The sequence below is a fragment of the Oribacterium sp. KHPX15 genome, assembly GCF_900107835.1.
Lineage (GTDB): Bacteria > Bacillota > Clostridia > Lachnospirales > Lachnospiraceae > Oribacterium.
In genome coordinates this window covers 1-57671 of the sequence record NZ_FNRG01000020.1, presented here as the reverse complement: position 1 = coordinate 57671, position 57671 = coordinate 1, and the positions used below count along the sequence as shown (strand labels likewise).

The following is a 57671-nucleotide window of genomic DNA, read 5'->3' as shown; positions in this document are numbered from 1 at the left end:
TGCTTGAAAAAGCATTGTAACTCTTTGCTCTTTCTTTTTTCGCTCTGGTTCCGCAAATTACTTTGCCGTCAAACACGATTGAGACATTCCTGGATTCTTCGTCGGCAGCATAAATGAATGAGTCCAGAAGGTTTGTCTTGGCATCCGTTATGTCCATGTTGATAGGCTTCTGTGAACCCGTAATAACTATCGGCTTTTCAGAATCCTGAATCATATAGCTGAGGGCTGCCGCTGTATAAGCCAGGGTATCCGTTCCGTGACAGATCACGAACCCATCGTATTTTTCATAATTATCTTCAATGGCTTTTACGATCTTTCTCCAGTGCTCAGGGGTCATGTTGGTACTGTCAATGTTAAGAACCTGGGCAACCTCAACTTCGCACACATCTTTTACTGCCGGAATATAGGCAAGGATATCCTCAGGAGTAAGCCCCGGTGTCAATCCGTCTTCAGTCTGTTTGCAGGCAATTGTACCTCCGGTACCGATCATTAGAATTTTACGCATTGCTGACCTCCTTAGGTAATATTATATATAGAGGATTATAAAATGCCCAATATCTCTTTTCCATAATCTGTTCTTCAGTTTCACTATCGTTATGCTCTATATAATATTGATTCCATAACATAATAATCGCGATTGACTCCCGAATGTATGTTTGCTAAAATTTATACCGTGCTACCAGTATTAAACGGTAGGCGGTTAGCTCTCTATACGGAGGGCTTTGTAAGACCCTCCAGAAAGGAGGGCACCATGGTTAGTTTTTCTGATTTATTCCAATTCGGGATTTTGATAGTTGCAATCATTGGTCTTGTTTATAAGATAGCAAAAAAATAACCGCCCCAGTCTCACAAACTAAGCGGTTATTTTTTGTAACTGTTTACTTAAAGAGCTAACCGTCTACCGGTAGCACTTCTTTTCAATTAGTATATTAACATCATTGCATCTTCCAGTCAATCTGCTTCCTTTTGCAGCTCGTATTCATTCTCGAAATACTCATCAAGACACTGCAGATTCATAACTCCGTCTACAACAGATACTTTAAATGTTGAATCTCTAAGATTAGACTTTTCAAAATCGATCTCAAGTATATCTTCCTCAAGCTTGTAATCGAAACTGTAGCTGTGCTCCGGAAGTACCAGTGCACCTGTTCCGTTCTTCTTGAATCGATATGATGTGATATCATCGATGCTCCAAAGGCCTGCGATATCTTCCATGGTGAGATACTCGGTTTTCTTTAATTCTTCCTGGGCCAATGTCTCTACCGGAGCTGTCGTCTCCTCAGGTACAGTTTCCTCCAAAACCGCCTCAGTTTCTGCAACAGTTTCATCTTCTGCCAATGTCTCCTCCAGGTCTTCTGTTGATTCTACAGACTCTCCTGTTTCCTCATCAGTTTTATCTGCATCTGAGTCAGCTTTATCACTGTTTTCTGAATCTTCATCGGTATCAGAGGTTTTGTCATCATCAGATGAGTCTGAATCGCCATCATCGATTTTGTCTTCACCAGATTTTACTGAATCTGCATCATCATCGGAATCGGAAGACTTATCATTTTCGGATTTGTCTTTATCCTTTGTATTATCTGTATCCTTTGTGTTCTCTGTACCTTTTGAATCATCAGATGATCCGTTAGCTACTTCATCAGATTTATCATCTGTGTTCTTGTCAGATGCAGACTTATCATCAGATTCATCGGTATCTGTTCCACCTTTTGTATTATCATTGTCTGTGGCATTGGTGTCCTTATCATCAGATGAGTCATTTCCTTCTGAGCTGTCGTTTTTATCATTACCTGAATCATTCTGATCCTGCTCAGAACCGCTCACTGTATTCTCATTAGCTTGATTCTCAGTGGCATTGACATTTTTTCCTACAGCAGTAACAAGGAAGCCTGCCATAACTAACATTCCTAGTCCTTTGTACAATTTTCTTTTCATCATATCCTCCTTACTCCTGTCCAACAGGTGTCTCACCAACTCCGTTCCATGCACCATCAGCACCAACTACATGTCCGTCAGGTGTTATAGACGAACGGAACAGTTTTCCCTGTGTTGAACCAGGTACGATATCAAAGTAGTACCACTTATTGTCGATATTCTTCCAGCCGGTTGCCATTCTTCCACGCCAGCCATCTTTCTGAGGCATCAGATAGAATCTCTCACCGTTGTAATCAAACCAGTTGGTAAGCATATTTCCATCTTCATTGAAGTAGTACCAGTATCTGAGGCCATTATAGTCAAGGCTCATCCACTCACTCTTTGCAAGACTTCCATCAGATTTTGTATATGTCCAGGTGTCAGCATTTGCATTGCTTCCCCATCTTCCGCCAACATCGCTGGCAGGTACGCCTGTCTCAACCTGATGGTTCTCAGGAATACCGGAGGTTGCATCGTTAATCTGATCAACCTTTGCCTGAATCTCTGCACTGCCTGAAGATGAAGATTTGTTTGATGAACTTCCGCTGCTGCCACTACTTTCACTGCTGCTGTCATGTTTTTTACTGTTATCTTCAGATCTAGTCTTCCTCGGAATCTCTTCCTCCTTGGTATGTGAAGAATCATTTTCACAGGTGTAGGTTCTGATTCCGGTTTCATCATACGTAGCTTCCTTAGTGATCTCACCATCATCCCACTTGTGACCGATGGCATCTATGATGAATGAAGTCTTATCAGTTATTTCAGCTGATCCATTCGCATCCTCAAACCACTTGTCACATTCTGTGCATTCATAATGTGCTTTATAACCGTCTTCAGTACATGTCGGTTCTTTAGCATCCATTTTTTTGATGTCATGTTCATGAGGCTCTGATTTTTCTTTGATTGTGACTGAAACCACATCAGGATCACTATCAGCGTGACTATCATCACCTACTGCCTTGTACCATACATGATAGGTTCCAACTTCCGTCTTTGCAGGGATGGTTGAAGTATAAGCTTCAGTAGCTTCAGTTGCAGTGCCGAGGGCATACTGCATCTTGCCGCCGGTGGCTTCGCCGGTAACAGTTACAAGGGGCTTTTCTGTCTCGTCATAGGTACGGTTGTTCGCAGTAACTGTAGCCGGGACTGCCTTTGCCTTGCTTATCGTTACAGTCACATCTTTAGTTGCCTGTGCATAGGCATCTGTCTCCGCTGCCGTCACAACAACGTAAGCTTTGCCATCTTCCGGAACCTTTTTGATCGTCAGTACGCCGGTGGTGCCGTTCACGTCAATGTAATCAGCACTGCCATCCTTCACAGCGTAACTGATTGCGCCATCACCATCCGTTGTTGCGTTGACTTTTTTATCTGTATCGCCGTAGGTTGCAGTCACGTTTTCTGCGATGATGGTCTGCGTGCCCTTATCCGCGAGGGTTATTTTGACATTGACCGTGGAATTGGCATAGTTGGTGGAACCGATGGTCACGGGCAGGGTGACGGTATTGCCCGTCGCGCCGTCGGAGAGCGTAGCGGTCACAGCGCCACTGGTATCATCCACGGCAAAGTTGGAAACCGTGACGTTGCCAGTCTTGCTTGCGGTTCCCGCCGTGTAGGTCAGCGTTCCCGCGTCCTCAGGCATTACGCCTGCCACGGACTCGGAAACGGAGGTCGCCGTATAAGGCAGGGAAACCTCCACATCCGCGATGGTCTGTGCGTCCGCCTTGCTGATATCGACTGTGGTGGTCGTGGTATTCGTCGCAAGGCTGTAATTGGTGTTCTTGAGCGTCACGGTGACATCGACGGTCTTGCCGTCGCCCGCATTCGCATCGGTCATCGTGCCGGTAACGGTGTAATCTTGATCTTCACCCAGCGTAAGCGCCACCGATTGTTCGCTGCTGTCCTTGAACGTAACGCCGCTGATCGTGACATCTGTGCTGTCCTTAACGTATGTGCGGTTCGTTGCCGTCGCAGTGTCAATGGTCAGCGCGATGGGGCTGATCGTGAAATCCGCCGTTGCGGTCTTGTCCGTGTCCACCGTGATGCTGGCGGTATAAGTGCCCGCATTCGTCGGCGCGGTTGTGCTCTTTGCGTAGGTTGTATCGCCGCGCCCTTCATACACTATCGTCGGCGCGGTCAGTCCGGCCCCCGTCCAAGCCGTCGTATCGGAAAGGCTTGCTCCCGTATAGGCGCTGCCGGTATAGGTCGCATCGGCGGCACTCAGGGTCCGCGTTACTGTATGTTTGTTGTTGTCATCCAGAGGCAGCGTACAATCGCCCTCAGTACACTCTGCCGTGATAGTCGCGCCGCTTGCGGAGTAGGTGAAGTCATGGGTGTGTGGTGGCGGATCGAACTTAATTGCCTTATAGGTATTATAAGTCTTTGCTTCGTCTGGAGATGGCTCAATTGCTGCTGGATTTTCATCCGACATATCATAATTTTCATAACCCGTGCCTGCGGATGCATGCTTCACTGATCCATTTATTGCATATTTGTTTCCTTTGACTGTAACAGTGCTCTTATTGTCAAAATCAGCCGTTACCGTTCCGCCTCCACCAATACCATAACTGTAAGAACCATTTTGCGCAGTTGCGGTAACATTACTGTTAATTATTGTAAGATTATTCGTTTGAATGCCCTTACTCACACTAGAAGTCGCATTGCCCGCTTGTACATCTACCGTGCAGTTTTTTATAGTAAGATTGTAAGCCTTTATCCCAACACTTGCAGCACTCGTTGTGCTGCCACTTCTAATAGTTAGCGTAGGGTTATCCCCTACTCCCTCTATCGTTATATTAATATTCGTATCTATAGTAAAAAACGCACCAGATTCATCATTTTGTGTTAGTGAAACATTGCCTTTTATTATAATTGTGCTCAAATAAGTCGAATTTGAACAATAAATCACCGAATTTCCAGAATTACCATCATACGCCCAATTACCTTTAACAACATAATTATCCAATGTAAGTGTCTTTGAGGCATTGTCATAACTTGCTTTTCCGTTTCCTTCTTTGGTAAAATAATCTGTATTCACCGGTATGTCAGCGCAGTTTTCAGATGTCACTCGAGTGCCGCCCACCCATAAATTATACTCTGTTGCCGCAAAAGCCGTCAGGCTCATCCCCGACATCAGCCCCAGCACCAGTGCCAGCGCGAACAAAAAGCCAATCAGCTTTCTTCCTGTTCTCTGTTTCATGTGTAATTCCTCCTTCATAAAACTCTTGTATAACAAAAACCGCCGAACCTGACAGGGTATAGTAACCCCGTCAAATCCGACGGTTATCCATCATGAATGTAATATGCAGTTTCAAGCGCCCCGCAGGACGCAAAAAGAGCGCAGTTAGCCTCTACTCTGCTCTCTGCTCTCTGCTCTCTGCTCTCTGCTCTCTGCTAAAGCATTCAGCTTGAGTTCATAATTGTCAGCTATTATTCCCAAATTGTTCATAGTATCCCCTCACCCCTAAATACAGCTACTATAACTGTCGACATTAAACTTATGATATATAAGTAAAAATTTCATTAAAAAAGCTCCGGATATAAGACATCGCATACCTTACATCCGGAACTTTTATATTGCATATTCATTTATAGCTAAACATGAAACAAAAACATTATTACCTGCTTCAATCCTCCACAGGATTAAGCACTGCTTTTATCACCTTTTCTTCATCATAATCAGGAGCGAATTCAGCTGCGGTGTCACAAATGACCCGGACTCTGATTTCGCTCTCTTCAAGCTCGTCAGCTATCTGAGTTACACTTTTTCCTTTACGAAGTTTGCGGCATATCTGAGAAATAAGCTTCTCTTCTTTTCCCTCAACTTTTCCCTTTGCAACTGCTGCATCATATTCTCTAAGCCATTCTAAAGTACTGTCCATCATTATATCACCTACCTTCCTGATGACATTTTCTCTCTTTTCATTTAGTCTCCGGATTACTTTTGCCATTTCCTTGATTATAACACCCTTGGTTCTCAGCGACAATACAGCCTCCGGGAGCTGATGTATCCGCTCTATCACCTCAAAATATATATCCTCAAACTATTTGTTTTATCATTTTCTGTGGCTTTAACATTTCTCCCTACAGCGGTAACGAGGAAAGTCGGCACAATAGTTATGATATATAAGTAAAAATATCCTTGAATATAGCTTACAAATCCCTATATATTGATGTCATCATAGTATCTGAAAAGCTGCTGATACATGCAATTGTATCAGCAGCTTTTATCACATATTATTTTACAGCACCATCGCCACTACGAAATTATAAGCAGCACATACCAGTACGCTTACCGGAACCGCAACCATAAGAAGTCTGTTGAACAGAGTATTTCTGTCCTCTTCCTTTGGTGTGGATCCAAGTATAAGTGATCCGCCTGATGAGAACGGGCTGATGGCACTTGACTGGGCACCAAGCACTGTACATGCGAAGAGTACAGGAGCAGACAATCCGGTAGATGCTGCAAGAGCCGGTATAAGAGGGAAAAGTGCCGGCGCAACAACACCTGTGGTTGAACTGAAGAAGCTCATGATAGCAGCAATAATTGAGAATGCTATCGGAATAAGTGGCTTAGGAACATTTGAACCTACCCAGAGGCTGAGCATCTCGATGGTTCCCGCCTTAACTGCAACTGCAATGAGCATTCCTGCTCCGGCGATCATAATGATGGTATTCCATGGAATTCTGGCAATGGCATCCTTCTGAGGAGCAAGCTTCATAAGTAATGCAATTACCGCAAAAATGATAGCAACCAGACCTACATCAACTTTTCCCGCAATGTAGCTTATACTTTCATTTCCCGGCATAAGAATCTTGAGAAGAGGGAAAATAAGTACCACAACCATCATTGCAATCATAAGTGTAAGTGTTGTACTCTGCTCTTTTGTAAATGCTTCAGGCTTGTTAAACACAACGCCTTTTCCGATGTTTTTATTTTCCTTTGTTCCGTATCTGAAAATAGCAACAAGGATAAGAGAAAAGATCATGGAGAAGAAGAAAATCTGCATTTCCATTCCGAAGCTGTCAACAGCAGCAAGTTCCGGGCTTGCTTCATAAGCAGTATCCGCAAGACCTCTGAAAACTACACCAAGGTTTGAAGTTGGAAAGTTTCCACCGCAAAGAGCACCGCAATTAATGGCTACAGCGCCGGTAACCTTATCCATTCTTGACTCATCACAGATAACAAGAGTTATGGGTGCAAGGAAGGCAAGAACAGTAAAGTATGTAGCTCCCATTACCGAAAGAATTACAGCTACCGCAAAGAGCGCAAAGGGAAGCATTCCCGGAAATTTTCGGCACGCATAAAGCAGTGAACCGGACATCTTCTCCAGTGTTCCGTTGATGGCGGCAACATTATAGAAAAGAGATACCGAAAGTATAACAAACATGGTGTTCGTAGGCCAGAAAGCTATAACCTCCTTAGGCTTTAACCCCATGATGAAACAACCTATCACATATGCGAAAACGATACAGAAAAGACCTGTATTAATCTTGGTTTTATATCCAAGGTAGATCGCCACAGCGATCGCCAGTATGATGACTGCACTTAACATTTTATCCTCCTAATCACTCAACCTATAATATCTCATTCTTCAATTCCTAGAAGTCTGTACGGGATTGTTTTAGTCATGTGGTAAACGTGCTCGATAGGTATTCCGTACTCTACAAGATAATGCATATACTCATACATCTCTATTTCCCAGTCCGGATTCTCGACCTGACCACCGTCTGTGTCTACCATAACGTGTTCATATCCGACTTCCTTGATGAGTTCTGCATTTTCCTTTAGATTCAGATGATAAGGCTGTCCCTTACCCATGTTCTGGGCATAGCAGCGTTCAAGGATAACATCGTAATCCTTAACAAGCTTTATCTGATCTTCAATGGAATAATCACATACCCACCACTCAGGATGTGTGATAATGATCTTTTTAACACCTGCATCTCTTGCAGCTTCCACCACTGTGAATGCCTCCTCAGGTGACACATGTGCGGTTCCGAGAGCAACATCATAATCCTTTACGAGCTTAAATACGTCCATCAGCTCCGGTATGACTTTTCCATCCCTGACCAGTTCGATTCCGTCAGCAGGATTCTGCCCCATTTTTTCAAGGTGACGTTTTGCTGACTGTGTCGGAAGCCATATTTCCTTGGCTCCGAGTTTCAGTCCCTTCTCAACAGCCTCGGGATTAACGCCACCGATAACTTTATTCATTACAACACCACCGTACATGGTGAAACCGGTATTCTCTCCGTAAACCCGCTTTACATACTCATTTGCTATAGCAGCGCGATTCACCGTAAATCCGAGATGTGATTTGATCACTATCGCTCTGGCTCCGACTCTTACAGCCGCATCAGCCAGCTGCAGATCATTATAAGCACGGGTTCTCAGATCCGGATTTGTGTGTACATGCATATCACATATACCTTTAAGCGATACTCTGCTCATGTTTCCTCCTTAACTAATGTTGCTTTTGGGAGCTTTAATGTCTGACATACAGATGCAGATCCAGTTGGCTCCTTATATGCTCCCTTTAGTGTTCCGGATGCCAATGTTTACACCCGTTTACGATGTACATCGGTTTATCATGAAATATCTGTTTTTTCAGGCCTGATGGTATTTCATAAATCTTTAACGTGAGTATAATTAATAACAGCATATCGCAGAATACGATATTTTGTTATATATCATATCGGTTTTTCCGATATGTGGCAGTATTTCAACGCTTCTTAAATTAAATGATGATTGTTTTAAATTTAATTGGCGGGGAATATTGTAAAAAAGACTTTTCATCACTAATTGTGTCACGGCCTGACGGTGGAATGGAGATTGTTATGGAAATAAAAGAGCTGAATTATCTGATAGCAATATACGAAGAGCGGAGCATATCCAAAGCTGCGGAAAGACTTTATATGGCACAGTCCAGTCTTTCCCAGTTCCTGACCACCTATGAAAGTAATCTGGGACACAAGTTATTTGTCCGTACTTCAAATGGTGTCCGTCCTACTGAATCCGGGCAGATTCTGATCGATTATGCCTATCACACCTTATCCGAATACCACAGAGTACAGGATCAGATGCAGGATGTTTCCAACCTGGATGCCGGACATGTAATTCTCGGCATTAGTTCCTTCAGAGGTTCCTATCTGCTTCCTCCGGTGCTGAATGCTTTTCATATGACATATCCCAATATCCATGTCCAGATTGTGGAAAAGAATTCAATGGCACTTGAACAGCTATTGTTGAACGGTGATATCGACATAGCTTTACTGGCTCACAAGGTAAAGAACAACAGACTTCATGTTGAAAACTTGATAAGAGACGAAATATGTCTTGTAACCAGTCCAAACCACCCCATAATCAGTAAGGCCAAAATAAACAAACAGCATAGCTTTTCCCAGATCACTAAGCGTATAGACATTAAGGACACCAAAAACTATGAATTTCTGTTAAGTGATTATGATACGATCCTTGGGCGTGAAGCCAGAAAACTGTTTTTAAAAAACGGCATAACTCCTATCGCTTACAACAACACTTTGTCCGCCCTTTTCGCGGCCTCACTGGCTGCCAACGGACAGGGGCTTGCCTTCACTTACTATAGTTCGAGACATTATTTCCGAAATGCAGAATTCCTGTCTCTCGGAAAAGACGCTCCAAGCGTAGAACTCTCAACAGCCATTTCAGCAGAAAGATATCACTCAAAAGCGACCCTTGCATTAAATGAAGTGATACATGAGATACTGAAATCTGTGGAATGAAATAATAGTCTTTATAAATAGCAGTAATCTATTTCAGAGAAAGCGTAATTCTTCTTGATACTATGACACTACTGTTCATTCCTAATACAGTTGGGCTTATGAGTCTGATAGATTAAATCCGTTTGTCAGAAATAAACGGTCAAAAAATACACGTTTATAAATAAGGAGTTGGCATATTATGGTTACAATTCATTACCACCTTCCAGGACTCTTTGAGTTTTATGATCTATATAAAATATTTCTGCCGCTTTTCAGAGAACATCGGGATTACTTTTATGACTGGTGCGACATAGGGTCTATATACGGGGCTCCCGGAGACTGCCTCTGGGGCGGCGGACGTGTAGGGTTCGGTGATGAGAATCCGGATGATGTAGTTTCAATGATGAAAGAATATAAAGTTTCTGCCCGTCTGACTTTCAGTAATTCACTGATAAATGAAAAGCATCTTTATGACAGGAAATGTAATCGTCTATGTGACCTGTTTGAAAATGTCAACGGTGTTAAGAATGGTGTGATCATTCATTCCGATCTGCTGCTTGAACATATCTGGAAGAATCATCCGGGATTTTATTTCGTCTCATCAACCACCAAAGTTTTGACAGACTTTGAGGATTTCAAGGATGAACTTAACAGGGAAGAATTCCGATATGTTGTTCCGGATTTCAGGTTAAATAAACGCTTTGATGAATTAAACACACTTACTACAGCACAGAAACACAAGGTTGAATTTTTATGCAATGAATGCTGCTGGTTCGGCTGCTACGACAGAAAGAACTGTTACGAAAACGTCAGTCGAAAAAGTCTCGGTGAAGAATGTGAAGATCATATCTGTGTTTCTCCGGAGGCAAAGTATGGCTATCGTTTCTCGGAGGCAATGAAGAATCCCGGATTCATAGGTGTTCAAGACATAAAGAATGTTTATGCTCCTATGGGATTTTCTGAATTTAAAATAGAAGGACGAAGCCTGGGCAGCGCGATGATCCTGGAATTTTTGCTGTACTATATGACCAAACCCGAGTATCAGCTTAATGTAAGAGAAGAGATATATCTTGACAGTTCATTGGATCTTTTCTGAGAGAATTATGTTTATACTTGCATTTTTCTTTTATATTGCAATCGGTGCTCACGATGTTGCAAAGGCTGCCGAATTTTTTGAAATGAGAGGCATGGGAGTAAAGAAAGATAGTGCCACCTACAATGAGGACGGCACCATGAAGTTCATCTATCTTGATAAGATGATCGCAGGTTTCGCTATCCATCTTAAGCAGTATTGATTTTCTTTGTAGGAAATAAAAAAGTGGTGCCGCGTAAGCGACACCACTTTTTTATGGACATTCTATTTATACTGTTTCAGAAACAGCCACCTTGCTCTGCTTGGAAAAGGTTCTGACACAAAAACCAAATACATTTCTTACAAGGGGGCCTGCAAAGAATATCTGCCAGCAAAGTGCCATAAGGAAGTTCATGGCTGTGGTCTGAATCCAGACTGAAACAAATTCTGCACCGGCATTCTTAAAAAGAATTGTTGCTGCAAGACTCATTAATGGGCACATCAGACATACCGACATAGAGGATATCGCAAGTATGATCATTATCATCGGATCCTTACCCGGTGTAACAAATCTGAACGCAAGAATCTGTGCAAGCTTTCCAACGAACAGAAGCTCAAGCACTACGGCTATAGGCCACATGATCATCATTTCTTTAAATGCGGCAATAAAAACAAAATTCTGCATTCCGCCGACATTAAGGGAAATGTTGTAGCAGATCATTGCATAAACCATGACAAATGCCATAAATAATGTGAAAATAACATCCTGAAACTTATTCTGTGGTAACACGCTAAGGTTCTCCTTTCAAAAAACGGAAGACTTCAGTGTGTTGTTCGTTATCACCACAAAAAGGTGTGCGTTTCCAATGATACCTGACCTGCATCTTCATTTAAAAAATTAACGATTCGAGATTATATCAGAAAAATTTTTATCGTGTAATACTTTTTTTGAATTTTTTTATTCAGCCGGAGCGTTCTCTCAGAAAAGATCCAGTGAACTGTCAAGATATATCGCTTCTCTTACATTAAGCTGATACTCAGGTTTGGTCATATAGTACAGCAAAAATTCCAGGATCAATGCGCTGCCCAGACTTCTGCCCTCTATTTTAAATTCAGAAAATCCCATAGGAGCATATACATTCTTTATATCCTGAATGCCGATGAATCCGGGATTTTTCATCGCTTCTGAGAAACGATAGCCATACCTTGCACTTTAATCCAGACGTTCCGCCTTCATTTCCTTCTTTCTCTCATACATTGCGTCATCCGCGCGACGGAAAACATCTTCAACATCGGTATCTTTATTCCTGTCATAGTAAGCTACACCTACAGCAACTGAAGGCGCTTCCCATGGATTGAATTCTCCGCTTGCACGTTCATTCAGAGCTTTTTCAAATTCCTTAAGCAGTTTATCTGAATTAGCCAGATCATTTTTCTGCAGGATTATGACGAACTCATCACCTCCTATCCTGTATACAGGAGAATGTACAAAAATGTCACATACGATGGAACAGAAATTCTGTATGAGGAGATCACCGTATTTGTGTCCGTAGGTATCGTTAATTTTCTTAAGGTAATTAACGTCCATCATGATGACTCCAAGCTCATTGATGAGATTCCCTTTTAATCTTATGTCTAACTGTTTAACCTCATCATCATATGCAAGTTTATTCTTTACACCTGTAAGAGAATCGGTATTTGCAACCTCCTTCATATGAATGGTTTCTTTTTCAGCAGAAATAATCCGGAACATATAGTCCTTCATATCTTCCGTCATCTGATTGATTGTATTACTCAGAGATTCAACCTCATTTTTTATGTTCAGATCAGGCTTTTCAAATATAAGCATTTCCGGGGAACTGACTTCCCTGCTTCTTTTGATATATCTGATGGCACTTCTTTCCAGCATCTCAATAGGATCCGTGATGTTTTTTGATGCCCAGGTAATGAAACCAAAAATAAATGCCGCGCCGGTGATTATGATGATCACCAGATTACCAAGGGTTTTATACAGAATATCCTTTGACATTTGAGTCAGATCGATATCTACACCCAAAATTGCATACGGTGCCCCTGTGGAATCATGAAGCGTATAATAACCGCAATAGGAATGTCCCCAGTAGGTAATGCTCTCCATGAATACAATATCTTTTTCTCCCATTATGACACGCATCTGATCCACTTCTTCTTTAGTGTATTCGTCCTCAAGTACATCTCCAAGGTACAGATTCCCCTCTGTGTACTCATAACGATCATAATAGTTTTCTGCCGACAAAAGAACCAGAACGTGGTTTCCGTCATCTTCACTTAATGGTTTTATGACATAGAGATACTGCGGATCCAGATCTTCTTTGACATCATCAAGAAAAGCCATCATTTCCTTATACTTTGGGCTTTCCACATTGGTTTCCATACATTGTTTCAGATCATCATTATCAATATATCCGATTACATAGTTGATTATCTGTCTTATATGGTCCTGACTCTGCTTTATGAATAGATTTTTATAGTTAAAATATATGCTGACACCGAGAAACACGCAAAGTACAAGCACAAACACAATGCACCCGTACTGGATACTTTTCTTTAAAGGTCTTTGGATTCTCTTATTTTCCATATTGTCCATAGTTTGCCCCCTCTAATACTATTTCGGCAATTTAACGGACATAATAAGAAAAAAACAGCCAATCAGTTCTTCCTCTTTGAAGCAAAACGGACAACAAATTTTTCGTCCTTTGCGTCAAGCTCACACTTTCCACCCTTCTTCAATCTTCCGAAAAGAATCTCGTCCACAAGAAGAGTCTTGACTTCATTTCCTATAACTCTGTCAATCTCTCTTGCGCCGTACTCCCTGCTTATTCCCTTTTTCTTCAGGAGCTGAACAGCCTCTGCTGTATAGCTCAGTTCAACCTTCTTCGCCTTAAGCATTGAACTAAGTTCAGATAGCTTCTTTCCGGCTATAAGCTCTGCCATGGTCTCATCCATGCTGTTGAACACCACTATCTGGCTCAGTCTGTTACGGAATTCCGGCTGAAATGTCTTTTTGACTTCTTCCATGAGAGTATCTTTGGTACCGTCCTTGGCAAGGAAGCCAATGCCTGCCTTGCCGAGTCTTGTGGCTCCGGCGTTGGAGGTCATGATTATGATGACATTCCTAAAATCTGCCTTTCTTCCCTGGTTATCGGTCAATGTGGCATAATCCATGACCTGAAGCAGAATATTGAACACATCGGGATGAGCCTTTTCGATCTCATCCAGCAGCAATACACAATTCGGATTTTTACGGATCTCCTCTGTCAAAAGTCCGCCCTCTTCGTATCCCACATAACCTGCGGGAGCACCCACCAGCTTTGCCACAGAATGTTTTTCTTCGTATTCACTCATATCGAACCGAACAAGAGAAATGCCCAGTTCCTTTGCAAGCGTCTTTGCTATTTCAGTCTTTCCGACACCGGTAGGACCTACGAAAAGAAGACTGGCCAGGGGCTTGGTCTCTTCAATCATGCCGGCTTTTGAAAATTTGACGGCATTAACCACCTGTTTAATAGCCTCATTCTGACCGTAAACCTGCGACAGAATCCTGTCTTCCAAAGTTGCGAGACTTGAAAGCTCATCGGTTTCGGCAGCCTTTATGGGGACTCTGCAGATCTTTGTGAGAACTTCATTTATAAGTTCCTTACCAACGGATTGTCTTTTCTGTTCCAAAGGATGAATCTTTCTGTAGGCACCCGCTTCATCAATAAGGTCTATGGCCTTATCCGGTAGGAATCTTTCATTGATATACCGGGCGCTCATTCTCACCGCATATTCAAGTACGCCCTTTCCGTATACTACTCCATGAAACTTTTCGTATTTTGTTCTCAGTCCTTCAAGTATCTTTATGGACTCCTCTATGCCCGGTTCTCTGATCTCCACATTCTGAAACCTTCTCACCAGGCTCTTGCTTTTCTCAAAATGCTTTTTATATTCTTCAAATGTGGTAGCTCCGATGAAGCGTATCTTTCCTGCCGCAAGGTACGGCTTCAGGATATTGGCAGCATCAAAGCTGCCCTCACCGGTGGCACCGGCTCCTAAAAGATTATGTATCTCATCGATATAAATGATAGGATTATCTTCTTTTTCTATACGGGAAAGTATCTTTTTAAGACGTTTTTCGAAATCTCCGCGATACTTGGTTCCCGCAAGCAGGCTTCCGAGATCCAATGAATATATTCTCGCACCCTTTAATGGGGCCGGAACATTATCCTGATTTATACGTTCGGCAAGTCCATAGGTGATGGCAGTCTTGCCGACTCCCGGTTCTCCCACATGAAGGGGATTGTTCTTGTCTTTTCGGCAGAGGATCTGAATGGTTCTTTCCAGCTCCTCTTCTCTTCCTATGAGAGGATTCACATTCTGAAGCATGTCATTTATGCAAGGTGCAAAATCAGACAAAGGTTCTTCCTCTTTCTTATCTCCCGAACTTGCATTCTCTCCGGAAATCAAAGGCGCATCCTCATCTTCATAGACAGAAAGAAGCTCCTCCAGCAGAGACACTTCGTCAACTCCCTGTTTGTTCATGTAATATGCGGCATAGCTCTCTTTAAGATTAAAAATGGCATGCAGAAAATGACTGAGTTCCACTACTGACCTGCCACTGTTTACTGCCTGATTATGGGCTATTGTAAATGCCATCTCCATACCGGCTGACATTTCAGGTCCGCCTTTTTCTTTTTTATCCACGAAGCCTTCAAGATAGTTCACCAGATCCTGTTCCAGTTCCTTTACATCTCCCCCGCAATTTCCGAAAGCAAGTCTGAAATCATCATGAGAACATATCTCCAGCAGTACCAGTTCTGGAGTGACATATTCATAATGCATCTTTATGGCTGTTGTATATGAGTTATTTATAATTGCCGCAAGCTCTTCCGTTACATTCATTGAACTATCCTTTCATAGGCAAATAAGCTGTACAGTTCTTTTATCCCTGCCTTATTACTTACCTGAATCATTTTATCCGGGGGTATGACAGTCCCAAAATATATAAATTAAATCACTCAGGCTTCCTCGACTGTCATCTTGAAGGGAAAACCGGCACTCTTTGCACGTATTTTGGCAGCATTGACCTTGGACACCGCTATATCATACGGATAACAGCCTACAACTGCTTTACCTCCCTTATGAACAGTCATCATAAGTGACTCTGCTTCAATCTCGTTCTTGTTAAATATCTCAACGAGAATCTCAACCACAAATTCCATCGTGGTGAAGTCATCGTTATGCATGATCACATTATATTTTCTTGGTTCACGAAGCTTGATATTTGTTCGTTCCTGTATCGCTGCCTGCGTAGCCATTTAACCACCTTTTCTGTCATTATAATATTTTCTGATTTTACCATGTCTCGCTTAGGATCCGAAGACATTCACCAAAGCTACATATTTTTTGTATCTCTCACATTATTATATAGCAAAAACCACGGGATATGAATTCACATATCCCGTGGTTTTTTATGGATAAATTCCGGATAACTAAAAGAGATTAAGCAAATTTAGACATATCAACTTTGTCAAGACCGCTGTTCTTGTTTGCATCCTAATTTTTCTCCCAATCTTCATCTATTCCTTCTTCCAGAAGTTTGCAATATTCCTCATAGCTTATGTAACAGCCGCCCATACTCTCCAGGTGATCTGTATGGAACTGGCAGTCTATCATATTGAAACCCTGATCCTCCAGGAACCTGGCAAGAAAAATAAGCGCGAGTTTGGAGCCATTTTCTTTCTCGCTGAACATACTCTCCCCAAAGAAGCATTTGCCTATAGAAACGCCATACAGTCCTCCGGCAAGTTCGCCATTGATAAATGACTCAACGCTCGTGGCATATCCGGCCCTGTGAAGTCTTCCGTAAGCCGCCTCCATTTCATCGGAGATCCATGTACCCTCTTTGAACTCTCTCTGAAGTCTGCATCTGTGCATGGTATCCCGGAAATCCCTGTTCAGCTTGATGCTTATATCATGATGCCTTATGAATTTTTTCATGGAATGTGAAATGTGTATTTCCGAAGGTCTGATGATATATCTCTTATGGGGACACCACCAGAGAATTTCATCCCCGGGATCGAACCAGGGAAAAATCCCATGAGTATATGCAAGCAGAAGTCGCCCCAAGGAAAGATCCCCTCCTACAGCAAGAAGCCCGTCATCCTCGGCTTCCGATGGCATGGGGAACCATATTTCATTTTTGTCCAAACGATATATAGCCATATCCAACCTCTATTTATTACTAAGTACCAACTAGAATCGTAACAGCTCGGATAGCATCTTTCCTGCCAAATAACTGATTCATATTTTTCTCAAAAACATCTGGCATTAACTCAGCACGATATATCAAGCCTTATATCCTTAATGCTTAGCTTTTGCAGCTTCATCTCAGCTCCCGAGAACACGCTTACAGCAAAGTTTTCCTTTTCTTCTGAATATACATTCAGATCTTCATATTGCTGCCATTCAGGGCTATTATTCACACTAAGGAAATCCTTCTCCCTTATATCATATATAAGTCCGTCCCCACGATATTTTCCATAGGCCTCCTTCAGTGTCCAGATCCGCGCGAGAGTTCTTATAACTCCAGCCTCATTCTCTTCTCCGGATCCGTCAAAGAGCTTCATCTCTTTTTCAGTCAGAAACCGCTTTTTCACCTGTATTAATGTCTCCGTGTAATTCTGTAAATCTATGCCGACAGTTTTCTTGTCCACTACACAGGCAACAGCATTTTCACAATGGGAGAAGTTAAAGCAGATATCGCTGCCGTCGATGTATGGTTTTCCGGAAGAGTCATATATAAGCTTAGGCTTTTCCTCAATGCCGTATTCCTTTTTCAGGGCATATCTCAGAAGAATATAAGCGAAGGTACCCAGAGCCTTGTCCTTATAAAATCTGTATCTGTCCACCTTTTTCCTCCGGTCTTCATCAAGAAAATCTGACCAGTCAGAAAGTGGTTCATTTAAATTTTTGAAATCCGCCGAAAGCAAATATATCATTCTGCCTCCCTTATTGGTTTTACATCCCATGTAATCCGGAATCAAAGTCTTTATCCATTTTCACTATCACTCATGATTCAATGCTCCATACCAGTATAATTATAACTAAAAATCCACAAAAAAAGACCATCAGATTTCATTGGGAAATCGATGGTCTTTGAACAGTATTAATCTAAATTCCTCCAATTTGTGCAGAGGCGCAAATACCCGTAAAAGCAATTTCACATCAGTTACTCATACAGCTTGCCGGAGTTTTCATCTTCTTCCCTGCCCTTGAAGGTAAGCTCAGGGTTCTTGATGCTGACCTTTGTATATGGAGGAACCGATTCAGTGATGAAAGAGCTGCCTCCGATGGTGGAATGCTCGCCGATGACTGTATCTCCGCCAAGGATGGAGGCATTGGAATAGATCGTAACATTGTCCCCGATGGTCGGATGTCTCTTGACGCCGGAAAGCAGTTGGCCCTTTCTGGTGGAAAGCGCGCCCAGGGTTACGCCCTGATAAATCTTTACATTATTGCCGATTTCCGTAGTCTCACCTACAACAACTCCGGTTCCATGGTCGATAAAGAAATACTCACCGATCTTTGCACCGGGGTTAATGTCTATACCGGTGTGAGAGTGTGCATACTCTGTCATCATTCTCGGAATAAAGGGCACACCCAGAAGATAAAGCTCATGGGCTATCCTGTATACAAAGATCGCGTTAAATCCCGGGTATGAAAAAATGACCGCTTCTTTGCTGCCGCTGGCGGGATCACCGTCATAAGCTGCATCTACATCGGTGAGAAGTATTCTCAAAATCTCCGGAAAACGCTCCGCAAATTTATAACTTATCTCCTCGGCTTTGGCATTGATCTCTTCAGAAAAGCCCTGATCCTCTTTTCCGTACCTAAGGGCGATAACTATCTGCTTTTTAAGCTCCTCGATAACAGAGCTGATCATTTCTCCCGCAAAATAATGGGAAGTGGTTTTTTCAAATGCAACCTGCCCGAAATATCCGGGGAACATAAGTCTTCTTATGGCTTTGATTATAACTATGATCCTGTCCCGATCCGGAAGTCTCCGCTTGCCTAAAGCATTCAAAAGATCAACATCTTCGTAATTTTTATTGATAATATCTACAAGGTCGCTAAGCTTCCTGTTCTTCTCTTCGTCAGTCATCATGTAACCGGTTCTCCTCGAAAGTTTCTTTATTTTGTCACTTTAAAGTATTAGCATAATTTGCTGTATAAGTCCAGTGTCAGACAAAATGGCCCAAGATGTCCGAAATTGCGCCGCATCCGTATACGGAAAGACAGGCACCTGTCCCATCATGCATCCAAAGAATGTAGTTGCTTTTTCCATACCCGGGAACGTTGAATATGGTCCCCCATTGTCACGCCACCTTAAGTGTTCAAGGTACCGGTTTCAATTAACCCCATGGAATCTCTCCACTGAGTGCGCGGAAGACTAAATCTACGGTCCGGATCGCGTTCAGCGCCAAGGCCGTGTTCCGCCAAAACATCCATAAGTGCGTTTACATAAACCGAAATGTCGAAAAGCGCCAGGCAATTGATCTGGAAACTGCTGTTATGCTCGATGATATTCAGGTGCAGTTTGCCTCCCCGCGGTGGCTCGCACAGGAAATGTATACCTGTAATCTGATCAGTATAATCCGTAGTGTGCAGGGAACCGATATAATCCGTATAGAAGGTGTCATGGCATATCATGGACATGGATTTATTTGATTGCTCCACGGCTTCCCAATAGTCTCCGGGAGTTGTCATGCGCTCGATATACTTCGGACCGATGACATTGTTGTAAACAGTCCTCAATATATTTGGATCAAGCTGCATTTTCAACACACCCCTGAGCGCAGCCGCCTTTTGTTCAAAGGGCATCGCATCCATAGGTGTGCCGGTTATGGGCAGCACAACACGACTTGAACAGTTCTTGAAGGTTTTCGGACAATCCAGAATCTTTCTGGCTGACAGTGGAATGTTGGCTACGATTGGAGCATCACATTCCGGATGCACTTTTTGAATAGCTTCACAAACCAGCATCGATATCACCACCGACGGCGAGGAATTAAGTCCCTTTACATATGACATCAGTTCCCCGGAGGGGATCCTGATACCATAATCCCGCACTTCATCCCCAGGTCCTTCCGGCGTTTCCGGAAGACTGTAAGGTTTTTTCTGCAAACCACCTTCAGGCATCTTAAAACCGGGATCTGTCGGATATTTTACAGTGAATGGATCAAAGGTTTCCTCATCTGTCCTCGGATCCAGGTGAGTCCGAATGCCATTTGGTTCATATTCCTTCCCGTCTTTCAGACAGTAATAATAATAGAGCACAGTCTCCAAAAAGGTATAAATTCCCTGACCGTCGCAGAAACCGTGGAACATGGTAAACCAGGTCGTGTGATCGTCAAAGGTCACATCAAGCATGTGGTAATTGGTTTCCTCCCCGCCAACATGTCGGATACCATGAAAATGTGCGGCCTCCATAGGAAGCGAATCCTCTGCGTAATAAAAGGCGCGGCCTTCATTCACGAAGGTGTCTGACAGATAAGGCATACGTTCCAAGGTGCGGTCCAGAGCCTTCTGCAGAAGGTCGCCGTTTACAGGATCTCTGTGGTTGATTTCTACGGTATAAGCCTTAAGCTGTTTGGACACGTAGAGATAAGGGGAGGATGACAGGGCTAATTCCTTTTTTTGAAATGTCGGACGGTTTATACTCATAGTTTACTCATCTCCTTTACTATTTATCAGAAACTGCTGGATATTGATATCTTTCTCATACAAAAATTCCATGCAGTATTCGGGTTTTCCTTTTACATAATCGGTGTGAAAATTATTGACGTCCTTTAGGATGATTTTTGCACTCATGGAAGTATCGCGCCTCTTGTCGATGAAATATTCAGCACCGTCATCACTAAACGTAATACGAAGCCATTCCGGCATAAGCGTAATCTTTACCCGGATATTCCCCGCATTGGAATATGCATCCATGATGCGCTCGGTCAGCATTTCTTCCACAGCAAGGCGTATAGACATGATTCGCCGTTTGCCGAAGCCCAGGTCCTCCGCCAGTTCGCTGACAAGGCTGGTAACCGGCACGATGGCGTAACGGCTGTTTTTAACCGTCAGTTCAAATACGGTAATGCCTCCCGCCAGCTCTTCATTAACCATCATTCGCTTGAGCCGGTTCAACAGATCCGTATGAAGGGCACGTTGATCAAGTTTCCCGTTTACATTAAGAGGAAAACTGTCATACAGGAAGATATGGGATGGGATTTTGAAGCGGGCGATCATACCGCGCAGACGTTCTTTGATGCCTGCTTCATCGAAGCTTGAGCCTCCGTCAGTCATTGTGATGCAGGCTTCCACACTTTCTCCATAGATGGGATGAGGCACTCCCATGACCTTAGCCTCCCGGATATTGTCAAGCTGGTTCAGTGCATTCTCGATTTCGGAAGGAGAAATGTTTTCACCACCACGAATTATGACATCCTTGATACGGCCGGCAAGATACAGATACCCTTCTTCATCAAACAAACCGAGATCGCCGGTATGAAGCCATCCTTCATCATCCACGGGCTGTTTATCCTTTGGGAGATTGTAGTAACCGTTCATGAGATTCCGGCCACGTGCGACCACCTCTCCGATCTCGCCCTGGGGCAGGAATCCTCCCTTCCCATCCGAGATGCGAATGTCCAGATCGTCAACAGCCTGACCCACAGTCTGGGCGCGCTTTTCTACCATATCGGTTGGTCTCACCATAGTCAGCGGAGCGGCCTCGCTCTGACCGTACATGTTGAGGAAGGTTGCATTGGCATACTCCAACTCCAGCCGCATCATCTGTACAGGGGTAGACATACCTCCCGCGATCATACAGAGATGCAGATAAGGTACAACCTTCTCCTCGAAATCCTCCGCTTCACTGAGACCTATATATACCGCGCCAACGGCTGCTATGTCAGAAATACGGCAGGCGTCGATCATGCGGCTCAATGTGTCCGGCTTGTAATTTGAAGGCAGACAAACCGTGCTCCCGCGGCAAAGATAGGCAAAGCTCATGAGGAGACCAAGGATATGAAACAATGGTACTGCTATGCACACGCTGCGACCGGCATATTCACTTATATTTCTGTTAAAAACCTCTGCGTCAAAACTCAAAGCCTGCTGAGAAATCTGAACAGCCTTTGGCTGAGAAGTGGTTCCGGATGTAAAAATGATAAACGCGGTTTCTCCCGCTTCTTCCTCGCTCCGGACATCCGGTTCTTCCGTCACATCCCGGAATGTTCGTGCCAGATTCTGTACCGAGGATCGTATGTCCAGACAGCATTCCGTCGGAATGGAAGTCTCGGAAGCGAACTTCTGCAGGGCGGACGGATCCTTTTTTATTTCTGCATTGTCTCCGCAGAGTATAAATCGGGTTTCTGTCATATTCAGAAGTTCCGCTGCCTCCTGACTGCTCATACTGTAATTCACCAGTACGGCAGTACCTCCCGCACGGACAATAGCCAGGAAGGCAATCAGCCAATTTGATGTGTTGTAACCCCACAGTGCGACGCGGCTGCCCTTACGGACGCCCATTTCCCTCAGCTTTCTGCAAAGGCCACGGATTCCTCTTTCCATTTCTGCATAGGTGCAGCTTCCGTCAGCATCCGTGATTGCGATACGTTCCGGATATTCACTACATATTCGTGCAGACAGTAAATTACTGTTCATATTACTATACCCTTCATTGACATCATTCAACTCTTTCGATGCTTACGCTCTTCATACCGGCTTCCAGCATAAGGTCTCTCATGGCTTTAACGTATTTATCTCCCGGGAAGCCCTGGTACCAGTCTATATAGAAGTGTTTTCCCACCTCAGTTGTCTGAAGCATAATGCCTTTCTCCTGCATTACATGGAACGCAGTCATGCGTATCCTGTTTCCGTAATCACCGGTGCGGAGTGTTCCCAGATAGCTCACGCTGAAGGCACTGTTGGTTTTCGCTCTTGTCTCAAGGATTATATTGTCAAGAGCACCTGCAGCATAAGCCTTCGCATAACCCTCGCAGATTCCGCGATATACGCCACACATCAATCGGATATTCTGTTCCGAAGTGAATCCCTTCATAGTTTCTCTGAACTTCGTGTTCAACGCTTCATCGTCATTTCCAGTGAGTTCCTCCGGTGTGAAATTATAATTATTGTGAACTACCTGATGGAGCAGAGAGTTGGTGTTGCCCATAACCTTTCGTACACTCACTGGAGAGATCACGCTGATGGGAAGTTTATTGTCCGGATTCTCACGTTCCAGAGCATTTGCAAAAGTCACTGCAAGAACTGACATAGGACTGCCCTTTACAGATTTTGCATAGCTCATCATCTCATCACTGTTCACGCTGATGCAATATCCACGGCAATCCTCCTTTTTAGCGAATAAATCATCTAAGATTGATTCTTTCAGGGTAAACACCTTACCACCTGCCAATTTACCCATCATAGTCTTCGGATCTATCGGATCTGACATGAGGTAAGCATCAACCTCCTGACCAGGTGCCACTCCGTCTTTTTCGGTCAGAACGCCTTCGGGAACCGGATACTCACATCCGTCCAAAGCGCAGTAGTAATGATAGAAAAATGTCTCAAGCACCAACTGGAAGCCGGTTCCGTCTACCGGCACGTGATCAACGTAAACGAAGAGAGCATTAGCCATATAGCAGAAGGTTACTGAATGGAAATTTCCGCTTCTTTCATAGGGCTCTACTATTTCCGCAGTCTCTTTGATGACAAAAGGAAGGTTGTTTTCAAGTAAAACAAGTTTTCCTCCGCGGTTTGCCACCGCATAGGACATGTAGGGGTAAACCTTAAGAGTTTTATCCCAGGCCGTTTTAACGGCATCAGGATTCACGGGTTCCTTAAGGTCAAATCGATAAGTCATGAAAAATGCTTTGTTTGTAGGATAGGCTCCTCTCGCAAAAATTCCTGCAGTAACCGGTCTTATTTCTTTCCATTTCTCGACTGCCGGATCACCTTCCATCGCAACCATCAGTTTTCTTTCGCGTTTAAACTTACCGGCATTAAGGGATCTTACGGTATCCCAGCCGTTACACTGACCTGAGCACAGGAATGCATCGCACCTTGCCAGGATATAAAGTGCATAGAAGTAGTTTACAGTTGTGTCTTCCAGGGCATCCACATAAGCCTTACCGGTATTTAACTTCTGTTCGAACTCATATATAAGCGAAGCATTTTTCTTTTGCATCTCTGAAACAGTATGTCGTTCCTGAGATATGGCCATCACCTTACCCGGAAATGCCGCACGGATTTTTTCTAAATTATCATTATCCTCTGTTGCAAGGAATATCTTCTCATAACCGTCTTCCTCGATCCATTCACGGATGACTGATATCATCTGATCAGGTGTGGCATGGCGGCGATCTGCACCAAGGTTCATGGTCACATAATCTGTTCCTCTTGCGAGTACTCCAAGAACCTTTCTGTCTCCAAGGATGGCATCTGCATATTCACGCATTTCTGCCGCAAATGCTTCCTTCAGGATGCTCTCATCGAAATTGCTTGGATACTGGTTTACATACCAGGATGTGGTGAAAACAGACATCATTTTCCCCAACATAAGTGTATTGTCCGGAGTTGAATCTTCAGGCTTAGGATCCATCTGGAAATATTTACTCAGGAGTTCATCCGGATATCTGGTACAACCGGGGCTCAAAAAAGCTTTAAGTCCCCGAGGTTCTCCCGCACGCGAACACATAGATACATACGACAACAGACCGCCTATTCCCGTAATATCAGACAACATAACATCAATATATTTAAACGGGCCTTTTCTGCCGCCGGTGAAAGCCTGCCAGAAAAACAGATTCTGGAATGCTGCAACAGAGCTGAGATATGTCCAGTCACGTTTAGTGTAACCCATCTCGAAAGGACCGGCGATGATTCTGAGTGTATCCTTATCACGTTCTGTCGGGAGACTTTCAACTATATGTACTCTGTCCGGATCGGATATAAACCAATTGATCTTCTCATCGGTAACATATACATGTAAATCTGTATGTTTAAGTGCAATGCTGACAACATTAACACTGTACTCATCCACAACATCAAGTTCTATCTTTTTGAACTGATCAAGAAATCTCAGACAGATATTGTCGAGATCTGTTTCATCATAATTCAGGAAAGGGGCATATGTTGCACCCCCTTTTGTCATTTTCAGGATGAGTCCCCTTAGCTGATCAGGAAACATCATCATATTATCGATATATTCAAGGTCGTAGTCAGGTACGCTTCCGGACGGGTCTGTTACATGGAAACGTGTCTCTCCTTTTTTAACATTTGACAGTGCATCGTGAAAAACCTTTGTACTGTGATTAAGAGTTGTCAGTTCTTCGGTGTCTCTTTCAAGTATGTTCAGCATGTTCTCTGTCTCCTTTACGTTCGATCGAAAAATATTATTCATTTTCAAACAATATAAATGTACTTCGACACAATGATCATGCTTGATAAGCAACTCCGGTTTGTAAGGACCATATTTTTCAGAGGGGTACTTCGCCCCTTATTATTCTTATAAATCATAAGCTATAAGAGGAAATTTAATTAAAATGCTTTAATTTTTCATCAGAAACAAATAATATGAGAAGTGAGGGATTTTTTCTGAAGAAACGTCCCGGTTTTATTAAGGAAGTTTAGGAGGATTTATGGAAAAAAAGAAAGATGAAAAAGCAACACGCAAACTTTTGGCAGCTGTAATGGCATTTGTGATTTGCCTTGCACTCTGCCTTACAGGCTGCGGTGGAGATTCTGTTGACGAAAATAAGCAATCGGACCCGATGGAAGGAAATTACATTCCTGTAATCGGTGAAATGATGGGCGTAGCCATGACAGGAGACGACCTTTCCGGCTTCGGAATCGAACTAAAAGGCAACGGTAAAGGCGTCATGACAGTAAACGGGGAATCCGAAAAAGTCAAATGGAAAAAGGATGACACAACCATTACCATCACCGTAGAGGGAACAGACATCACCGGTGAACTGGGGGAGGATTGTTTTGTTGTCAAGGATATGCTGGGCATGGGAATGGATTTTACCTTCGCAAAAGAAGGCACTCCTGCTGCTGACCCCGCACTGTATCTTCCGGAATCAGAGAAGTTTATGATTCAGGACTGGAAGTCTGTTTCAGTAACGGACATTCTGGGAGATCCAACTGACGAAATCGCAGCTGATGTGCTTCAGATGAGTTTTCGTGCCGATCATACCATGGACGCTGTAATCGAGGGCAAAGAATTCAAAAATCTGCATTGGTCCAATCTCAATGATTACGGTTCGGTGGATTCCGAAGATGTCAAGCTTAGTTGGGACGTAGAGGATGACGGTCTTAAGGCGACTTATATAAAGGACGGTGAGTATTATATTTTCTTCTGCCCTAAGGATACGGCAGCTGGTAAGACCGACTCAGAAAAGCAGACTGAAACAAAGTCCGATACTGAATCTAAATCTTCTGAGGAATCAAAAGAAGAGAAAGAGGAAGAGACAACGAAAACTGGATCAGGCGCAGCAGCCACAACCGTACGCTCTGACGCGCAGGCTGAATTAGGAGAACACGGAAAGGCCAAGTCATCTCCCTATGCTGACTACTGGGATAAGGATTGGTACGGATGGTATAAGTTAGAATCCTGCCACGGTGATTACGAGGAACTGGAAGACAGCATATATGATGTCTGCGGATCAATCTTTGTAGAAAGTGAAAACACCGGCCGAATCGTTCTTTGGGATGATGAAGGCTCCGCAGAAAAGCTTATTTGTGAAGTAGAGGTCAGCTTCGGTCCCGGCACCACAGATGCAGGCTGCATGAAGAGTGAGAAAGGTTCATTCCTGACAGATGAGGAAAATGTTCAGCATGCGGACTGGATGGTAGACCCCGGTGCCTCCGACGTAAGTGACTATGACCATATGATTGAAGTTAATTGCAAATACGAGGATGATCATGGCAGCTTCAGATACTATATCTATCTCCGTCCATGGGGCATGGATTGGGAGGATGTTCGTACCAAAGATGTAGATTTCCTTCCGGTATCCTATGATTACTGGTACACGGATGTAATGAATGGATTGATGCCGGACAGCATAGGCCGTGAAGAAGGTGGTTTTGGCAGGGAAGAATCCGAACGTTTTGAGAAATACACTGTTCAGAATAAGCCCGAGCACTACGCAGCCGGAACACTGACAAGCAAGGAATGCTACCTGCTTCCGAATGAAAGCGTCAATAACGGAGCCACCGGCTACATCCTTGATGAGGATACGGTTATCGAAAAACCTGAGGAGCTTGATGGTTGGGAGTCCGGGGATAATCCACTCAGCTGGATGGCCCGTCTCTGCGACGAAAGCAGCGGTTATACACCGGCCGGAGTTTACGACATTACAGTAAGCGGAGACCACATAGATATAATTCATGGTCTTTACTGGTGGGATTAAGAAGAAGAACAAAATGGACGGTTCTCAATGAGAACCGTCCATTTTAATTATCAGAATCGTTTATCAAGCTCCGTAGCAAAGCTCCGTTGCAACTCCATTTGCAACTGTTATATACAGAACCGGTCCGGTGCTATTTATAAAATCTGATTTACTCATAGCGTAGAACCCTTCATCAGTACCTTCCCCATATCTAGTTTGACCGGTAAGCTTAAACTGATATGTACCGTAACTCATCTGAGTTGTGTTCTCCCAGTTATCACCAGGATAATAATCTAAGGTACCTGTAACTGTCAGAACATCACTACCGACCGAAACTGAGTAAAGATGTGCTATACCATAGCCACTGTCATATAAACAGCCATAGTAAGTACCGGATGTGGTTACATATGAGGAGCTGCTACCTGAACCATAGTAATTACTAGCGTAACGTGACGGCTGTCCGTCCCATTTTCCATCATAACCTACCCAATAACCGTCCGGTGTCCATGAGTTCACAAGCATAACACCGTCACTTCCGAGATAATAATTGCCAACCCATTGGTTTGTCGCATAATACCCATAATCATTTACATAGTACCAGTCGCCGTAGTAGTCTTGCTCCCAATATCCGGCAAATGATGTGATAGAAAAAAGTGACATGATCAAAGCCAGAACAACCGCAAATCTAAGTGCTTTAAAATTTTTACTTCGCATGTTTACCTCCTGAATAATTAATATGTAAAAATCACGCATCGTTTCTAACATTATATGTCGGCGATGTTCCGGCATTATATAAATGCTAAACAGGTGGAGTGTTCTCACCAGAGAACACTCCACCTGTTAAATTTCCATAAATATTGAATATCTTATTTTTACTGAAGCACAAATCCACCGTTAGGTGAGATAACCTGACCTGTGAGATAAGGAGCCTTAAGGATATACTCAAGAGCACCTGCGATATCGGAAACGTCACCGATATATCCCTCAGGAATTGTTCCGGCAAGAGCATTGAGCTCGTCCTGGTTAACGCCGCGAAGCATATCTGTCATGATCATGCCCGGAGCGATGGCATTGGCACGTACGCCTCTTCCTGCAAACTCAAGTGCAAGGGCTCTGGTGAGACCGATAACGCCGGACTTGGCTGCGCAGTAATCTGCCTGGTTGATAACACCTGTAAGTCCGCCAACTGATGAGATATTGACGATCATTGCCTGATGCTCCTTGTCGGAGTGGTTGATCATGTGAGGAAGAACCAGATGAGTCATATGTAAAAGGCTCATAAGATTGGTTGCGATAACCTTCTCATACTGCTCATGGGTAATGTCTATCCAGTTACAGTTGTTGGTGATACCTGCGTTGTTTACGAGAACGTCGATGTTCTCACCGAACTTGTCAACCGCAGCCTTAACGAGAGCCTCACAGTCCTCGTACTTGCTGACATCTGCTCTTACAACCAGAGAATCTACGCCGTAATCCTTCTTAAGCTGCTCTGCGATTTCCTCTGACTTTGCCTTTGAAGACTCACTTACGTAGTTAATGACTACATCATAGCCAAGCTCTCCAAGCTTAAGAGCCATTGCCTTTCCTATACCACGTGAACCTCCGGTGATTATTGCTGTTTTTGCCATATTGGGCCTCCTTGAGATCGTTTATTTATTAACATTGTACAATTATACATCTTTTTCACCAATTTTTCTTATATTTTTTTGTATATCGTATCCAGGATAAAATGAATCGCGAGTGCTCCGATGCACATCGAAATAAGATAAATTATGATCCCCAGCGGTCTGCCCGTTATGGCATCTATATCCCTGAATACAATCTGAGAACTGTTATGATATGGGGAAATGTAGAACATATCGCAATCACCCAGCTCATGGAAGATGACATTTATTATCTCTGCCATGCTCGAAAGAATCAGAAAAAGTGGAAGTGTACTTACAAATCCGGAGATTCCCGGAAGTGCTAAACCATTAAACGTGATATACAGAGACAGCACCAGCATAAGCACATGCCATATAAATCCATGGGCTGTCAATGCCGCGTACCCCGGGTGTATGAGTCCGTCATGCACGATGAGTGCCATGATACCACCAAGAAATCCATAATCGCGTATGAAAGTAAGTATTACTGCTCTGATTCTTTCCGTGCTTTTAAGTCCTGCCAAAGCCGCATACATAAGGCAAAGGTACATAGGCATAGAACAAAGCTGGAACGGAAAATACCATATCTCGTACCTTCCTCCAAACTCCACCTTCCATATCATAAGCTGCTTCCAGATTTCCATCAGCAGCAAAACAATCCCAAAAGTGATTATAACACTGTCTGTATCCTTTTTACTTTTTGAAACCATTTTCGTCCTCGGATACGATGTACTTTATCACACAAACTCCACCACACCTGTATCGATATGATAAACTGCGCCAACCACCTTCAGGCTGTGCTCATGTTCTTCTTTTATTATCTCCAGACTTTCTTCTACAGTCTCAATGCTATGCTTAACATTCAGTATGCAGGCCTTTTCCGGATCTGTTTCATCGCCTATAGCATAACGTATTTCATGAAGTATATATCTGATATACTTGTTATCATCATCGGGATGGAAGGCAGCACCGATGGCTCCGCAATTTGTATGCCCCATGATCACGATAAGCCTGGCGCCCAGATGGCTTGCGGCATATTCAATACTTCCCAGCTGATGATCGTCGATAACATTGCCCGCAACACGGATGACAAACAGTTCTCCTATTCCTGCAGAAAAAATGGTTTCCGGAATCACTCTCGCATCTGAACAGGTCACCACAACAGCAAAGGGTTCCTGCCCATGACCTGAAGTTTTTAACCTGACTGAGTAGGAAACATCACCGTTGCTAAGTCCGGTCTCAACGTATTTTTTATTGCCATTTTTAAGTCGTTCCAATGCCTCGTTGGCAGACATTTTGATCTTATCAGTCATCTTCTACCTCTTTCATTCCAACTAAAATAAACTCCTCTTCATTATCTCATGAATCGACCATATATTCACTAAAATTAAGCTCTGTTGAGCTATAAAATCAAACCCACGCATTTTTCATTTACCGAAAACTCATAAACAACTAGTTGAAAAACTCTCTTTGGCGATTTATAATTATTTTAGGGCTTATAAATCGCCAAAAGCATGTTTAATAGTTTACTTTTGGCGATTTATGCCACAAAAGAGGTGCGATATGAAGATCATCGGAAGAAAACATGAAAAAGACAGCCTTTTCCAATGCATTAAATCAAAAAGACCGGAATTTGTCGTAGTTTACGGAAGGCGAAGAATAGGAAAAACCTATCTTGTAAGAGAATATTTTAACCGTCAGTTTTCGTTTTATGCTACAGGTCTGACTGATTCAAAAACCAAGAGCCAGCTACGAGCTTTTAACGAAAGTCTATGCTCATATGGATACAATGATAAAACGCCTCCAAAAGATTGGTTCGAAGCCTTTGGCCGTCTCCGTCAACTTCTTGAAAGCGAAAAGATTTATAGGGAACCTCTCAATAATAAAAGAGTTATATTTCTTGATGAACTTCCATGGATGGATACTGCAAGGTCTGATTTCAAAAGTGCTTTAGATTACTTCTGGAACAGTTGGGCATCTTCACAGGCGGATCTAGTGTTGATCGTTTGTGGTTCAGCCACTTCCTGGATAATCACTAATCTTTTGACAAACAAAAAAGGGTTTCATAACAGAATAACAAAACAAATACATCTAAATCCGTTTACTCTTTCAGAGTGCGAAAAAATGTATGAGCTAAATGATATAGTGATGACGAGAAGCCAGATGATTGAAAGCTACATGGTATTCGGCGGAGTTCCTTTGTACCTTAATCTGTTGGATTCCCGTTTAAGTCTGGCTCAAAATATAAACGAGTTATGTTTTAAAGAACACGGTGAACTGAATAACGAATACACCAATCTCTTCCTTTCATTGTTTGATAAACCAGAAAAACACATGGCCATACTTGAAGCATTGGCAAAGAAGAAATGTGGCATGACAAGAACAGAACTCTCAAAGGAATCCGACATCGGAGGAGGTTCGGTTTTAACCAAAGATCTCAAAGAGTTGGAAGAATGTGGATTTATCCGTAAATATTCTGATATCACAAAGGGAAGTACTGATTCCTTTTACCAGCTTATAGATCCCTTCACTCTCTTTGCTATAAAATTTCTTAAAGATAAGAAGTTCGACTCATGGAATACATATATCAATTCCCCGGGATACAATTCCTGGAGAGGGACATCCTTTGAAATAGTCTGCTTTAACCATATAGACACAATCAAAAAAGTATTGGGCATCAGTGGAATAGAAACCAGTGAATTTGCCTGGAGAAGTCAGGAATCAGAAAAAGGCGCTCAGATTGACCTCATCATTTCAAGGAAAGATGGTGTCACCAATCTTTGCGAGATGAAATTCACAAATTCAGAATATGCTCTAGATGAAGATGAATATAAAAAACTCCAAAACAGAGTTACCGACTTTCAAAAAGAGTCCGGTTCTACCGGGGCTATTCATGTAACTCTGATATGCGGAAATGGGTTTAAATATAATAAATATTCTGACATAGCTCAGAATATCATTACCGGCGAGGATTTGTTTGAAACCTAGAAAATATTTAACGTTGGCGACTTTGCAAATTTCCAAAGCCACCAACGTTAATCTTTTTTACCATTACACCTTAAAAATAATTCAAGAAACATCTAGTGAAATTATTTTTAATAAACCGGCATCTAGTCCGTTTCATCCATTACATACACTATCGATCTTATCCAGCTCGTCCTTAGTAAATGTGGTGTTCTCCAGTGCCTTTATATTATCCAAAATCTGACCCGGTCTTGAAGCTCCGACTAGAACCGATGTTATACAGTCATCCTTCAATATCCAGGAAAGTGCCATTTCTGACAGCTTTTGACCGCGCTCAGCTGCTATCTCATTAAGGCTTCTTACTGCATCCCTCTTTTCGATTACCGTACTTTCTTTTAGGAATCTTCCGTCAGTGCGGATTCTGCTGTCAGCAGGAATTTCGTCAAGATACCTGTCAGTAAGGAGTCCCTGTGCAAGAGGTGAAAAACAGATAATTCCTTTCTTAAGTTCCTGCGCTTTCTCCTTGAGACCATTCTTTTCGATAGTTCTGTCAAGAATGCTGTAACGATTCTGATTGATGACAAAAGGAACCTTGAGATCACTAAGGATTGCTGAGGCTTTTTCCAGAGTCTCACCGTTATAGTTTGATAATCCGACATACAGGGCCTTTCCGCTTCTCACGATCTGCTGAAGAGCCCCCATGGTTTCCTCCAGAGGGGTTTCCGGATCCATTCTGTGATGATAAAAGATATCTACATAATCAAGTCCCATACGCTTAAGAGACTGGTCAAGGCTTGAAATCAGGTATTTTCTGCTTCCCCAGTTTCCGTAAGGTCCCGGCCACATGTCATATCCGGCTTTTGTTGAAATGATAAGCTCATCTCTGTAACCCGGGAAAACTTCTTTCATGATCCTTCCAAAATTAATCTCTGCACTTCCCGGCTTAGGACCATAATTGTTTGCAAGATCAAAATGTGTTATTCCGTTATCGAAGGCAGTGGTACACATATTGACCATGTTTTCATAATTCCCGGTATCACCAAAATTATGCCAGAGTCCCAGTGATATCTTCGGAAGCTTCAGTCCCGAAGCACCACATCTGTTGTACTCCATTTTTTCATATCTGTTATCATCAGCGCTGTACATGTACTATCCTCCTGTTTGTCAGCTTTTTTCAGTCGCATTCTTCTTAGGCTGTTTTTTCTTCCTGAATCTGTTCACCAAAGTAATCAGCAGTATCACCAGCGCGATGCCTCCCACAACTTTAGCTATATCTCTCCAGGGGATTACATCCTTGATCATCTGTATATCAAGCTTTCTTTCGCCGGTGACGAAGATCAGGTAGTCGCCAAAGTCTTCCGTTGCCTGTACATTACCGTTTACGGTAAAGCTGTAATTTTTCCATTCCGGCTTATGTACACGGATCTTTCGTTCACTGAGACCGTCCTCCGGAATTTCCACAATGTAGTGGTTTTCCTCCGGCATGCTGAAGCCCAAAACGTCCTCTTCCATAAACTGTCCGTCAACGATAAGTACGGGTTTACTGCTGTCCATATAATTCTGAGGAGCATTCAACAGCGCCACCGGAAGGTAATAGGAAGCATTGACCACGATGTCATCTTCTATAACTGTATCCAACGGCTGATCCCACTGTATAAAGAAACCTTCCTTCTCTTCTACCTCAGGAAATTCCACGTCTTTAAGGAGTGTTCCGGGAGCTGCTTCCTTTATGTCGATAAGATTCCCACCAAGCATAAACTTCACAAGAAGTGTCCCCAGAGGAGCCGGCGACTCTTCAGCCATTCCGGCGTAATCAATGTTATCGATGGCGCCGTAGTTACCGCCGTAGTAGACATTACCCCAAAGTACATCAGAATCAAGCTTATCGATCTTTCCTGCGACAGAGCCAGCGTACTCTTCATCACCAAGGATAGTGACTGCTGCACTGTTGTAGGTAAGTGTGGTTCCGTATCCTGCGATGCCGCCTACATTCTTTTCACCGGTAATACGGCATCTTGCGGTATTCTGATCAAGTGTTCCATCGGAGTAGCCGGCGATACCACCTACAAAATGTCCGCTTTCTGATTTAACGTCACCTGTATTCTGGTTGCCTGAGAGGTAACCAATCTCCAGCTTTCCGCAGATTCCTCCGGTGTAATTTCCGCGGCCTTCAACATTGGCAAGATTCTCAGAACCCATAAGGATTGCTGAAGCTCCGAAGCTGTAATCGAGAGACCTGTCGTTTGACTTTATTATATCCTTTTCAGGATCCAGGTCATATTCTATACCGATGGTTCCTGCGATACCGCCTACACCTATGTCGCCGGAAACATTTCCTGCATTTTTACATCCGATGATCCTGGAAGTGGAATTTCCGGGAGCGGAAGTGTCATTGAATACTCCGCCGTTATCCGCAATGTTATTAAGACGGTCACGTTCATTCTTTAAAAGGTCAGTAATGCTGCTGAAACGCCTGTTGATTTCCGACAGATTGTTCAGTACCTCCATGCTGTCATCACGGCCAAAGGCACTTAAGCTGTCAAGCTGAGCAGAGAGACTGTCCAGCTGGGCATAAAGCTTGTCTCCCGCTGCCCGGATAACAGGACTGCTTTTCACGTTAATGTTTATGCCGTTTGAAATGCCTGTAAGTGTTCCTCCCAAAGACGAACTGAACTTTGAAAGACCTGATGAGGCATTATCCATATCCCCGAGAGAATCAAGAATATTGCTGACTGATGCATTGAGAGCTGCGCTCCTGCGATTAAAATCAGTCTGCACAGTTCCATTTGCAATCAGCTCCCGTTGCCTGCGGAGACCCTCAAGCATAGTGCGGGTGGCGCGTACATTACCCAAAAGACGGTTAATTCTGGTGGCACCTTCGTTAACCCTTGCCTGTCTTGCTTCCGGTACCTCGGGAAGCAGATGGTTCTGTGCTTCAGCTACAAATGCACTGCTGTAATTAAGATCCTCCCGAAGCTGGTTATTCTGGGCAATCAAAGCATTCTTTTCTGCATCAGACATTGAAAATGCATATGCGAGATCGTCGATGGAAGCGCTGAGATTATCTGACATCCGGCTTAAGTCATCCAGACTGTCATCCAGATAGTCCATATCACCGCCTATGTCTCCGACAGCATTAAGCAGTATCTCTGTACTTGAATTAATGGTTTCCGCAAGCTCGTCGAAACGCTCCAGGGAAGCATTATACATAGTATTTGTTGAGTTCTTGACTTCCGTAAGGGTTCTGGAAATCCCGTTCAGGCGGTCATAGGTGCTGTTGGTCATACCCTCTGTTGTGTTCAGAGTATCTGTCACCAGGACGCTGATCTGATCTATCTCATCAGAAAGAGAAGTTAGCACATCCGGTGAGAAATCCACCGTAATCTCCGGCTGCTGCTGACCTGCGATTCCTCCGGTATCCTTACGCCCTAAGACGGATCCTTTGTTCACTGAGTTTTCGATGGCTCCGCCGTTTCGCCCGGTGATGCCACCGGTATTGTAGCCGATATGGCTGTAGCCTGTGTCCCCGGTAGATTCACAGTTCCGTATGGTTCCTGTTCTCAGGTTATATCCCGCAATGCCTCCGGTATCCACCCTGTTCTTGAAATTCTCAACATTGTTAATGTTTTTGGTTATAAGGATATTTTCCAGGATATCCTTGATATCCTCCGTGGAAACGCTGCTCTCCCGAACCGAAGTATTGACTCTTGCGGAGCTGCTGCAATCCTCGATGAGTCCTTCGTTTCTTCCGGCTATAGCTCCTGTAGCATTGTCTCCCTCAAGGCTTCCGGAAACATGACACCCACGGATCACGCCTGTGTCGCCGTTTAATGCAGATAGTATACCGGTCGTGGTCTTTCCGCTCACGTTGCTTTTCACGGTAATGTTTTCCACGAGACCGTAATTCTCTGAAACAAAGGCCGCAGTTTTATCACGCTCCGAAGTGACAACAGAGGAGAGTTCCAGATTCTGTACTGTTCCTGCGGGACCGATAGTGCGGAACATGGGATTTCCGGATCTTACATTTAAGATCTTATGGTCATTTCCCAAAAAGGTTCCGTTAAAGTAGGAAATCGTTGGGAACGTCGCTTCATCCGAAAAATCCAGATCCGTGTTAAGGTTAACGGTTATGTTGTTGGACCAGACATTAGCCCTGCACTTTTTTGCAAAGCTTTTGTAGTCCTCTATGGAATTTATGATGATGGTATCCTTATTCTCTGAATCATTATTTTCAGAGCCGGTACTTATGGAACCGTTGTTTATGGAGTCATCTTTATCGGAACCAGTATCAATGGAACTTACTTCCGTGGTCTCCGGAGCGACTGTCTCAGCCGCATATATCATTCCGGGTGTATTCATCAGCACCGCCGGGATCATCATACAGAGGAGGGCTGTCTTCATTATTTTTTTACTGTTTTTCTTCATGATCAAGATACTCCTCTAAATTCTGTCCTTCATTATCAGCAAGTTTCTGTATATCTCCGGAAATGATGTTGGCCCGCACATCTCCGCGAACGATGCCGTGTACCGTACCGAGGATCTGTCCGTCGATATGTCCATGTATACGACCGTCCACTCTGATGATGCCGCTCTCCTCCCTTGACTTTATCGGTCTCGCAACAGAGAACTTTGTCGCAGCGATGACCTTGTCACCCAAAAGAATGATTTGCGGAAGAACGAACAATACCAGGAACATTGAAAGCATTGTACCTCGTCCGAGACTCTGGCCGATGCCGGCGATGGCTCCGTCAGAGGTCAGGAATCCGATAACGGTTCCCGCAATTGCCAGGATGGAACCCGAAGTGATAATTGTCGGGAAAGCAAAGTTTACTGTTTCAATGATGGCTTCCTTACGTCCCATGGTCTTACGGTTCTCATCATAACGTGAGCCGATAACTATGGCGTAATCGATATTGGCACCCATCTGAATTGATGAAACGATAAGGTAGCTGATAAAGAAAATGTTTTCCTTCATAATGGTCGGGAAGGAGAAGTTAATGAAAATGGATCCCTCGATGACCATGATGAGAAGGATTGGCATGCCCACAGATTTGAATGTGAAAAGCAGGATCACTAAAACGAAGAGAAGTGAAACTACCGAGACGATAACATTATCCGTTTCAAACTGGGTGCCCAGATCCATCTCGGAGGTTGACTCTCCCACAACATATACATGGAGATCCGGGTTTTTATCCATATCGTCTTCAAAAACGGGATCGATCTCTTTGTGAAGTCCCCGCAGGAAAGCGAAGGTTTCCGCACTTTCCTCCGGAAGATTCAGGAACACCAGCATTCGCTCATAATTCTCGCCCCTGAGCTGTTTCTTTGCCATAACCAGTGTATCGTAGGTATCGTCGATATCTGCCCGGTCTTTTTCATCGAGATCCACATAACCTTCGTCTATTTTGCCGTGAAGGAACGTGAACACATCCAGGAATGGAATCTTGTATTTGTCGATACCTCCTATGATGTGACCGTACTCGTCCTTGTCTGAAGCGTACATGCCGTAAACCATTGCAGCCACATCGTAGTCAAGATCCGCCATCTCCGAAAACTGTCTCGGAGTCAGAGGCTGGGAAACCATATAACCGCCCTTGGCCTCAGTGTTGGCAAGAGAAGTTACGCTCTTTACTTCAGGCATGGCTTCCAGAGAGGCCGCAATTCGGGAAATCTTGTAGTAGTCGTGGCTGGGGACATTGATGGCGATCATATTGTTGCTGCCGAAGGTATCTCTGATCATGTCCTCCGTGATCTGGGCAGCACTGCGGATAGGAGTTTTCAGATTTGAGTAGCCGTAAACGTAGGGGCACTTTGAAGAAATGAAATAGCCCACGATAATCACAACCAGGAATATGGGCGGGATGAATGCTTTTGTCGCATATGCAAACTTTCCCACGAAGGGTATCTTCGGAACCAGGTTTTTGTGTTTTGTCTTCATCATAACATCGGAAAACAGCACAAGAAGACCCGGCATCAGAGTGAATACCGCGAAAAGACTTATGATGATGGATTTTGTAAGAGTAAGTCCCAGATCTCTTCCGAGACCAAAGCCCATGAAAAGAAGCGCAAGGAGTCCTGAAACCGTAGTAAGGGAGCTGGAGGAAATCTCCGGGATGGAATGACTGAGGGCAATGATGACCGCATCGCGGGTATCATAATACTGCCTCTGTTCCTTAAAATGGTTACAGAAGATAATGGCATAGTCGATTGACAGTGCCAGCTGCAAAACGATGGCCACAGAATTGGAAACGAAGGAAATAGTTCCCATCATGTAGTTGGTTCCCTTATTGATAAAGGCCGCAGATCCAAATGTCAGAAGAAGCACCGGCACCTCTCCAAAGGTTTCCGAAGTCAGAATCAGAACCAGAACCACAACCGCCGCCACTATAACGATGATCAGTTTCATTTCCTCTTCGATGGCTTCAGCCTGCACATCTCCAAGAGTGGTTGAAATATGAAGGTCGTAGGAGCTTAGTTTTTCCTTTAGACTGTTCAGGGAATCCAGACATCGCTCATCAGTTTCCGGATATTTGAAGACAACACTGAAAAGTGCGGAGGAATCATTATAATGCTCCCTTATCTCATCTATGGTGAGTTCTTCATCTTCCTTTGCCACCTCTCCGGAAGTAGGATTCAGATATTCCGGCAGGAAGCCGGCTTCAAAAACACCGGGAGTCTCTTTTATGGTATCGCACACGGAAAAAGCCTCCCTGAGGGAGATGTTCGATACCATGATTTTGGCAGATCCAAAGGTGGTATACTCCTCCTCCATGAGATCCATGGCCTGCCTTGTTTCAGTATCTTTGCTAAGGTAGGCAGAAAGATCATTTTCCACCGACACCCAGTTCTGGGAGAAGAAGGAAAAGATCAGGAGAATTGCATAGATCAGGAAAAACAGATTTCGCTTATCCACGATAAACGAACAGATCGTTACCAGGGGGGACTTATGATTCTCCATGGCAGTTACTCGCTTTCATAAAGATTTTTCATGAATTTTTATGTTTAATACGTCACGAATGAAACGCCCGCATGACAACATTAACATAAAAAATCACATGGTAACAGTATACCACTTTACCATGTGGTTTGAGTACGCCAAAGATAGCAATGCGTGTATTTTTTAACTTTATTCCTTATTGCAAAAATACGCAACGCCTGTATCGATATGGTGCAAAGTGGTGACAATGAAAAGATTTTTTAGCTTTTGGTTTTGTGATGATTTGGTGCTAGAATATACGAGCTGTAATTTGAAGTTATTGCTATGGCTATAGTTTCGGTCCCAACAGATCGGAATCTGTATGTCCGGAATTGATTATAAAATTATGTATTTACAGAGGTGCCCTATGAAAATATTTTCAACATTAAAGGAACTTTTTATCTTATCCTTTGCAACCGCCATCATTGCAGCTGCCGTATATTTCTTACTCATACCTACTCATGCATCCATCAGCAGCATTTCCGGTCTTGCCATAGTACTGGTTAACTTTGTACCCTTCACCATGTCACAGATAACCATGTTTTTGAATGTCATCCTTCTCATCATAGGTTTCTTCACCTGTGGAAGTGAATTTGGATACAAAACAGTATATACATCTATCCTGCTTCCCATATATCTCTGGATTTTTGAAAAGTTTTTTCCTGCTATCTCCTCGCTTACCGGGGATTCACTTCTTGATGTCATATGCTATACTTTCATGGTAAGCATTGGCCTTGCCATCCTTTTTAACAGAAATGCTTCCTCCGGAGGACTTGATATCGTGGCAAAGATCCTAAACAAGTATTTCCGTATCGAAATGGGAAAGGCTTTGTCGGCTGCCGGAATCTGCATAGCATTATCCTCATATCTTGCATATGATGTAAAAACAGTAGTGCTAAGCCTCTTGGGAACATATCTCAATGGTATCGTGCTGGATCATTTTATATTTGACCATAATCTGAAACGTCGTGTCTGCATCGTTTCTCCAAAGAATGATGAAATAAGACAGTTTATTCTTAATGATCTTCACAGCGGTGCTACCATTTATAAAGCTATCGGTGCTTATCACCTCGATGAGCACGAAGAGATCATCACCATTGTGGACAAGCATGAGTTCCAGAAGCTTATGACATTTCTTGATACTGTGGATCCCCAGGCCTTTGTTACTGTATATCAGGTTAGTAATATCCAGTACAGACCCAAGAGTCTACCGGAAAGAAAATTTAGCTAAAAAAACCGGCCGGAACAGAGGTCTTTACTGCTTCTGTTTCGGCCGATAATAAGGAATTACATATTATGTCGACTATACTTAAAAAAAGTGCTCTAAACACAATAGGATTCGCAATCTGCTGCCTGCTTATATCCCTTATTTTTTATCATAATGTAGCCTGGGTGCGTTTTCTTCTTTGTAATGCAGTCTATTTTATGATCAACTGCGTTATGTACTGGTTTTCCTACAAGAACAGGAAAAAACGCAAACGTGCAGCAAGGGCGAAACGAATAACAAATACTGAAGACTAAAGTCAACTGTATCTGACAAGAGTCTCCATTTTACTTATACCACCGTTGACGATTCTCACCGGCAAAAACCGTCAACGGTGGTTAAATGGACGCTCTAAAAAAAAAGACGGTTCTCTATGTGATAGAGAGCCGTCTTTCATTTGGTTCATAGAATCCTGTTTAATAAAACATTATTCTGACTATTATCATTTTGTTTTCTCAATAAGTGCAAGTGCCTGCTCAACTATGTTATCTGCACATAAACCGAATGCCTTGAGAAGTTCTCCGGCAGGTCCGGAATGTCCGAACTCATCATTAACACCTACACGCTTAACCGGTACAGGATGATTTTCTGCAAGTACGGAGCATACTGCCTCTCCGAGACCACCGATGATATTGTGCTCCTCTACGGTTACGATCTTTCCACACTTCTCTGCTGCATCAAGGATAAGCTTTTCATCAATTGGCTTAATAGTAGGCATATTGATGAGATAAACAGATACGCCCTTATCCTGAAGAGTCTTACATGCCTCGATAGCCTCCGGTACCATAATACCTGTAGCGATGATGGCTACATCTGTACCTTCATTCAGTACCTCGCCCTTACCGATCTCAAATTTATAGTCCTCACTGTGGAATACAGGTGTTGCGGCACGGCCGAAACGCATATAAACAGGGCCTTTCATTTCATAGGCAGCCTTAACCATCTTCCTTGCCTCAACATCATCTGAAGGGCACATAACAGTCATACCCGGGATGGTACGCATAAGGGCAAAGTCCTCACAGCACTGGTGTGAAGCGCCGTCCTCACCTACAGAAATTCCACCGTGTGTGGCACCGATCTTAACATTCAGATGAGGATAACCGATGGTGTTACGTACCTGCTCGTAAGCACGTCCTGCTGCAAACATTGCGAAAGTGGAAACGAATGGTACAAGTCCCATTGCCGCGAGACCGGCACCAACATCTGTCATATTACACTCGGCAATACCACAGTCGAAATGACGATCCGGAAAAGCTTTCTGGAATATGCCGGTTTTGGTAGCACCTGCAAGATCCGCATCGAGAACAACGAGATCTGATGCAGAAGCGCCGAGCTCTTTTAATGCATTACCGTAGCTGTCACGTGTAGCAACTTTCTTTATATCAGCCATGATTTACGCCTCCTCAATTTCTTTGCGGGCAGCTTCAAGTTCAGCCATACCCTGTTCATACTCTGCATCATTTGGAGCTTTACCATGCCAGCCGGCCTGGTCTTCCATGTATGAAACGCCCTTACCCTTTGTAGTCTTCATAAGAATTACAGTCGGTTTCTCAGAGCCTGCGTTTTTGTGGAAAGCGTCAAACGCGTTTTCAATCTGCTCAAAATCGTCACCATCAATAGTGATAACATTGCAGCCAAATGCTTCGAATTTTGCATCAACAGGAGCTGTATTCATGACATCCTTGGTCCTGCCATCGATCTGCAGACCGTTAAGGTCAACGATGATGCAGAAATTGTCGAGTTTGTAGTGAGCAGCAAACATTGTTGCTTCCCAAACCTGTCCTTCAGCAAGCTCGCCATCACCGAGAAGTGTATAAACATGAATATCTTTTCCAAGATATTTTGCGCCCTTTGCCATTCCGGCTGCAGTCGAGATACCCTGTCCGAGAGAACCGGTGGACATATCAACTCCAGGTACAGTGTTCATGTTAGGGTGTCCCTGAAGATAAGAATCTATGTGACGAAGATTAGGAAGATCGCTTACAGGGAAGAAACCGCGAAGAGCGAGAGCCGAGTAAAGACCCGGTGCAGTATGACCTTTTGAAAGAACAAAACGATCGCGATCTTCCCATTTAGGGTTCTTCGGATCGATATTCATTTCCTTAAAATACAGATAGGTAAACATCTCTGCAGAGGAAAGACTTCCACCGGGATGTCCGGACTTAGCACCGTGTGTGGCTGTAAGAATACCTTTTCTCACTTCAACAGCTTTGAGCTTCAATTCCTTTAATTCAGAAGCATTCATTTGTGTTGTCATCTCCTTTTTGTCTTAAATCGGTAGCCGCCCTGTCCTTACTGAGCATTGGATCCAATCCATCAGATGATCCGGGGCATGACCTACCTTCGGCTTAATTGTTTCTGTAGAGTTTACAAATCAGTTTTGCAGCAACTCCTTTATCCGGAAAGATTAACAGTCCGGAGGGGGAATTATGTACCTCTGATAAGTAAACCGTCTGTTACTTATTCTAATGCAAGTTTACTAAAATGTATAGATTTACTGTCAAGAATGATATCCTGTTTTACCCACCGGAATTGATTTACAACCATTTGGAGAAATACCAAATGGTTTACCATAGCAAAAAACTTTTCACTTTATTTTTTTGTTTCAGCATAGTTTAAGCTTTCGGATATATAGTATGCCCATCGAAAGCAAAAACGCTTCGTCAGACAAATACACTCTATAACTATAAAGGATAAAAAAATGAAAAGAAAAAATATTGCTATCACAGCAACAACATTACTTACAGCATCTATAATGCTTAGCTCATGCGGCTCATCAGCTTCTTCAACAACAGCAACTACTGTTGAAGCAACACAGGATAACTCAGGAAATGCTATGCAGAGCAACAGACCTGATGGTCAGGGTGCGCAAAACGGTGAAAACGGTCACGGCGAAAACGGCCAGGGTGGTTCCGACGGCAATTTTCAGGGCGGTCCAAATGGTGAAGGTGGTCAGGGCGCTCCGGATGGAAATGGCCACGATGGCCCCGGCGGCATAAATGGCGGCGGTGATTTTGAACCCGGTAACGGACAAGGTGGCCCCGGCGGTAATGGCCAGGGCGGCCACGGCGGCATGCCCGGTGGCAACGGTCAGGGTGGTCCCGGTGATATGCCCGGCGGCGGTTCCTCCAAGCCTGAAAGCTACGCTGCCGTAAATGATATAACTTCAGACGCAGAGCTCACAGGAAACATCGAATCAACAGGAACAGATCAGAATGCAGTTCTCGTATCAAACGGTGCAACCGCCACCATCAGGAACGCAAACATCACAAGAAACTCCTCTGATTCAACCGGTGGTGACACAAGTTCCTTCTACGGTGTGGGTGCGGCTGTTCTTGCAACAGACGGCACAGCTTATGTTTCCAACTCAACCATCACAACCGATGCCAAGGGCGGTGCAGGTGTATTTGCCTACGATAGGGGTGTCAGCTACGTGGCTGATACAACCATCACTACAGCAAAGGACACATCCGGCGGTATCCACGTAGCCGGCGGCGGAACACTCTATGCCTGGAATGATACTGTAACCACAAACGGCGAGTCTTCAGCAGCCATCCGTTCTGACAGAGGCGGCGGAAAGATGGTTGTGGACGGCGGAACCTATGTTTCAAACGGAAGCGGTTCTCCGGCTGTATACTCAACTGCCGACATAAGCATTAACGGAGCAACCCTTACAGCAAACGGTTCAGAAGCCATCTGTATCGAAGGTGACAATGAGATCAGACTTTTCAACTGTGACCTTTCAGGTAACATGGCTGACCTTTCACAGAACAAGCTTACATGGAATGTCATCCTCTATCAGTCCATGTCCGGAGACTCAGAAGTAGGTAATTCCGTCTTCGAGATGGACGGCGGTACACTTACAGCAAAGAACGGCGGCATGTTCTACTCAACAAATACCCAGTCCACATTCACTTTGAAAGATGTAGACATTACCTATGCTGAAGACAATGACTTCTTCCTCAGAGTTACCGGAAACAGTAATGAGCGCGGATGGGGAAGCACAGGAGCAAACGGCGCAGACACAACATTTACAGCCATCTCTCAGGACATGGAGGGTAATGTCATCTGGGATTCCATCTCTCAGCTTGACTTCTACATGACTGAGGGCTCAACACTTAAGGGTGCCTTCGTGGACGATGAGTCTGATGCAGGTAACGGAGGAAACGGCTACGCTTCTGTTTACATCGACAGCACTTCAACCTGGACTGTTACAGATAACTCAACTGTTACAAATCTTTACTCAGAAGGTAAGATCGTTGATGCATCCGGCAAGACTGTGACCATCGTAGATAAGGACGGAAATGTAATAGTTTCCGGCGATTCAAACTACATTGTGACAGTTACCGGCGACTATAAAGAAAGTGTAGATCTGTCAGGCGCTAACAAGCTTAGCAGCTGGTCAGATTACAAAGTAGAAAAGCCATCTCAGCTCTCCTGACTCGCTTAACAATTATAAGAAAAAAATAAGTCGGTTCTCATAAAATGAGAACCGGCCTTATTTCTTCGGCTGAGTGTATTTTTCCTAATTATAATCCCATAAACTCGCCATAGATCATGACTGCATTCCTCACACAATCATCACAGGCGCATAACGGTTTTCCGTCTGTTATGGCTTTAAGATCTCTGCATTTTAGAGCTCCGCATCTTCTTTGGAACTCTTCCTGAATTTTCTTTGTTGCCATAACAGCACCTTTACCTTCTGTTTTGAGGCCTGCTATCATTGCTGCACCTATCATGGCTCCGCATGTGGCTTCCATATTGCCCATTCCCGCAGCAAATCCGGAGGATATCTGTCGAAGCTGCTCTTCAGTAAGTGTAGTTTGGTCAGCTAATACTTTTGTCACTGCCTGCGAACAGTTGCATACTCCTGAGCTCTTTAATTCCGCAGCTAATTCTGCTCTTTCTTCTAATGTCATTATTTAAAACCTTCCTTTGCCTTAATCTTACAAATACCCTGAGTCATCGTTCCCATAGGACAGAAAGAACACCAGGTTCTCTCTTTATACAATACCATCACTATAAGTCCTATAAGTGTTGATGTGAGCATCAGACTATAGAATCCAAAGCCAAACTGAGCTACCCAGTCAGGGAGTACGCTTCCGTTATAAGCCCATTGCCACGGAACTCTGAAGGTCCAGAAAAGCTTTATTGCTTTTCTTAGTGTCCCTGCTCCGGAAAACACCAGATATGTCTGGAATACCATGGTTCCGAACATAGTGAGGAAGAATAACAGAAATCCATACCTGAACCATTTTGATGATAGCCATTTGGGTGCAGGCTTTCCTCTTGAACATTTAAAATTCCTGCCAAGCACCCAGAAAAGCTGTCCTCTGCCACACATATGGTTGCAGAACCATTTATTGCCACCTACAGCGGCAAAGATAAGCGGAAGAATAAAATCTATCATTCCGAGCCATGCAAATAGGATGTTGAAAAATCCAAGAGCAAAATAGATTATTGACCAGATCCAAAGGTAGTCATGCCAGTGTTTTTTCTTATTTACTGCCATTTTCCACCTCCGTAACCTTTATTGAACCCGCAGGACATGCCTTTTCACATAAACCACAGCCCACGCATTTACCGGTATCCACTACCGCATAACAGCCTTTATAAATAGATATGGCATTTCGTGGGCACTGCAGGGCACATACCCCGCAGGCAACACATCTGTCTATATCATTAACAGCTTTTCTCATTTTCAATATCCTCTTTCTGCATTTGTATCTTATGCTATTTCCTTTAACTTTATTTGACTACTTGTGTTTCCCAGATGATAACCTTATTATATGTGGTATAGATTTTATATCAAGTACACAGTTTTTATTTACCTGGTAAGGAAAAGTATACCATGAGAAAAAAAGAGAACCATGAACCATTATGTGAAGATATAGCCGGACAGAATTGTGGGCTGAAAAGAATAATTGACAAGATTGGCGGAAAGTGGAAGATAATGATCCTTTGCGTCATTGATAAGAATGAAGTAGTGAGATACGGGGAATTGAACCGCTCCATACATGGGATCACTAACACCATGCTCGCTAACTCATTGAAAGAGCTGGAAGCAGACGGGCTTGTCGAAAGAAAACAATATGACGAGATGCCTGTTCGGGTAGAATACAATCTTACCGAAAAAACAAAAAGCCTCATCCCCATCCTTCTTGAACTGAAGAAATGGGGTGAGGATAATCTGTAAAAACTCATCTTCCGATGGATTGAGATAAGCTATTACTTCTTGGAAATATCTCCCTCATAAGAAGCCTTATATCTTTTTTCATATGCTCCTATGATTTCATTAAGACGCTCATGCAGTTCATCCCTGTCTGCACCGCCATCATAAAGCTGTATCATCAGGAACAAAGGTGCATATAGTTCCAGGGCGAGATTTCTTGCACCAAGTGCCTTTGCTTTATCGTTCAACTTATCTTCCTTTATCATGGCACTTAATAAATCTTCCGAATACTTCACCGGCCCTTCGCAGATCATTTCCTGGTACTGCTTCATCTTTTCATGACTTTTGTACTGCTCCAGCATAAGCATCTTTCGGAATGCCACGGCGAATTCATTTTTTGTCCAGAAATCAAACTGATTAACAGCAAAACAGCAGAACTCATGAAAGCTGCGGTTTTCATACGAATCAGCCTGAGCCTCTTTGGTTTCGACGGGGACATTGTCCTCCTGAGCCCTTTCGGCATCAAGCTCTGTCATTTTTTCCAGTATCTTATCGTATATCTCCTGCTTACTGACAAAATGTCTGTAAAGTGCTCCTTTTGTGATGCCGATCTCATCCGCGATCATACTGATGGAAACTGCATCATAACCACGCTCAGCAAAAAGCCTTAGGGATACCAGTAATATTTCATCTTTAGTCGTTTTCATATTTATACCTAAAAATCATAAGCGAATTAAACAGGGCTACTCGTTTATAACGTATGTGTTAAAAAAGTAACCGGAAGTTTACTTGAAGCGTAAACTCCCGATTATCTTTTGTCAATCAGCCCAATAACCGGCGACAGAAAGCTGTTCACCCGAATAACTGGCCCGGCAGTTTTTTCTTTTCTTTAAAGGGAAAACCGGCTTCGAACTTCTCGAATCCCTCCGGATCATTTTGACAGACAAAATACCCGCTCGGATCAGTCCATGTCCCATCGATTCCATCCAGGTATCCCTGCTTCAATTCAAGACAAAGAAGATAATCTGCCTCAGGATCATCGGCATAGCGTATGCCCTTTGATTTGGATGGAACGAATCCGGACTTTCCGTAAAAGTCGATATTTCCTTCCATGATTACGGCTCCATAACCCGCCTCCTTAGCCTTTTCAAGAGTGGCGTCCAAAAGCTGCTTGCCATATCCCTTTCGCTTAAACTCATTTGCGATACAGATTGGTCCCAGTGTGATGACCGGCTTAATGTTTCCATCGTTAAGTAGTATTTCCGAGCGACAGTACATAGCATGCCCAATCAGCTCTCCGTCGAGTTCCATAATATAATCAAGCTCCTTGATAAATGCTGGATCATCCCGAAAACAATGCATAACGTAATGCTCCATACACCCGGGTCTGTAGACATTCCAAAAAGCATCCCGTATCAAATTTTCAACATTTCTATAATCTTTTTCTTCTTCAAGTCTGATTGTTATACCCATATTTACTTCCTTTCCAGGACCTGACACCATACCTTTACACAAATGTAACCGAACGTTTACATTTGTAATTGTAAACGTTCGGTTACTTATTGTCAATATTTCAAAGACCTTTGCTATATCCGGGATATGGTCAACACCGGTCAAGAACACTCATCACATCCAGCGTTTCCCTGGCATACCTTTCCCATTCCCTGTAATCTTTCTCATCTATGATCCGGGCAAAATCAATGAATTCCCGGGTCATTCTGTGATGAGTCTCCGACGGGACAAATTCTTCTATTTTTGTTTTCCGTGTCATGGCACCTGCTGCATCCTTTACAAGTTCACCGCTGTCATCAACAGTCACGATAGTAAGATTCGGTGCAACATTCGGTTTTCCATCAATCTTCATATAACCCTTTTCACCCTGAACAGTCACAAAACAGGGACTGTCAGAATCTTTGGCGCCGGTGCATACAGCAGAGAATCCGTCATATTCCATCACCAGAGTTCCTGAGGTGTCCACCCCGTTAAATCCTCTGTTCGGATGATACGAAACCTTTTCAGGTCTTCCGAACAGCTCCGCGGCATAATGGATGTTGTAGACATTGATATCCCTAAGAGCACCGCTCAGGCATGCAGGATCAAAGGCAGGGTCAACATCTCCGGCAAGATATCTGTCATATCGGCTGGAATACTGAGAATAATTGGCCGTCATCATGCGGATCCGTCCGAGTTTTGGCAATGCCTCTTTCATCTTAAGGATCACATCATTGTGAAGGACCGTAATTGCTTCGAAAACAAAACAGCCCTTCTCTTTTGCAATGTCGATCAGTTCTTTTGCCTCCTGATAATTTCCGACAAAAGGCTTTTCAAGTATTACATTTATACCTTTTTCCAGTGCCTTCTTTGCATATTCAAAATGAACCATGTTTACCAGTCCGATATAAACCGTATCCACATGACCACTATCAAACATCTCATCATAATCAGTGAAGACTTCAGTAATACCATATTTCTTTGCAAGCTCTACTCCCTTTTCACGGCTTCGAGGTCTTGCAAATATCGACTTTAGCTTTATATCTTTGATCGGCTGCATGGCAAACAATGCATCAACTACAATTTTACCTGTTCCAACTATACCTAAATTCATAATGATTCCTCCTGCAAGGTTCACTAGAGCCTTTTTTCCTTGACTAAATTTTTTATAGCGGTCTTTACACCATCAAATAATACCCCGATGCGAATAAAAAATATCATTGCTGTCCTGTCATCATAACACTATAGCTATGATTTTTATATATAATACTTCTCTTCTACACTAGGAATCAGGTCAATGCCAAGTCTCGGTTCATTGTGATAACCATTAGCCGCCATGATGATTTTTCAATAACCCGTTTGTCCGAAACAGACATATCGTTTTTTATTAAGCTATGCGATTATAAGTACATGTTAATTTTTTAACGTTATTTATTGTAGTATGAAATACGGGAGAAATATCATGAAGAGAAAAATCATATCAACTGTTCTCATCGCAGGAATGGTTATGACAGGATGCGCTGCCACAGGAACTCCTGAGGCAACAACAGCAAGTACAACAGAAACTGCAACAGCAGCTGCAGGCGAAACCACAGCAGCTGCTGAAACAGGGGAAGAAACTCAGGCAGATGGCGCTGAAGCCGGCGGAGATCTTAAGGACGGAAGCTACGACATCACTGTTGACGGACGTAACGGAAAAATGACAGTTACCACCGTTATCAAGGACGGTGCAATAGCTGAAGTAACCATCGGCGACAATACAGAAACCCCTGAAGTTGCTACTACAGCATTGGAGCAGCTTCCCAAGGCTATCGTTGATGCCGGAACACCTTTTGTTGATGCCGTTACCGGAGCAACCATTACCTCAGATGCCATCATGGAGGCAGTAAAGGGTGCCATTACCGCAGCCGGCGGAAATCCTGACAGCTTTTCAAAGGATACAGGCGCCAACAAGTCAACTGAAGTAAAGGAACTTGAGGCAGATGTAGTTGTAGTTGGAGCAGGTGCAACCGGCGTTTCCGCAGCTCTTACCGCACAGCAGAACGGTGCTAATGTAATCCTCCTGGAGAAAGCCGCAACTCCCGGTGGTGTATCCATCATTGCAGGTGGTCCTATGGGTATCGATTCAAAGGATCAGCAGGAGGCAGGTGTTGCAGGAACATTTACAACCGCTGATGTTCTTAAATACTGGCAGGATTATAACTGCTGGATGGATGACGGACAGCTCTTCTATAACATTTCCAACCGCTCCGGAGAGACCATCGACTGGCTCGAGGAGAACGGAATGGAATTCACCTTTATGGGTACAGAGCAGGCTGCTCACGCTGACGGTTTCCAGACCTATCACATCTACAAGGATCAGGAGAACAAAGCAGGCTACTACACAACTCTTATCGATAAGTTTACAGAGGCCGGCGGCCAGGTTTACTTCGAGACACCGGCAACCGAACTCAAGGCTGAGAATGATGCCATCACAGGTGTTATCGCAACTGCAAAGGACGGCACAACCTACGATATTTCCTGTAAGGCAGTTGTTCTCGGAACAGGCGGATTCGGTGCCAATGCCGAGATGATCGAGGAAGAGGTTGGATTCCCTCTTGAGACATTTACAACAGGTACTCAGACCGGTGACGGCGCTACCATGTCACGTGCCATCGGTGCAGGAAAAGGAAAGACTATCCAGCAGTATCACGGTGTAACTTCTTATTCAGGTATCCAGACCGGTCAGGGCAAGGACGAGATCGCAAAGGCTATCTACATGCCTACAAGCGTTTGGGTAAACAGACGTGCCGCAAGATTCTGTCCTGAAGACCTCAACTATGACACAGCTCTCTGCTCAAATGCGGCAGCTACACAGGGTGAATATTTCTATTCCATCATTTCAGAGGATATGGTAAAGGCTCTCGAAGAGGGCGGCGCAAAGGCACTGGATGTTGATACAGCAGTAGCTTATGAGCCTACCATCCCTATGTTCTCAATCGATGAAGGCTGGACCGAATTCCGTGCTGCTCTCGAGGACGGAGTTTCAAAGGGCATCGTATTTAAGGGTGCTAATGTTTCCGAGCTCGCAGCAAACATGGGCATCGATGCTGAGACTCTTGAGAAGACATTGGCAGACTACAACGCATCCTGCGAGAATGGCGTAGATCCTGTATACGGAAAGGCTTCTAAGTATTTGAAGAGCCTTGGAGACGGAACACTTTACGCAGTAAAGGCAAGACCTGTTTCACTTGGTGGTATCGGCGGAGTTCTTGTTAACTCAAACCTTCAGGTAATCAAGGATGACGGAACTGTGATCAAGGGACTTTATGCAGCCGGAAATGATGTTGCAGAAATGTTCAACAATTCTTATCCTTTAGTTGAGGGTGTAACTATGATGAATGCACTCTCAGGCGGAAGAATCTGCGGTGAGGAAGCTGCAAACTACGCTAAAGGCTGATTGAATGATCACCTTAAAAGAAAATTAAACCCTACTGTTCCTGAAACATTGGTCAAATCTTAGCTAACCATCACCGGCGGATTGAGCAATAAATTGTGGGCAGAAAAGATTAGACGGAAAAAAGCACATGCCAAATGCTTTTTCTCCGTCTTTTTTGTTATAATCATCCTTATGAATAAACAGGAATTATTTGAAATAATAACAAAATCAAAGGATCTGCAGAGTTTCGTGGATGCCTGCGCCTTAAACATTAAAAATCCTTTTTGGATAATGGATGGCTCTTACAGGGTTCTGGCCCAATCACATGATCCGGATGCCAGGGATTATCTCATCGATTTTGACGCCGGCAAAACCATGGAAAGAGTTAATGCCTGGGTTGATAACGGACTTCTGGAAAAAGTAAGCGGAAATCGAAAACCCGTCTTCTTACATGATGATCATATAGATGAAGACATTGTGATCATGGATATCATTTACGAGAGACGACCCATAGGAAAACTCACCATTGTTCTCCATGAAAATATGACTGAAGACGAAGTCATCAATATAAGCAATGCCGCTGCCGTGTATCTGAGGGTCTCATCGGAAACACCGGGAACCACCTATGAGCAGGCATTGGCATTACTCTTACAAGACACACCGGAATCAGAACACACCGGACGAAAAATCCTTGAGAATGTCGGATACCTGGGAAAGCCGCCCTATCATATAGTTAAGGCTGATGTTAAGGACAAAGAACGCATCGAGATACTCCGGGCATTCCTTGTGGATATAAGAAGCTCCGACCCAACGCTTGTCGGTGCCATAATCAGCAACCAATGCTATATTCTTCTATGCAATGGGCATGATATACCTGACCGGCTTATCAGAAAAAAAGTACGGCTTGGATACAGCCTTCCCTTTGCGAAATTACATTTGGTAAAATCCTATGCGATCCAGGCAGACATAGCTCTTCTAAACGGAAACGGTAAAGCCGAATACTTCAAAGACCACTATGATGCCTTTATTCAGGAATGCATACGCCTTGGTTCCGGTGATAAAGCGGGAGCCTTCATCATGCCGGAAATACTTGAGATACTGAAGTATGACGCGGAATATAAAACAGAATATTTCGAGACATTAAAACACTATGTTCAGCTTAACTGCTCCAAACAAAAAACCGCAGACGCCATGAACCTCCATCTCAATACTGTAAAATACAGGATCAATCAGCTGGAAAAGACCTTCGGGATTGACTTCACTAAGATGGATGCAATATATGTGTCACTAGCTGCTGCGAAGATATGGATCGGGTAAACAATGCCGACATTTTCAGGTGATACCCAAACTTTTCTCGATGGGTTAATAGTTTAAGCTTGAGATAAAATGGCTCATCCGCCAAAAACGGATGAGCCATTTTATCTTTAATTTATTAATCTTTTACGAATTCATCTCTCATTGGATTAAAGCAATCAAGCAGTATACCTTCCTCAAGGCACACACAGCCATGCTCAATTCCGTTCTTCTTTAAAAGAGTATCTCCCGCACTTACTATCTTCTTTTCTTCACCTATTGTGAATTCAAACTTACCACTGACTATGTAGGTGATCTGGGTATGTGGATGAGAATGCATGGCACCGATACCGCCTTTTTCAAAATGATTCTCAACCACCATCATTTCGTCGGTATAACTGAGAATCTTTCTCTTTACGCCTTTACCGCACTCTTCAAAATCTATATCCTTATTGAATGTCCATATTGCATTTTTGGTATTTTTCATGTGAGCCTCCTTAAGGTTTCTTTTTTATAATCATATCCGAATCCTGAGCCACCTGCAAAATCTTTTTTTCCTTTAGCTTTATCTTTTTCTTTTTATTCATCTTTCAACCTCATCAATCCATCTATTTCCTTATAAAATCGGTATCCTTCTCAGGCATTCCGTCATCAGATATGTAGCGCTCTAACCTTGTCCTCAAACTTTATTATTTCAAATTATACTCAAAGAAATCCTTAATCTTATCAAAAGGTATGGCTTTCTTATCATCTCAGATACTCTCCTTATACGGATCTGCCCATTTCATAAGCTTCCTTTAATGCTTTGTGTCCTTCGATATCGCCTTGGTCATTTACACCGCCGGCAAAAACCTTTCCTTTGAACTCTGCCTTTTCAAAACAGTCTACCCAGCCCTGTACGCCACCAACAGCATGCTCGTCTACATAATCCTCATCTTCCGCAGCCACAGACAGCAGGTAAACATCTCTAAATTTATAATCTCTTGGGTAAAGAGAATTTGCACGGTCTATCATGGTCTTCATCTGTCCGCTCATCTCGTAGTAATAGATAGGTGTAGACCATACAACCACGTCTGCTTCCAAAATCTTTTCAGTGACCTCATTTGCATCGTCTTTGATAGTACAATATCCCAGCTTCTGACAGGCAAAACATCCGGTACAGAAACCGATATTCTTTCCTTTTAACGAAACAACTTCCACTTCGTTTCCGGCATCCTTTGCCCCAATCGAAAAGCTATCTGCAAGTTTGTCAGAATTGCTATCTTGTCTTAAACTTGTTTCAATTATCAATACTTTCTTTGCCATAAGTCCTCCTAATTTATGCCTAATGTGATAGTGACATCACCATGGCTTAGCAATTTTTCAAGTTCTTCCTGTGATAAATTAATCTTTCCAAGTCTTGTATACGCCCATGAATTTGAAGCGTTTGCTGTGCCATTTCCACATGCCGTAAAAATACATATAAGAATCAGCCACAGGACCAAACTGATATTTTTTCTTAGCATATAATCCTCTCTTATTCGGAGAAAGCTTTACTGTCTTCAAAACTTTTCGACATCTTCACTATACATCCTGGAGTTTACTCCAGGTCAATAGGCTTTCTTCATTTTATTTCTAAAAAAATTCTAAAATAAAAGTGAGTGGCAAACACGTATGCCACCCACTTCTGCACCTGATATATTATGTATTTCTTTCCTTCACTTCAAGCTTTTACGATTTCAATAGAACGGGTAGAAAATCGGAAGAAGTATCATGCTTACCACAAAGCTAACAGCACTTACAATATGAGGATTCAAATCTCAACTATTTCAAGCTTCAGGATCAGGAGAGTCTCAGAACATTTTACATCCTGAGTCATCCGGACAGGTATATCTCAAATGCCGTATCTGCTTTCATTGATTACATTCAGGACTATTTTGGAATATTTCTCTGATATCAAGAACTAAGGATTACTGAAGAATTGACTCTCGACAAACGCATTTACTCATACGATAATAATTGCTATATCGCTTATTCGTTGGAGACATTTTATGAAATTACTGATCATTCGACATGGAGACCCGGACTACGAACATGATACACTTACAGAAACCGGATGGACAGAAGCAGCACTTCTGGCAGAACGTCTTTACAAAACAGAAGACATCAGGGATTTTTATGTTTCACCAATGGGACGTGCTCAGGATACTGCTTCCCTTACTCTGAAAAAATTCGAAAAACCAGCAGTTACACTTCCCTGGTTGCGAGAATTCAATGAAGCTTTGATCAACAGACCGGACGTAAAAAACCAAAAGAAGATTTCATGGGACTGGCTGCCTCAGGACTGGACACAGGAACCTCTTTTTTACGATGCTGATCATTGGTTGGATGCCAATGTTTTCAAAGAAAGCCCTGTCCCTGAAGCATTTCATAAAGTTACTTCCGGTTTGGATGAACTTCTTTTAAATCATGGCTACCGTCATGATAATAATTTATTTCGGGTTGAAAATGCCAATACGGATACTATAGCTTTATTCTGTCACTTCGGCGTAGAATGCGTTCTTCTGGCTCACCTTCTGCACATCTCTCCCATGCAGCTTTGGCATGGTTTTTGTGCCGCTCCCTCTTCTGTCACCGTGATATACTCAGAAGAAAGACGTAAGGGGATAGCTCAGTTCAGAGTTTCTTCTTTTGGAGACATTTCACATCTTTATGCAGGTGGCCGCTCTTCATCTTTTTCTGCCAGGTTTGCGGAAATATATGGTAACGGAGACCGCTTAGACTAAACTCCGGACGGACAATCAGTATAAAAAAACGGCTAGATCGACATGATCCAGCCGTTTGATTTAAATAAAGATGATTGAGCGCATATTATCTGATCATCGGTTTCCACAGGATTACCGAATATTTTATACTGATTATCTGATCAAAGCCTGTAGCAGAAAGCAAAGCTTAAATCACGCTTTGTTGAATTTTTCTTTGCCCTGCCTGCATTTTGGACATTTCCAATCATCCGGTAAATCCTCAAAAGCTATACCGTCATTTTCAGCAGGATCGTAAATATATCCGCAAACCGTGCAAACGTACTTACCAGTTGCCTTACCGACCGAAATCTCACCTACAGGCTTACTCTCCGGAGGATTATCGAGATCGATAACCTTCTTCTCTTCGAGGTTCTCATATCCCAGCGGTGTATGTGTAGAGAGATATACCGTAGGGTTGTTCTTTATAAATTCTCGTACCGCATCCAGAGTATCCCTTGCAGCTTTAACATCCTCAAACACAATGGAAAGCTTGTTTTCATAAAGTGCTTCATCTGTATAGGTTACATCCCCATGGATCATGTAAAACAGATTACCGTCCTCCACGATCACAATGCTGTTGCCTGTTGTATGTCCCTTCGCCTCAATAAACCAGACCCCGTCGGCAATCTTCTTTGAGGCTTTAAAGTTCTTATAGGCTCCATCCGTAAAGTCCACGGGCACAACATTTGAAAATGTTTTAAGTTCATCTGCCTTGCATTCTTCTCTTGCAGCATAAATCGTTGCATTTGGAAAAGCGCGCAATTCTCCGGTATGATCGGCATGTTTATGGGTTATCAGAATTTTGCTGATCTGCTCAGGCTTATACCCGGCATCAGCAAGTGCATCCACATAATTTGCCACTTTCTTTCCCATATAAATCATGGTTTTCTCATCCGGCACCTGTTCCGGCATTTCAGAAGGCACACCAGTATCTACAAGTATGACTTCACTTCCGGTATCGATCACATAGTTCTGAAGGCTCGACCGATATTTTTTGCCCGGGTCTATACCCTCTTTTCCTTCTCCGCCAAATGCAAGGAACTGTGTCATGAATCCATTTTCAAATAGTTTTACAGCTTTAATGATCATTCTGTTTCCTCCTGCGAAAAGCATTTTTCTCCTATAAGTCAACTAAATATATTGTCGGCCCAATTATCAGAACACATAAGCTGACTTGCCCATTAATGAGTCATGATCACCTGGTCAGAATATTTATCATTTATTTCTTTAAGCTTTAGGTGTTTTTGTCACTGCTTATTATGTCAGGTGTGAAACCCTGAGCCAAGGCTTCCTTACACACGTCAAGATCGAAGTTGCTGCGACCATTGCTGGCATCAAATAAAACGCCTCTTTCTTTCGCCTTCCAAAGTCCTTTCAATACCTTTCCGTCATTTCCCAGACCTTTCCAAACTTGAAAATAATGTTGGAGCAAGTCTGTTTTTACGTAAAAACAGAAAGATGATTCCTACAGCGGCAGGACAAATATATTTTAGATTTGCTCATCAGGTTGCGGAGCTGGAAAATAACGCTTTGCTTCAGATACAGGATTGAGATTCACATAGTTCCGTAATTATTGTTTATCATCTTTCATCTTATTGAGCTCATCGTAATAAGTCTTGTATCTGTAAGCTGTCCTACGGCTGCATAAACCGGTATCTACAATCTCCATTATGGTCTTTCCACTTTCATACTGGACAACGAAGTCATTATAGCCCTGCATCCACTGCTCGTCATGTTTCTTTCTTCCGCCGATTTTTCTATTTTTGTAGTATTCAAGTTCTTCTTTGAGCCTTGCGTTTTCGTCTTCCAACTCTTTGATTCTTTTTAAAGCATCTTCAATTGTCATTTTTTTCATGATATCGCCCCTCTCTGTGCCATATGCACTGTGACACAAGCATAGCATTAAGTGAATTTTGTGTCAATATATTTATGGCATATCTCCTGAAAAACATAGCGCATTGCTTTTTTTAATGTCATTCCCGAATGCCTACCATATAAAACCCCGCTGCAGAACATTATTATAGCCGGTTTGTTTATTATATAAAGATGATAGAGTGCATATTATCTGATCATCGGTTTTCAGAGGGTTGCCGGCAGATTTGGGGGCTGCCGGCTTTAGAGTAGTAGTGTGAAAGATAGTAGAGGACAGCCATAAACTGGCGCACTTAAACAAGCTATCCAAAGAATAGCGTTTAGCAATAATATTGATTATTTAGAATAATGTCATGAAGCTATCGGGGATTCTTTTAGTATTCCTTCGGCAATTAAGAGTTTCATGGCTTGTTTGATAGCCTTTTCCTTCTGTTTTTCTTTGAGAGGTTCTGGCATATCAATTTTGTAAAGATCGGTTGGATTCCATACTTCGCCTGTAGACAGCATTTGATAGGCAGCTGTAAGGATCATCCTGGCGATCGCAATGATAGCACGTTTCTTACCACGGCGTTTCATTATGCTTTCATATTTGAATTTGTA

General features: G+C 43.2%; 46 protein-coding genes and 2 pseudogenes (1 of these 48 running past the window's edge). 11 read left to right on the top strand and 37 right to left on the bottom strand.

Annotated features, from left to right (window positions below):
* The 6 genes from BLV86_RS12045 to BLV86_RS12020 all read right to left on the bottom strand — a co-directional run.
* Positions 1-505, bottom strand: partial view of an asparaginase gene (locus BLV86_RS12045; protein ID WP_090817702.1) — the 5' portion only. It extends 515 nt beyond the left edge of the window; the window shows 505 of its 1020 coding nt (coding positions 1-505); the start codon lies at positions 503-505; its stop codon lies beyond the left edge, outside the window.
* 446 nt (positions 506-951) lie between these two features.
* The gene (locus BLV86_RS12040) at positions 952-1935 is read right to left on the bottom strand and encodes a DUF5640 domain-containing protein (RefSeq protein WP_090817699.1); all 984 of its coding nucleotides are present in this window, start codon (positions 1933-1935) and stop codon (positions 952-954) included.
* A 10-nt stretch (positions 1936-1945) separates the two neighbouring features.
* The gene (locus BLV86_RS12035; RefSeq protein ID WP_090817696.1) at positions 1946-5110 is read right to left on the bottom strand and encodes a hypothetical protein; all 3165 of its coding nucleotides are present in this window, start codon (positions 5108-5110) and stop codon (positions 1946-1948) included.
* 427 nt (positions 5111-5537) lie between these two features.
* Entirely contained in the window at positions 5538-5897 is a 360-nt protein-coding gene (locus tag BLV86_RS12030) for a hypothetical protein (protein WP_090817693.1), read from the bottom strand.
* A gap of 255 nt (positions 5898-6152) precedes the next feature.
* A complete protein-coding gene (locus BLV86_RS12025; protein WP_090817690.1) occupies positions 6153-7466 on the bottom strand; it encodes an SLC13 family permease in 1314 nt (437 codons plus the stop codon).
* Positions 7467-7498: 32 nt separating this feature from the next.
* Positions 7499-8365 carry a DUF6282 family protein gene (locus tag BLV86_RS12020; RefSeq protein ID WP_090817687.1) on the bottom strand — a complete coding sequence of 289 codons (867 nt, stop codon included), beginning with the start codon at positions 8363-8365 and terminating at the stop codon, positions 7499-7501.
* Between the two features lie 386 nt (positions 8366-8751).
* Here BLV86_RS12020 and BLV86_RS12015 point away from each other — a divergent pair, with 386 nt between their 5' ends.
* The 3 genes from BLV86_RS12015 (at position 8752) to BLV86_RS12005 (ending at position 10949) form a co-directional block, all read left to right on the top strand.
* Positions 8752-9675 (top strand): LysR family transcriptional regulator, encoded by a 924-nt coding sequence (locus BLV86_RS12015; protein WP_090817684.1) that lies wholly within the window; start codon positions 8752-8754, stop codon positions 9673-9675.
* Positions 9676-9853: 178 nt separating this feature from the next.
* Positions 9854-10750, top strand: a complete 897-nt coding sequence (locus BLV86_RS12010; protein WP_090817681.1) for a hypothetical protein — start codon at positions 9854-9856, stop codon at positions 10748-10750.
* A 7-nt stretch (positions 10751-10757) separates the two neighbouring features.
* Positions 10758-10949 (top strand): hypothetical protein, encoded by a 192-nt coding sequence (locus BLV86_RS12005; RefSeq protein ID WP_090817678.1) that lies wholly within the window; start codon positions 10758-10760, stop codon positions 10947-10949.
* Positions 10950-11015: 66 nt separating this feature from the next.
* Here BLV86_RS12005 and BLV86_RS12000 read toward each other — a convergent pair whose 3' ends face one another.
* The 11 genes and pseudogenes from BLV86_RS12000 to BLV86_RS11950 form a co-directional block, all read right to left on the bottom strand.
* Positions 11016-11516, bottom strand: a complete 501-nt coding sequence (locus tag BLV86_RS12000; protein WP_031550471.1) for a DUF2798 domain-containing protein — start codon at positions 11514-11516, stop codon at positions 11016-11018.
* Between the two features lie 189 nt (positions 11517-11705).
* A pseudogene (locus BLV86_RS11995) lies at positions 11706-11930 on the bottom strand (hypothetical protein); the annotation flags it as partial.
* Positions 11931-11939: 9 nt separating this feature from the next.
* A complete protein-coding gene (locus BLV86_RS11990) occupies positions 11940-13352 on the bottom strand; it encodes a sensor domain-containing diguanylate cyclase (protein WP_090817675.1) in 1413 nt (470 codons plus the stop codon).
* A gap of 62 nt (positions 13353-13414) precedes the next feature.
* On the bottom strand, positions 13415-15646 hold the full coding sequence (locus tag BLV86_RS11985) for an AAA family ATPase (protein ID WP_090817672.1): 2232 nt from the start codon (positions 15644-15646) through the stop codon (positions 13415-13417).
* Between the two features lie 116 nt (positions 15647-15762).
* Positions 15763-16062, bottom strand: coding sequence for an ATP-dependent Clp protease adaptor ClpS (locus tag BLV86_RS11980; RefSeq protein ID WP_031555777.1), 300 nt, complete (start codon positions 16060-16062; stop codon positions 15763-15765).
* Between the two features lie 238 nt (positions 16063-16300).
* Complete coding sequence (gene aat, locus BLV86_RS11975) at positions 16301-16969, bottom strand: leucyl/phenylalanyl-tRNA--protein transferase (protein ID WP_090817670.1); 669 nt, start codon at positions 16967-16969, stop codon at positions 16301-16303.
* A gap of 110 nt (positions 16970-17079) precedes the next feature.
* Positions 17080-17745, bottom strand: coding sequence for a 4'-phosphopantetheinyl transferase superfamily protein (locus BLV86_RS11970; RefSeq protein WP_175456535.1), 666 nt, complete (start codon positions 17743-17745; stop codon positions 17080-17082).
* A gap of 230 nt (positions 17746-17975) precedes the next feature.
* Entirely contained in the window at positions 17976-18911 is a 936-nt protein-coding gene (epsC, locus tag BLV86_RS11965; protein ID WP_242840077.1) for a serine O-acetyltransferase EpsC, read from the bottom strand.
* Between the two features lie 221 nt (positions 18912-19132).
* Positions 19133-20470 carry a hypothetical protein gene (locus BLV86_RS11960; RefSeq protein ID WP_090817664.1) on the bottom strand — a complete coding sequence of 446 codons (1338 nt, stop codon included), beginning with the start codon at positions 20468-20470 and terminating at the stop codon, positions 19133-19135.
* Positions 20471-20473: 3 nt separating this feature from the next.
* Positions 20474-22462, bottom strand: coding sequence for an AMP-binding protein (locus BLV86_RS11955; protein ID WP_090817662.1), 1989 nt, complete (start codon positions 22460-22462; stop codon positions 20474-20476).
* A 22-nt stretch (positions 22463-22484) separates the two neighbouring features.
* Positions 22485-25163 (bottom strand): O-fucosyltransferase family protein, encoded by a 2679-nt coding sequence (locus BLV86_RS11950; RefSeq protein WP_090817659.1) that lies wholly within the window; start codon positions 25161-25163, stop codon positions 22485-22487.
* Positions 25164-25443: 280 nt separating this feature from the next.
* Here BLV86_RS11950 and BLV86_RS11945 point away from each other — a divergent pair, with 280 nt between their 5' ends.
* The gene (locus BLV86_RS11945; protein ID WP_090817656.1) at positions 25444-27216 is read left to right on the top strand and encodes a hypothetical protein; all 1773 of its coding nucleotides are present in this window, start codon (positions 25444-25446) and stop codon (positions 27214-27216) included.
* A gap of 63 nt (positions 27217-27279) precedes the next feature.
* Here the strand turns inward: BLV86_RS11945 and BLV86_RS17880 are convergent, their stop codons facing one another.
* The 4 genes from BLV86_RS17880 to BLV86_RS11925 form a co-directional block, all read right to left on the bottom strand.
* Positions 27280-27909 (bottom strand): hypothetical protein, encoded by a 630-nt coding sequence (locus tag BLV86_RS17880; RefSeq protein ID WP_175456534.1) that lies wholly within the window; start codon positions 27907-27909, stop codon positions 27280-27282.
* Positions 27910-28067: 158 nt separating this feature from the next.
* Entirely contained in the window at positions 28068-28823 is a 756-nt protein-coding gene (locus BLV86_RS11935; RefSeq protein WP_031550437.1) for an SDR family NAD(P)-dependent oxidoreductase, read from the bottom strand.
* Positions 28824-28891: 68 nt separating this feature from the next.
* A complete protein-coding gene (locus BLV86_RS11930; RefSeq protein ID WP_090817653.1) occupies positions 28892-29548 on the bottom strand; it encodes a TMEM164 family acyltransferase in 657 nt (218 codons plus the stop codon).
* 27 nt (positions 29549-29575) lie between these two features.
* Entirely contained in the window at positions 29576-30151 is a 576-nt protein-coding gene (locus tag BLV86_RS11925) for a carbonic anhydrase (protein WP_090817650.1), read from the bottom strand.
* Between the two features lie 250 nt (positions 30152-30401).
* Between BLV86_RS11925 and BLV86_RS11920 the strand changes: the two genes are divergently transcribed.
* Positions 30402-31826, top strand: coding sequence for an AAA family ATPase (locus BLV86_RS11920; RefSeq protein WP_175456533.1), 1425 nt, complete (start codon positions 30402-30404; stop codon positions 31824-31826).
* Between the two features lie 132 nt (positions 31827-31958).
* Here BLV86_RS11920 and BLV86_RS11915 read toward each other — a convergent pair whose 3' ends face one another.
* The 3 genes from BLV86_RS11915 to BLV86_RS11905 are packed head-to-tail and all read right to left on the bottom strand — an operon-like array spanning position 31959 to position 38760.
* Positions 31959-32948 carry an aldo/keto reductase gene (locus BLV86_RS11915; protein ID WP_090817644.1) on the bottom strand — a complete coding sequence of 330 codons (990 nt, stop codon included), beginning with the start codon at positions 32946-32948 and terminating at the stop codon, positions 31959-31961.
* A gap of 18 nt (positions 32949-32966) precedes the next feature.
* The gene (locus BLV86_RS11910; protein WP_090817641.1) at positions 32967-36227 is read right to left on the bottom strand and encodes a GLUG motif-containing protein; all 3261 of its coding nucleotides are present in this window, start codon (positions 36225-36227) and stop codon (positions 32967-32969) included.
* Positions 36211-38760 (bottom strand): MMPL family transporter, encoded by a 2550-nt coding sequence (locus tag BLV86_RS11905; RefSeq protein ID WP_090817638.1) that lies wholly within the window; start codon positions 38758-38760, stop codon positions 36211-36213. Before BLV86_RS11905 ends, BLV86_RS11910 begins: the two co-directional genes overlap by 17 nt.
* 385 nt (positions 38761-39145) lie before the next feature.
* Here BLV86_RS11905 and BLV86_RS11900 point away from each other — a divergent pair, with 385 nt between their 5' ends.
* Positions 39146-40009 carry a YitT family protein gene (locus BLV86_RS11900; protein WP_090817635.1) on the top strand — a complete coding sequence of 288 codons (864 nt, stop codon included), beginning with the start codon at positions 39146-39148 and terminating at the stop codon, positions 40007-40009.
* Positions 40010-40484: 475 nt separating this feature from the next.
* Here BLV86_RS11900 and BLV86_RS11890 read toward each other — a convergent pair whose 3' ends face one another.
* Both BLV86_RS11890 and BLV86_RS11885 read right to left on the bottom strand, forming a co-directional pair.
* Complete coding sequence (locus tag BLV86_RS11890; protein ID WP_090817629.1) at positions 40485-41432, bottom strand: transketolase family protein; 948 nt, start codon at positions 41430-41432, stop codon at positions 40485-40487.
* A 3-nt stretch (positions 41433-41435) separates the two neighbouring features.
* Positions 41436-42287 (bottom strand): transketolase, encoded by an 852-nt coding sequence (locus tag BLV86_RS11885; protein ID WP_090817627.1) that lies wholly within the window; start codon positions 42285-42287, stop codon positions 41436-41438.
* Positions 42288-42743: 456 nt separating this feature from the next.
* Between BLV86_RS11885 and BLV86_RS11880 the strand changes: the two genes are divergently transcribed.
* Complete coding sequence (locus BLV86_RS11880) at positions 42744-44483, top strand: autotransporter outer membrane beta-barrel domain-containing protein (protein ID WP_090817624.1); 1740 nt, start codon at positions 42744-42746, stop codon at positions 44481-44483.
* 88 nt (positions 44484-44571) lie between these two features.
* On the opposite strand, the gene BLV86_RS11875 is transcribed toward BLV86_RS11880, so the two are convergent.
* Genes BLV86_RS11875 through BLV86_RS11865 form a run of 3 tightly spaced genes read right to left on the bottom strand, consistent with a single transcriptional unit; the run spans position 44572 to position 45741 of the window.
* Positions 44572-44961 (bottom strand): C-GCAxxG-C-C family protein, encoded by a 390-nt coding sequence (locus tag BLV86_RS11875; RefSeq protein WP_090817621.1) that lies wholly within the window; start codon positions 44959-44961, stop codon positions 44572-44574.
* The gene (locus BLV86_RS11870; protein WP_090817619.1) at positions 44961-45554 is read right to left on the bottom strand and encodes a 4Fe-4S binding protein; all 594 of its coding nucleotides are present in this window, start codon (positions 45552-45554) and stop codon (positions 44961-44963) included. Before BLV86_RS11870 ends, BLV86_RS11875 begins: the two co-directional genes overlap by 1 nt.
* On the bottom strand, positions 45541-45741 hold the full coding sequence (locus tag BLV86_RS11865) for a 4Fe-4S binding protein (RefSeq protein WP_029201945.1): 201 nt from the start codon (positions 45739-45741) through the stop codon (positions 45541-45543). The genes BLV86_RS11870 and BLV86_RS11865 overlap by 14 nt, the downstream gene beginning before the upstream one ends.
* Positions 45742-45893: 152 nt before the next feature.
* On the opposite strand from BLV86_RS11865, the gene BLV86_RS11860 reads away from it, so the two are divergent.
* Positions 45894-46238, top strand: a complete 345-nt coding sequence (locus BLV86_RS11860; protein WP_090817615.1) for a winged helix-turn-helix transcriptional regulator — start codon at positions 45894-45896, stop codon at positions 46236-46238.
* A gap of 32 nt (positions 46239-46270) precedes the next feature.
* Here BLV86_RS11860 and BLV86_RS11855 read toward each other — a convergent pair whose 3' ends face one another.
* The 3 genes from BLV86_RS11855 to BLV86_RS11845 all read right to left on the bottom strand — a co-directional run bounded on the left by BLV86_RS11855 (position 46271) and on the right by BLV86_RS11845 (position 48819).
* Positions 46271-46921, bottom strand: coding sequence for a TetR/AcrR family transcriptional regulator (locus BLV86_RS11855; protein ID WP_090817612.1), 651 nt, complete (start codon positions 46919-46921; stop codon positions 46271-46273).
* A gap of 145 nt (positions 46922-47066) precedes the next feature.
* Complete coding sequence (locus tag BLV86_RS11850) at positions 47067-47687, bottom strand: GNAT family N-acetyltransferase (protein WP_090817609.1); 621 nt, start codon at positions 47685-47687, stop codon at positions 47067-47069.
* Positions 47688-47817: 130 nt separating this feature from the next.
* A complete protein-coding gene (locus tag BLV86_RS11845; RefSeq protein ID WP_090817607.1) occupies positions 47818-48819 on the bottom strand; it encodes a Gfo/Idh/MocA family protein in 1002 nt (333 codons plus the stop codon).
* 348 nt (positions 48820-49167) lie between these two features.
* Here BLV86_RS11845 and BLV86_RS11840 point away from each other — a divergent pair, with 348 nt between their 5' ends.
* Complete coding sequence (locus tag BLV86_RS11840; RefSeq protein ID WP_175456532.1) at positions 49168-51144, top strand: FAD-dependent oxidoreductase; 1977 nt, start codon at positions 49168-49170, stop codon at positions 51142-51144.
* Between the two features lie 171 nt (positions 51145-51315).
* Positions 51316-52440: a helix-turn-helix domain-containing protein gene (locus BLV86_RS11835; protein ID WP_139297916.1), complete on the top strand. Its 1125-nt coding sequence runs from the start codon at positions 51316-51318 to the stop codon at positions 52438-52440.
* A gap of 115 nt (positions 52441-52555) precedes the next feature.
* Here the strand turns inward: BLV86_RS11835 and BLV86_RS11830 are convergent, their stop codons facing one another.
* Both BLV86_RS11830 and BLV86_RS11825 read right to left on the bottom strand, forming a co-directional pair.
* A complete protein-coding gene (locus tag BLV86_RS11830) occupies positions 52556-52903 on the bottom strand; it encodes a cupin domain-containing protein (RefSeq protein WP_031550356.1) in 348 nt (115 codons plus the stop codon).
* Between the two features lie 278 nt (positions 52904-53181).
* Positions 53182-53721, bottom strand: a complete 540-nt coding sequence (locus BLV86_RS11825) for a flavodoxin family protein (protein WP_090817598.1) — start codon at positions 53719-53721, stop codon at positions 53182-53184.
* Between the two features lie 725 nt (positions 53722-54446).
* On the opposite strand from BLV86_RS11825, the gene BLV86_RS11815 reads away from it, so the two are divergent.
* Positions 54447-55181 (top strand): histidine phosphatase family protein, encoded by a 735-nt coding sequence (locus BLV86_RS11815; protein ID WP_090817591.1) that lies wholly within the window; start codon positions 54447-54449, stop codon positions 55179-55181.
* A 171-nt stretch (positions 55182-55352) separates the two neighbouring features.
* Here the strand turns inward: BLV86_RS11815 and BLV86_RS18780 are convergent, their stop codons facing one another.
* The 3 genes and pseudogenes from BLV86_RS18780 to BLV86_RS11795 form a co-directional block, all read right to left on the bottom strand.
* The gene (locus BLV86_RS18780) at positions 55353-56288 is read right to left on the bottom strand and encodes an MBL fold metallo-hydrolase (RefSeq protein WP_031550346.1); all 936 of its coding nucleotides are present in this window, start codon (positions 56286-56288) and stop codon (positions 55353-55355) included.
* Between the two features lie 481 nt (positions 56289-56769).
* Complete coding sequence (locus BLV86_RS11800; protein ID WP_330373097.1) at positions 56770-57054, bottom strand: hypothetical protein; 285 nt, start codon at positions 57052-57054, stop codon at positions 56770-56772.
* A 368-nt stretch (positions 57055-57422) separates the two neighbouring features.
* A pseudogene (locus BLV86_RS11795) lies at positions 57423-57671 on the bottom strand (IS110 family transposase); the annotation flags it as partial.

Bases quoted from the DNA above. Each gene is read 5' to 3' on its own strand.
- BLV86_RS11985 (WP_090817672.1), bottom strand. From the start codon at position 15,646: ATGAATGTAACGGAAGAGCTTGCGGCAATTATAAATAACTCATATACA.
- BLV86_RS11865 (WP_029201945.1), bottom strand. From the start codon at position 45,741: ATGAGAAAAGCTGTTAATGATATAGACAGATGTGTTGCCTGCGGGGTA.
- BLV86_RS12005 (WP_090817678.1), top strand. From the start codon at position 10,758: ATGTTTATACTTGCATTTTTCTTTTATATTGCAATCGGTGCTCACGAT.
- BLV86_RS11925 (WP_090817650.1), bottom strand. From the start codon at position 30,151: ATGACTGATAAGATCAAAATGTCTGCCAACGAGGCATTGGAACGACTT.
- BLV86_RS11825 (WP_090817598.1), bottom strand. From the start codon at position 53,721: ATGGCAAAGAAAGTATTGATAATTGAAACAAGTTTAAGACAAGATAGC.
- BLV86_RS11910 (WP_090817641.1), bottom strand. From the start codon at position 36,227: ATGAAGAAAAACAGTAAAAAAATAATGAAGACAGCCCTCCTCTGTATG.
- BLV86_RS11920 (WP_175456533.1), top strand. From the start codon at position 30,402: ATGAAGATCATCGGAAGAAAACATGAAAAAGACAGCCTTTTCCAATGC.
- BLV86_RS11850 (WP_090817609.1), bottom strand. From the start codon at position 47,687: ATGGGTATAACAATCAGACTTGAAGAAGAAAAAGATTATAGAAATGTT.
- BLV86_RS11890 (WP_090817629.1), bottom strand. From the start codon at position 41,432: ATGGCTGATATAAAGAAAGTTGCTACACGTGACAGCTACGGTAATGCA.
- BLV86_RS11915 (WP_090817644.1), bottom strand. From the start codon at position 32,948: ATGTACAGCGCTGATGATAACAGATATGAAAAAATGGAGTACAACAGA.
- BLV86_RS11980 (WP_031555777.1), bottom strand. From the start codon at position 16,062: ATGGCTACGCAGGCAGCGATACAGGAACGAACAAATATCAAGCTTCGT.
- BLV86_RS11970 (WP_175456535.1), bottom strand. From the start codon at position 17,745: ATGATATATTTGCTTTCGGCGGATTTCAAAAATTTAAATGAACCACTT.
- BLV86_RS12010 (WP_090817681.1), top strand. From the start codon at position 9,854: ATGGTTACAATTCATTACCACCTTCCAGGACTCTTTGAGTTTTATGAT.
- BLV86_RS11855 (WP_090817612.1), bottom strand. From the start codon at position 46,921: ATGAAAACGACTAAAGATGAAATATTACTGGTATCCCTAAGGCTTTTT.
- BLV86_RS12020 (WP_090817687.1), bottom strand. From the start codon at position 8,365: ATGAGCAGAGTATCGCTTAAAGGTATATGTGATATGCATGTACACACA.
- BLV86_RS11960 (WP_090817664.1), bottom strand. From the start codon at position 20,470: ATGAGTATAAACCGTCCGACATTTCAAAAAAAGGAATTAGCCCTGTCA.
- BLV86_RS11930 (WP_090817653.1), bottom strand. From the start codon at position 29,548: ATGGTTTCAAAAAGTAAAAAGGATACAGACAGTGTTATAATCACTTTT.
- BLV86_RS11845 (WP_090817607.1), bottom strand. From the start codon at position 48,819: ATGAATTTAGGTATAGTTGGAACAGGTAAAATTGTAGTTGATGCATTG.
- BLV86_RS11830 (WP_031550356.1), bottom strand. From the start codon at position 52,903: ATGAAAAATACCAAAAATGCAATATGGACATTCAATAAGGATATAGAT.
- BLV86_RS11950 (WP_090817659.1), bottom strand. From the start codon at position 25,163: ATGCTGAACATACTTGAAAGAGACACCGAAGAACTGACAACTCTTAAT.
- aat (WP_090817670.1), bottom strand. From the start codon at position 16,969: ATGGCTATATATCGTTTGGACAAAAATGAAATATGGTTCCCCATGCCA.
- BLV86_RS11800 (WP_330373097.1), bottom strand. From the start codon at position 57,054: ATGAAAAAAATGACAATTGAAGATGCTTTAAAAAGAATCAAAGAGTTG.
- BLV86_RS17880 (WP_175456534.1), bottom strand. From the start codon at position 27,909: ATGCGAAGTAAAAATTTTAAAGCACTTAGATTTGCGGTTGTTCTGGCT.
- BLV86_RS11815 (WP_090817591.1), top strand. From the start codon at position 54,447: ATGAAATTACTGATCATTCGACATGGAGACCCGGACTACGAACATGAT.
- BLV86_RS11900 (WP_090817635.1), top strand. From the start codon at position 39,146: ATGAAAATATTTTCAACATTAAAGGAACTTTTTATCTTATCCTTTGCA.
- BLV86_RS11905 (WP_090817638.1), bottom strand. From the start codon at position 38,760: ATGGAGAATCATAAGTCCCCCCTGGTAACGATCTGTTCGTTTATCGTG.
- BLV86_RS12035 (WP_090817696.1), bottom strand. From the start codon at position 5,110: ATGAAACAGAGAACAGGAAGAAAGCTGATTGGCTTTTTGTTCGCGCTG.
- BLV86_RS11860 (WP_090817615.1), top strand. From the start codon at position 45,894: ATGAGAAAAAAAGAGAACCATGAACCATTATGTGAAGATATAGCCGGA.
- BLV86_RS12025 (WP_090817690.1), bottom strand. From the start codon at position 7,466: ATGTTAAGTGCAGTCATCATACTGGCGATCGCTGTGGCGATCTACCTT.
- epsC (WP_242840077.1), bottom strand. From the start codon at position 18,911: ATGATGACTGACGAAGAGAAGAACAGGAAGCTTAGCGACCTTGTAGAT.
- BLV86_RS11835 (WP_139297916.1), top strand. From the start codon at position 51,316: ATGAATAAACAGGAATTATTTGAAATAATAACAAAATCAAAGGATCTG.
- BLV86_RS11875 (WP_090817621.1), bottom strand. From the start codon at position 44,961: ATGACATTAGAAGAAAGAGCAGAATTAGCTGCGGAATTAAAGAGCTCA.
- BLV86_RS11935 (WP_031550437.1), bottom strand. From the start codon at position 28,823: ATGGCAAAAACAGCAATAATCACCGGAGGTTCACGTGGTATAGGAAAG.
- BLV86_RS11945 (WP_090817656.1), top strand. From the start codon at position 25,444: ATGGAAAAAAAGAAAGATGAAAAAGCAACACGCAAACTTTTGGCAGCT.
- BLV86_RS11870 (WP_090817619.1), bottom strand. From the start codon at position 45,554: ATGGCAGTAAATAAGAAAAAACACTGGCATGACTACCTTTGGATCTGG.
- BLV86_RS11955 (WP_090817662.1), bottom strand. From the start codon at position 22,462: ATGAACAGTAATTTACTGTCTGCACGAATATGTAGTGAATATCCGGAA.
- BLV86_RS11990 (WP_090817675.1), bottom strand. From the start codon at position 13,352: ATGGACAATATGGAAAATAAGAGAATCCAAAGACCTTTAAAGAAAAGT.
- BLV86_RS12015 (WP_090817684.1), top strand. From the start codon at position 8,752: ATGGAAATAAAAGAGCTGAATTATCTGATAGCAATATACGAAGAGCGG.
- BLV86_RS18780 (WP_031550346.1), bottom strand. From the start codon at position 56,288: ATGATCATTAAAGCTGTAAAACTATTTGAAAATGGATTCATGACACAG.
- BLV86_RS12040 (WP_090817699.1), bottom strand. From the start codon at position 1,935: ATGAAAAGAAAATTGTACAAAGGACTAGGAATGTTAGTTATGGCAGGC.
- BLV86_RS11840 (WP_175456532.1), top strand. From the start codon at position 49,168: ATGAAGAGAAAAATCATATCAACTGTTCTCATCGCAGGAATGGTTATG.
- BLV86_RS11880 (WP_090817624.1), top strand. From the start codon at position 42,744: ATGAAAAGAAAAAATATTGCTATCACAGCAACAACATTACTTACAGCA.
- BLV86_RS11885 (WP_090817627.1), bottom strand. From the start codon at position 42,287: ATGAATGCTTCTGAATTAAAGGAATTGAAGCTCAAAGCTGTTGAAGTG.